The organism is Bifidobacterium vespertilionis (assembly GCF_008698145.1).
In the GTDB taxonomy this organism is placed as follows: Bacteria; Actinomycetota; Actinomycetes; order Actinomycetales; family Bifidobacteriaceae; genus Bifidobacterium; species Bifidobacterium vespertilionis.
The window spans coordinates 171,225-228,895 of record NZ_RZNZ01000002.1 but is presented as its reverse complement, the minus strand read 5'-3'; the positions used below and the strand labels follow the sequence as shown (position 1 = coordinate 228,895).

General features: G+C 63.6%; 40 protein-coding genes, 1 tRNA gene and 2 pseudogenes (2 of these 43 cut by a window edge). 17 read left to right on the top strand and 26 right to left on the bottom strand.

The genetic code is table 11. From position 1 onward, the window contains the following. Both EMO90_RS02290 and EMO90_RS02285 read right to left on the bottom strand, forming a co-directional pair. Positions 1–405 carry the 5' portion of a glycosyltransferase gene (locus EMO90_RS02290; RefSeq protein ID WP_150353843.1) on the bottom strand. The gene continues 750 nt to the left of window position 1, outside the view, so only the first 405 of its 1,155 coding nucleotides appear in the window; its start codon is at positions 403–405; its stop codon lies off the left edge, out of view. 9 nt (positions 406–414) lie between these two features. Then, positions 415–1,620: a pyridoxal phosphate-dependent aminotransferase gene (locus tag EMO90_RS02285; RefSeq protein ID WP_150353844.1), complete on the bottom strand. Its 1,206-nt coding sequence runs from the start codon at positions 1,618–1,620 to the stop codon at positions 415–417. 250 nt (positions 1,621–1,870) lie between these two features. On the opposite strand from EMO90_RS02285, the gene purT reads away from it, so the two are divergent. Continuing rightward, positions 1,871–3,172, top strand: a complete 1,302-nt coding sequence (purT, locus tag EMO90_RS02280; RefSeq protein WP_395952654.1) for a formate-dependent phosphoribosylglycinamide formyltransferase — start codon at positions 1,871–1,873, stop codon at positions 3,170–3,172. A 233-nt stretch (positions 3,173–3,405) separates the two neighbouring features. On the opposite strand, the gene EMO90_RS02275 is transcribed toward purT, so the two are convergent. Continuing rightward, positions 3,406–3,774: a VOC family protein gene (locus tag EMO90_RS02275; RefSeq protein ID WP_150353846.1), complete on the bottom strand. Its 369-nt coding sequence runs from the start codon at positions 3,772–3,774 to the stop codon at positions 3,406–3,408. 64 nt (positions 3,775–3,838) lie between these two features. Continuing rightward, a complete protein-coding gene (locus tag EMO90_RS02270) occupies positions 3,839–5,170 on the bottom strand; it encodes an MFS transporter (RefSeq protein WP_150353847.1) in 1,332 nt (443 codons plus the stop codon). A 148-nt stretch (positions 5,171–5,318) separates the two neighbouring features. Between EMO90_RS02270 and purC the strand changes: the two genes are divergently transcribed. Together purC and EMO90_RS02260 are read left to right on the top strand one after the other, a co-directional pair. After that, positions 5,319–6,068 (top strand): phosphoribosylaminoimidazolesuccinocarboxamide synthase, encoded by a 750-nt coding sequence (gene purC, locus EMO90_RS02265; RefSeq protein WP_150353848.1) that lies wholly within the window; start codon positions 5,319–5,321, stop codon positions 6,066–6,068. A 79-nt stretch (positions 6,069–6,147) separates the two neighbouring features. After that, entirely contained in the window at positions 6,148–9,909 is a 3,762-nt protein-coding gene (locus EMO90_RS02260; RefSeq protein WP_150353849.1) for a phosphoribosylformylglycinamidine synthase, read from the top strand. A gap of 222 nt (positions 9,910–10,131) precedes the next feature. Here the strand turns inward: EMO90_RS02260 and EMO90_RS02255 are convergent, their stop codons facing one another. Together EMO90_RS02255 and EMO90_RS02250 are read right to left on the bottom strand one after the other, a co-directional pair. Then, the gene (locus EMO90_RS02255; protein WP_223849726.1) at positions 10,132–11,112 is read right to left on the bottom strand and encodes a formate/nitrite transporter family protein; all 981 of its coding nucleotides are present in this window, start codon (positions 11,110–11,112) and stop codon (positions 10,132–10,134) included. Positions 11,113–12,101: 989 nt separating this feature from the next. Next, a pseudogene (locus EMO90_RS02250) lies at positions 12,102–13,697 on the bottom strand (Y-family DNA polymerase); the annotation flags it as partial. Positions 13,698–13,943: 246 nt separating this feature from the next. Here EMO90_RS02250 and purF point away from each other — a divergent pair. The 6 genes from purF to EMO90_RS02220 all read left to right on the top strand — a co-directional run bounded on the left by purF (position 13,944) and on the right by EMO90_RS02220 (position 25,336). Next, positions 13,944–15,497 (top strand): amidophosphoribosyltransferase, encoded by a 1,554-nt coding sequence (gene purF / locus EMO90_RS02245; protein WP_223849727.1) that lies wholly within the window; start codon positions 13,944–13,946, stop codon positions 15,495–15,497. 48 nt (positions 15,498–15,545) lie between these two features. Further along, entirely contained in the window at positions 15,546–16,592 is a 1,047-nt protein-coding gene (purM, locus tag EMO90_RS02240) for a phosphoribosylformylglycinamidine cyclo-ligase (protein ID WP_150353850.1), read from the top strand. A gap of 132 nt (positions 16,593–16,724) precedes the next feature. After that, on the top strand, positions 16,725–17,990 hold the full coding sequence (gene purD, locus EMO90_RS02235; RefSeq protein ID WP_150353851.1) for a phosphoribosylamine--glycine ligase: 1,266 nt from the start codon (positions 16,725–16,727) through the stop codon (positions 17,988–17,990). Positions 17,991–18,618: 628 nt separating this feature from the next. Beyond that, positions 18,619–21,570 carry an alpha-L-rhamnosidase-related protein gene (locus EMO90_RS02230; protein WP_150353852.1) on the top strand — a complete coding sequence of 984 codons (2,952 nt, stop codon included), beginning with the start codon at positions 18,619–18,621 and terminating at the stop codon, positions 21,568–21,570. 191 nt (positions 21,571–21,761) lie between these two features. Next, positions 21,762–23,696, top strand: coding sequence for an ATP-binding cassette domain-containing protein (locus tag EMO90_RS02225; protein WP_150353853.1), 1,935 nt, complete (start codon positions 21,762–21,764; stop codon positions 23,694–23,696). A gap of 8 nt (positions 23,697–23,704) precedes the next feature. Beyond that, positions 23,705–25,336, top strand: coding sequence for an amino acid ABC transporter ATP-binding/permease protein (locus tag EMO90_RS02220; protein ID WP_190971981.1), 1,632 nt, complete (start codon positions 23,705–23,707; stop codon positions 25,334–25,336). 172 nt (positions 25,337–25,508) lie between these two features. Here the strand turns inward: EMO90_RS02220 and EMO90_RS02215 are convergent, their stop codons facing one another. The 10 genes from EMO90_RS02215 to EMO90_RS02170 form a co-directional block, all read right to left on the bottom strand. Then, on the bottom strand, positions 25,509–28,241 hold the full coding sequence (locus EMO90_RS02215; RefSeq protein ID WP_190971982.1) for a glycoside hydrolase family 2 TIM barrel-domain containing protein: 2,733 nt from the start codon (positions 28,239–28,241) through the stop codon (positions 25,509–25,511). A 391-nt stretch (positions 28,242–28,632) separates the two neighbouring features. After that, positions 28,633–29,319, bottom strand: coding sequence for an ABC transporter ATP-binding protein (locus tag EMO90_RS02210; protein ID WP_150353856.1), 687 nt, complete (start codon positions 29,317–29,319; stop codon positions 28,633–28,635). 5 nt (positions 29,320–29,324) lie between these two features. Next, the gene (locus tag EMO90_RS02205; RefSeq protein WP_150353857.1) at positions 29,325–30,623 is read right to left on the bottom strand and encodes a hypothetical protein; all 1,299 of its coding nucleotides are present in this window, start codon (positions 30,621–30,623) and stop codon (positions 29,325–29,327) included. Further along, a complete protein-coding gene (locus tag EMO90_RS02200; protein WP_150353858.1) occupies positions 30,623–31,543 on the bottom strand; it encodes an FtsX-like permease family protein in 921 nt (306 codons plus the stop codon). Before EMO90_RS02200 ends, EMO90_RS02205 begins: the two co-directional genes overlap by 1 nt. A 154-nt stretch (positions 31,544–31,697) precedes the next feature. Next, complete coding sequence (locus EMO90_RS02195; RefSeq protein ID WP_150353859.1) at positions 31,698–32,096, bottom strand: lactococcin 972 family bacteriocin; 399 nt, start codon at positions 32,094–32,096, stop codon at positions 31,698–31,700. Between the two features lie 590 nt (positions 32,097–32,686). After that, on the bottom strand, positions 32,687–33,631 hold the full coding sequence (locus EMO90_RS02190; RefSeq protein ID WP_150353860.1) for a metal ABC transporter solute-binding protein, Zn/Mn family: 945 nt from the start codon (positions 33,629–33,631) through the stop codon (positions 32,687–32,689). Positions 33,632–34,046: 415 nt separating this feature from the next. Further along, entirely contained in the window at positions 34,047–34,448 is a 402-nt protein-coding gene (locus tag EMO90_RS02185; RefSeq protein WP_150353861.1) for a Fur family transcriptional regulator, read from the bottom strand. A gap of 10 nt (positions 34,449–34,458) precedes the next feature. Next, positions 34,459–35,646, bottom strand: coding sequence for a 5-(carboxyamino)imidazole ribonucleotide synthase (purK, locus tag EMO90_RS02180; protein WP_150353862.1), 1,188 nt, complete (start codon positions 35,644–35,646; stop codon positions 34,459–34,461). Next, a complete protein-coding gene (gene purE / locus EMO90_RS02175) occupies positions 35,630–36,130 on the bottom strand; it encodes a 5-(carboxyamino)imidazole ribonucleotide mutase (RefSeq protein WP_150353863.1) in 501 nt (166 codons plus the stop codon). The genes purK and purE overlap by 17 nt, the downstream gene beginning before the upstream one ends. A 102-nt stretch (positions 36,131–36,232) precedes the next feature. After that, positions 36,233–37,225 carry a zinc-binding dehydrogenase gene (locus tag EMO90_RS02170; protein ID WP_150353864.1) on the bottom strand — a complete coding sequence of 331 codons (993 nt, stop codon included), beginning with the start codon at positions 37,223–37,225 and terminating at the stop codon, positions 36,233–36,235. A 333-nt stretch (positions 37,226–37,558) separates the two neighbouring features. Here EMO90_RS02170 and EMO90_RS02165 point away from each other — a divergent pair, with 333 nt between their 5' ends. Together EMO90_RS02165 and EMO90_RS02160 are read left to right on the top strand one after the other, a co-directional pair. Beyond that, the gene (locus EMO90_RS02165) at positions 37,559–39,523 is read left to right on the top strand and encodes a 1-deoxy-D-xylulose-5-phosphate synthase (RefSeq protein WP_150353865.1); all 1,965 of its coding nucleotides are present in this window, start codon (positions 37,559–37,561) and stop codon (positions 39,521–39,523) included. Positions 39,524–39,571: 48 nt separating this feature from the next. Continuing rightward, positions 39,572–39,644: transfer RNA gene (locus EMO90_RS02160), tRNA-Arg, on the top strand. Positions 39,645–40,711: 1,067 nt separating this feature from the next. On the opposite strand, the gene EMO90_RS02155 is transcribed toward EMO90_RS02160, so the two are convergent. Together EMO90_RS02155 and EMO90_RS02150 are read right to left on the bottom strand one after the other, a co-directional pair. Further along, positions 40,712–41,020: a transcriptional regulator gene (locus EMO90_RS02155; RefSeq protein ID WP_150353866.1), complete on the bottom strand. Its 309-nt coding sequence runs from the start codon at positions 41,018–41,020 to the stop codon at positions 40,712–40,714. Positions 41,021–41,026: 6 nt separating this feature from the next. Beyond that, a complete protein-coding gene (locus EMO90_RS02150; protein WP_150353867.1) occupies positions 41,027–42,097 on the bottom strand; it encodes a hypothetical protein in 1,071 nt (356 codons plus the stop codon). A gap of 275 nt (positions 42,098–42,372) precedes the next feature. Between EMO90_RS02150 and EMO90_RS02145 the strand changes: the two genes are divergently transcribed. Then, positions 42,373–43,569 carry an ATP-binding protein gene (locus EMO90_RS02145; RefSeq protein ID WP_190971983.1) on the top strand — a complete coding sequence of 399 codons (1,197 nt, stop codon included), beginning with the start codon at positions 42,373–42,375 and terminating at the stop codon, positions 43,567–43,569. Between the two features lie 89 nt (positions 43,570–43,658). Here the strand turns inward: EMO90_RS02145 and EMO90_RS02140 are convergent, their stop codons facing one another. Continuing rightward, positions 43,659–45,941 carry an alpha-L-arabinofuranosidase C-terminal domain-containing protein gene (locus EMO90_RS02140; RefSeq protein ID WP_150353869.1) on the bottom strand — a complete coding sequence of 761 codons (2,283 nt, stop codon included), beginning with the start codon at positions 45,939–45,941 and terminating at the stop codon, positions 43,659–43,661. A gap of 257 nt (positions 45,942–46,198) precedes the next feature. Here EMO90_RS02140 and yhbY point away from each other — a divergent pair, with 257 nt between their 5' ends. Continuing rightward, positions 46,199–46,504 (top strand): ribosome assembly RNA-binding protein YhbY, encoded by a 306-nt coding sequence (gene yhbY, locus EMO90_RS02135; RefSeq protein ID WP_150353870.1) that lies wholly within the window; start codon positions 46,199–46,201, stop codon positions 46,502–46,504. Between the two features lie 144 nt (positions 46,505–46,648). Here yhbY and EMO90_RS02130 read toward each other — a convergent pair whose 3' ends face one another. Next, on the bottom strand, positions 46,649–48,193 hold the full coding sequence (locus EMO90_RS02130; protein WP_150353871.1) for a C69 family dipeptidase: 1,545 nt from the start codon (positions 48,191–48,193) through the stop codon (positions 46,649–46,651). A gap of 144 nt (positions 48,194–48,337) precedes the next feature. On the opposite strand from EMO90_RS02130, the gene EMO90_RS02125 reads away from it, so the two are divergent. From EMO90_RS02125 to EMO90_RS02115, 3 genes are all read left to right on the top strand, one after another. Next, complete coding sequence (locus tag EMO90_RS02125; protein ID WP_150353872.1) at positions 48,338–49,300, top strand: aminodeoxychorismate lyase; 963 nt, start codon at positions 48,338–48,340, stop codon at positions 49,298–49,300. Between the two features lie 27 nt (positions 49,301–49,327). Next, complete coding sequence (locus EMO90_RS02120; protein ID WP_150353873.1) at positions 49,328–50,623, top strand: MFS transporter; 1,296 nt, start codon at positions 49,328–49,330, stop codon at positions 50,621–50,623. Positions 50,624–50,708: 85 nt separating this feature from the next. Then, complete coding sequence (locus EMO90_RS02115) at positions 50,709–51,068, top strand: YccF domain-containing protein (RefSeq protein ID WP_150353874.1); 360 nt, start codon at positions 50,709–50,711, stop codon at positions 51,066–51,068. Between the two features lie 401 nt (positions 51,069–51,469). On the opposite strand, the gene EMO90_RS02110 is transcribed toward EMO90_RS02115, so the two are convergent. Next, the gene (locus tag EMO90_RS02110; protein ID WP_150353875.1) at positions 51,470–51,688 is read right to left on the bottom strand and encodes a hypothetical protein; all 219 of its coding nucleotides are present in this window, start codon (positions 51,686–51,688) and stop codon (positions 51,470–51,472) included. Between the two features lie 64 nt (positions 51,689–51,752). Between EMO90_RS02110 and EMO90_RS02105 the strand changes: the two genes are divergently transcribed. Further along, a complete protein-coding gene (locus tag EMO90_RS02105) occupies positions 51,753–52,601 on the top strand; it encodes an aldo/keto reductase (RefSeq protein ID WP_150353910.1) in 849 nt (282 codons plus the stop codon). A 3-nt stretch (positions 52,602–52,604) separates the two neighbouring features. Here the strand turns inward: EMO90_RS02105 and EMO90_RS02100 are convergent, their stop codons facing one another. The 5 genes and pseudogenes from EMO90_RS02100 to EMO90_RS02080 form a co-directional block, all read right to left on the bottom strand. Further along, the gene (locus EMO90_RS02100) at positions 52,605–53,540 is read right to left on the bottom strand and encodes a CPBP family glutamic-type intramembrane protease (RefSeq protein WP_150353876.1); all 936 of its coding nucleotides are present in this window, start codon (positions 53,538–53,540) and stop codon (positions 52,605–52,607) included. Further along, positions 53,537–54,481 (bottom strand): gamma-glutamyl-gamma-aminobutyrate hydrolase family protein, encoded by a 945-nt coding sequence (locus tag EMO90_RS02095; protein ID WP_223849729.1) that lies wholly within the window; start codon positions 54,479–54,481, stop codon positions 53,537–53,539. Before EMO90_RS02095 ends, EMO90_RS02100 begins: the two co-directional genes overlap by 4 nt. Before the next feature lie 233 nt (positions 54,482–54,714). Then, positions 54,715–55,050: a branched-chain amino acid transporter permease gene (locus EMO90_RS02090; protein ID WP_150353877.1), complete on the bottom strand. Its 336-nt coding sequence runs from the start codon at positions 55,048–55,050 to the stop codon at positions 54,715–54,717. After that, the gene (locus tag EMO90_RS02085; protein ID WP_150353878.1) at positions 55,047–55,826 is read right to left on the bottom strand and encodes an AzlC family ABC transporter permease; all 780 of its coding nucleotides are present in this window, start codon (positions 55,824–55,826) and stop codon (positions 55,047–55,049) included. Before EMO90_RS02085 ends, EMO90_RS02090 begins: the two co-directional genes overlap by 4 nt. A gap of 808 nt (positions 55,827–56,634) precedes the next feature. Then, positions 56,635–57,671, bottom strand: a pseudogene (locus EMO90_RS02080) (ABC transporter substrate-binding protein) (it continues 166 nt past the right edge of the window).

The window sequence follows — 57,671 nt, the reverse complement described above, 5'->3', positions numbered from 1 at the left end:
ACCGGGGATCAATGCGATCGGTCCGGCGTTGTAGCTCACGTTCTCGGGCTGCAGATGGAACCCCGCGGTGACGGGGATGCCCATTTCGCGGGCGACGCGCAGCGCCCGGCGGCCGAACGAGAACGGCAGGTAGATGTGCACCACGTCGGCGCCCTCGAACGCCGTGCGGAACAGCGTGTCGCTGGGTTTGGCGAACCGCATGTGCTGCTTTTTGGCCACCCAGGAGACAAGCGGCACATGGTTCTCGCGGGCCGGGTAGTCCTTGCTGCCCAACCCCACCAGCCGCACGTGGTGACCCTGACGTTCCAATTCCCTCGCATACTGCAGCGCGGAGTTGGAGGTGCCGTTGCCCTGCGTGCCGATGGTGTCCATGACCAGCACGATCGTCAGTTTCTTTTCGAGCATTCCCCCATGCTACCGCGGCACACGCTTGGAGTCGACGTTCGCGACGATCCTGCGCACGGCCTCGGCCAGATCCTCCTCGGGTTTGAGCAGGCTCAGGCGTACATAGCCCTCGCCCGACGCACCGAAGCAGGAACCGGGCATCACGGCCACGCCGGCCCTGTGCAGCAGGAAGTCTGCGAAATCGTTCGATGTGCCGGCGCCTTGGGGCACCTCCATCCACGCGAACAGGCCGCCGTGCGAATCGAGCACGTGGAAGCCCGCCGCGTTGAGGCCGTCGTGCAGCACCTCGTAACGACGGCGGTAGCGACGGGCCAGCACGGGCACGCTCGACTGGTCGGAGTCCAGAGCCGCGGCGCCGGCGTCCTGGATCACCGTGGAGGCGAGCACGGTGGTCTGGCGGTGCACGGCTTTGGCGGCGGCCACCACATCGGCGTTACCGGCGATGAACCCGCCGCGCCATCCGGCCACCATGTACATCTTGGACAGCGAGCACAGTTCCACGGCCACGTCGAACGCGCCGGGCGTCTCCAGCAGGCTGATCGCCGGATGCGTCTCGTCGAAGCCCAGCCCCGCGTAGGCGAAATCGTTCATGATCACGAAGTGATGTTCCTTGGCCAGCCGCACGGCCGTGGCATAGAGCTCTGGCGTGGCGACGGCCCCGGTGGGGTTGTTCGGATAGTTGAGGATCAGCAGCTTCGCCCTGTCCAGCAAGGCCGGGTCCACGGCGTCGAGATCGGGCAGGAAACCGTGTTCGGCGTCGGTGGGGATGGTGACGAAACGTCCCTTCGCCACGGCCGTGGAGCCCTCGTACTGCGGATAGTACGGCTCCACCGCTAGCACGGTATCCCCCTCATCGATGAGCGCCTCGATGACGATGGAGATGCCTACGGAGGATCCCGATGTGGCCAGCAGCTGCATGGCGGTGTCCACCGTGACGCCGTGCTGCCTCCGGTACCAGCCTGCGGCGGCCTTCAGGAAGTTGGGCTTGCCGTCGAAGGGCGCGTACTTGTAGTTCACCGGCTCGTAAGCGGCCTTGGCGAGCGCGTCCTTCATGAACTCCGGCGGCTGTCCGTCCGGATTGCCCTTGGACAGGTCGACCACATCCTCCCCGGCGGCGATGGCCGCGGCGGCGCGCGCGTCGGCCTCGGCGAAGGGGTTGCCCGGCAGGGCGAGAGCCCTCTTGGAGATCAGCGATGCGATGGGCGAAGATGTCATGACGATGAGCTTCCTTCACATGAAAACTGCCGGTCGACCCTGTGGCGGTCGGCCGGCAGCTGTTATTGGCAATGGACAGTTGAGTTGTACGTTGGCCCGGTCCGGTGTTCCCCCGTCCGGTAATATCCAGTGTAGGACGGCCCGCCCGCCAGGACAACGGCGTGGCTATAGGCGTTCCTTATGAGGCGCTACCGCGTGGAGCGTATACGCCGCCCAGCCCCCGGACATGCCCATCCGTACAATGAGGCCCATGACTGCCATGACCAATGAGAATTCCCCATCCCGGAACGTTTCCGATTCCGCGCCCGCCAACCGCGTGCTCGGCACGCCGCTGGGTGCGCGTTCCACCCGCGTGCTGTTCCTTGGCGCCGGAGAGCTCGGCAAGGAGGTCGCGATCGAGCTCATGCGCCTGGGCGCGTGGGTGTGCGCGGCCGACTCCTATGCGGGCGCGCCTGCCCAGCAGGTGGCGCATGAATTCCGCGTGCTGGATATGGCCAACGCCGCCGAGCTGCGCGCGCTGTTCGACGAGGTGAAGCCGGACATCGTCGTACCGGAGGTGGAGGCGATCGCCACGTCCGAGCTGGCCGGGGCCGCCGCCCGCGGCATTCAGGTGGTGCCGAGCGCCGAGATCGCGGCCATCTGCATGGATCGCGAACGGTTGCGCGTGCTCGCGCACGAGGAGCTGGGCCTGCCCACCACGCCGTACCGGTTCGCCGGATCGATCGAGGAGCTGCGCGCCGGTGCCGAAGCGGTGGGATACCCGTGCGTGGTCAAGCCGGTGATGAGCTCGTCCGGGCACGGACAGTCGGTGGTTCGTTCGGCGGATGCGATCGACGCCGCATGGACGGAGGCTCAGGAGGGCCGCCGGGCCGCGGGCGAGGGCGATGTGTCCCGTGTGATCGTTGAGGCGCTGGCCCCGCTGGATTACGAGCTGACGGTGCTGACGGTGTCGTCGTCCGCGGGCATTGTGGCCTGCGCGCCGATCGGTCAACGTCAGGAATCGGGCGACTACCGCGAATCCTGGCAGCCGGCCGCCGTCCCATCCCCGTTGCTTGAGCAGGCCGATCGCATCGCGCGCGCGGCCGTGGAAGGTCTGGCCGCCAAGGCGAAGGCCGCGGGCGAGACCGGCTGGGGCGTGTTCGGCGTGGAGCTGTTCGTGCTCACGGATGGTTCGATCCTGTTCAACGAGGTGTCTCCCCGTCCGCACGACACGGGCATGGTGACGATGATCTCGCAGCGTCTGAGCGAATTCGCGCTGCACGCCCGTGCGATCCTTGGCCTGCCCGTGACGCAGGGGCATGTGGCCCTGTCCATCCCGGACGGTTCGGTGGCCGCAAGCCACGCGATCGTGGTGGAGGGCGATGGCGAGGCCGAATTCTCCGATGTGGCGGCCGCACTGGCCGAACCGGGGACCGATCTGCGCATCTTCGCCAAGCCCGAGGTGCACGGCCATCGCCGCATGGCGGTCACCCTGGCCGTGTCCGATTCGGCCGGCCATGCCCGCGCCAAGGCCGCCCGCGTTGCCAGCGCCCTGACGATCGACGTGCGCTGAGGCGTGTCCCCCTCCTGAGCAAGACGGGCCACGACCCTCACCCCGAGCGAAACACAGGCCTCTTTCTGTCATCCTGAGCGGAGCCGTCAGGCGGAGCCGAAGGATCCTTAACCTCGTGCATACAGTTAAGGATCCTTCGACTACGCTGCGCTCCGCTCAGGATGACAGTAAAAGGCCTAACTAAAGCTCTGCTCAGGATGGGGCCGACTCCGACCCGCTCAGGATGACTATGACTACTGCAGCATGGCCTCGATGTTGTTGCCATCCGGATCGTGGATGAACGCGGCGTAATACGTGGGGCCATAGGCCGGACGGGGCCCGGGCTGGCCGTTGTCCGTGCCGCCGGCGGCGAGACCCGCCGCATGGAACGCCTTGACGGCCTCCTCATCCTTGGCGCGGAAGGCGATGTGCTCCACCACGAGCTTCTGGTCGGCCGACTTCGGGGATTCGATCCACACACTGTCGCCGTCCTCGGCGTTCTCAAAGCATACGGCGCCGGGGAACTCGAGCTTCTTGGCGTATCCCAGCGGGGCGAGCAGCTTGGCGTAGAACTCCGTGCGCTCGGCCGCGTCCTTCACAAACAGTCCGACATGATCGATCATCGTTGACCTCCTTAATGGTTCGTGAATGGTCACTTTCCATTATGGACCACGCCGGGCGGGGCGATCACAGCGATTCGAGCTCGCGGCCGCGCGTTTCGTTGGCGAACAGGTAGACGATCGCCCCCACGAGCATGCATGCGCCGAAAAACGAGAACGCCGTGGTGACCACCGCGATGTCGATGCGCTGCGCAACATATCCGCCGCCCACGAGCAGACCCATGAAGGCCGGCCCGATCACCTTGGCCGTGGCGCCGATGCCGTAGCCCAGTCCCAGCGCGGTCGATCGCACGTCGTTCGGGAACTGCTCGCCGCCGAAGGCGTTGAGGATGCCGAACACGCCATCGCCGAAGGTCATGATCACCAGCACGGCCGCATAGAACGCCCATCCTGAATCATGGAACAGCGCGGCGGCGAAGCATCCGGCCGCCCCGATCACGCCGAAGGCGAACATCGTGGCCCTCCTGCCGATCACATCGGCCAGCCACGCGGATGCCAGACGGCCGACCATGTCCGCCACGGAAACGCCCACGAACAGCAGCGCGACCATGCGCGTGGGGAATCCGAAGGCGTCCTTGAGCAGGGTCTGCCCCCATGATTGGACCGCGAAACCGCCCATGATGAAGCAGAACGAGCCGACGCTCACGATCGCGAGCGCGCGCCCGTGCCCCGCGAACAGGCGGCTGTAGCTCGGCGGCTCGGCCGCGGAATCGGCGGGCAGATCGCCCACCTGGTCCGCCGGGATCTCCAAGGCCCATGCCAGCGCCTCGCGCGCCTTGTCGTCTCGTCCCCTGAGCTGCCAGTACCGCGGTGACTCGGGCACCAGATGCAGCCAGATGAGCAGGAGCGCCGGGATCGCGCCAAAGGCCATCAGCGCCCGCCAGTCATCGCCCACCAAGCCCTGCGCCGCGGCGCCGAGCAGCATGCCGAGCGGGATGAAGACGGACACCAGCCCGGACAGCAGACCGCGGTGGCGGGCCGGCACGAATTCCTGCACGTACGGGATGGATGTGATGTTCATGCCGCCCACGCCGATGCCCACGCCCACGCGCAGCAGGGCGAGCGCCAGCCACGCCCGATCGGGCAGGAACACGGAGACGACGGTGAAGCCCACAAAGCAGGCGATGCACCAGGCGTGCGCGCGCTTGCGGCCGAACCGATCGGCCAGGTGCCCCCACACGATCGCGCCGATCACCGTGCCCAGACCGGAACACGCGAGGATCGTGCCTGCCTCGAAGCCCGTGAGCCGCCACGCCGTGGTAAGCACGGAAACCACGAATCCGATGAGGAACATGTCGAAGAATTCGGCGATGTTGCTCATCACCATCAGCGTGATGACGCTTTTCTGATGCCCGGTGAGCGGGCGCGATTCGATCTGATCGTATGCGCTTGCGGCCATGATTCCCCCTGTCCGACCCTGATGTGGCGAGGCACAACTCTACGCCGCGGCCCCGCCGCGAAGGGCGCGGGTGTCGGTTCTCATTGGTAGCCTTTTACCGTTAGTTCACCCAGAATTCCACTCCACAAGAACAATTGGAAGGCGAGTCATGGAGAAACTGGAAAAGCTCTACGAGGGCAAGGCCAAGCAGCTGTACGCGACCGACGATCCGGAGATCCTCTGGGTCGAGTACAAGAACACGGCCACCGCCGGCGACGGCGAGAAGAAGGAGGACTTCACCGGCAAGGGCCGACTGAACAACCTCATCACCACCATCATCTTCGACCTGCTCAAGAAGCGCGGCATCGACAGCCATCTCGTCAAGCGCGTGAACGACACCGCCCAGCTGGTGCGCAAGATGGACATGTTCCCGCTGGAGATCGTGCTGCGCAACACCGCGGCCGGCCACTTCTGCTCGCGCCTCGGCGTCGAGGAGGGCCTGCCGCTCAAGGAGCCGGTGCTGGAGTACTTCCTGAAGAACGACGATCTGCACGATCCGTTCGTCAACGACGATGATCTGGTGGCCCTTGGCGTGTGCACGCGCGAGGATCTCGCCGAGATCGCCCCGCTGGCCCGCCGCATCAACAAGGCGCTGATCGACATCTTCGCGAAGATCGACGTCAAGCTCGTGGACTTCAAGATCGAGATGGGCCGCGCGTCCGACGGCACGCTGCTGCTGGCCGACGAGATCACGCCGGATTCCTGCCGCCTGTGGGATCAGCGCGACCACTCCGGCAAGGTGGAGCATCTGGACAAGGACCTGTTCCGCCGCGGTCTGGGCAGCATCATCCCGGCCTACGAGGAGATCGAGGGTCGTCTGGCCGAGCTCGCCAAGTCCGAGGGCATCGAGATCGACTGAAACGTCGTGGGGCTCCCTCAACAGAGGGGGCCTCTTTTTGATTGTCGCGTTTTGAGTGTTGTAAGAAAGGAAAACAGCAGTGGTTTTTCGCGTGTACGTGGAGAAGAAGCCCGGCTTTGACGTCGAGGCGCAGCAGCTTGCAGGCGAGCTGCGCACGATTCTGGGCATCGCCGGCCTCAAGGCCGTGCGCATCGTGAACCGGTACGACGTGGAGGGCATCAGCGATGAGCTGTTCCGTCAGGCCACCCCCACCGTGTTCAGCGAGCCGCAGGTGGACGACGTGTCCGCCGATCTGCCCGACTTCGGCGACGCCAGGGTGTTCGCCACCGAGTTCCTGCCCGGCCAGTTCGACCAGCGCGCCGATTCGGCCAGCGAGTGCATCCAGCTCATCTCCCAAGGCGAGCGCCCCACCGTCCGCTCCGCCAAGGTGTACGCCCTTGAAGGCGAGCTTTCGGACGCCGACGTGGAGTCCATCAAGCATTACGTGATCAACCCGGTCGAGGCGCGCGAGGCGGGTCTGGAGCCCAAGACCACGCTGAAGACGCAGGTGCCCGTCCCCGGCAAGGTGGAGACCATCGCCGGCTTCAACGAGATGGACACCGAAGCCGGCCAGCGCTTCATCGACGAGCGCGGCCTGGCCATGGATCTGGCCGACCTGGAGTTCTGCCAGCGGTACTTCGCCGAGGAGGGCCGCGAGCCCACCATCACCGAGATCAAGGTGATCGACACCTACTGGTCCGACCACTGCCGCCACACCACCTTCGGCACCGAGCTGGACGAGGTGAGCATCGACGACGCGACCGTGAAGGCCGCCTTCGACCGCTACCTCGAGATCCGTCACGAGCTGGGCCGCGACGCCAAGCCCGTCTGCCTCATGGACATGGGCACGATCGGCGCCAAGTGGCTCAAGCGCAACGGCATCCTGAAGAACCTCGACGAGTCCGAGGAGATCAACGCCTGCACGGTCAAGGTGAAGGTGGATGTGAACGGCGAGGATCAGGACTGGCTGTTCCTGTTCAAGAACGAGACGCACAACCACCCCACCGAGATCGAGCCCTTCGGCGGCGCGGCCACCTGCATCGGCGGCTGCATCCGCGATCCCCTGTCGGGCCGCTCCTACGTGTACCAGGCCATGCGCGTCACCGGCGCCGCCGACCCCACCGTCCCGGTGTCCGAGACGCTGGAGGGCAAGCTCCCCCAGCGCAAGCTCGTGACCACCGCCGCCGCCGGCTACAGCTCCTACGGCAACCAGATCGGTCTGGCGACCGGTCAGGTGGATGAGATCTACCACCCCGGCTATGTGGCCAAGCGCATGGAGGTTGGCGCGGTCGTGGCCGCCACCCCGGCCGACCATGTCCGTCGCGAGACCCCGGCTCCCGGGGACAAGATCATCCTGCTGGGCGGTCGCACCGGCCGTGATGGCATCGGCGGCGCGACCGGCGCGTCCAAGGCCCACAACGTGGAGTCCCTGGAGCTCGATGGCGCCGAGGTGCAGAAGGGCAACGCCCCCGTGGAGCGCAAGCTGCAGCGCCTGTTCCGCCGCGGCGACGCCTGCCGTCTGATCAAGCGCTGCAACGACTTCGGCGCGGGCGGCGTGTCCGTGGCCGTGGGCGAGCTCGCGGACGGCCTGTACGTGGATCTCAACACCGTGCCGAAGAAGTACGAGGGTCTGGACGGCACCGAGCTGGCGATTTCCGAATCCCAGGAGCGCATGGCCGTGGACGTGGCCGCCCAAGACGTGGACGAGTTCATGAAGTACGCCCGCGAGGAGAACCTTGAGGCCACCGTGATCGCCACCGTGACCGAGGATCCGCGCATGGTGATGACCTGGAACGGCGACGAGATCGTGAACCTCAAGCGTTCCTTCCTTGCCTCCAACGGCGCCTCCAAGCACCAGATCGTGCACGTCGAGGCGCAGCGCGGCTACGCGGTTCCGTCCGCCTGGACCACCGGTTCGCTGGCCGATCGCATGCACGCCATGGTCGCCGATCTCAACGTGGCCTCCAACAAGGGCCTTTCCGAGCGCTTCGACTCCACGATCGGCGCCGGTACCGTGCTCATGCCGTTCGGCGGACGCCGTCAGCTCACCCCGAATCTGGCCATGGTCGCCAAGATCCCGGTGTTCGGCGAGACCACCACCGCCTCCGCCATGGCATGGGGATTCAACCCGTACCTCATGGAGCGCAACCAGTTCACGGGCGCGTACCTGTCCGTGGTCGAATCGCTCGCCAAGCTCGTGGCCACCGGCTTCGAGCATGAGAAGGCGTATCTGAGCTTCCAGGAGTACTTCGAGAAGCTGCGCGACGAGCCGGAGCGCTGGGGCAAGCCGACGGCCGCCGTGCTGGGCGCGCTCATGGCCCAGATCGATCTGGGCGCCGGCGCGATCGGCGGCAAGGACTCCATGTCCGGCAGCTTCGAGAACCTCGACGTGCCACCCACCCTGATCTCCTTCGCCGTGGCCGTGGGCAACGTAAAGCGCACCACGTCCCCGGAGTTCAAGGGCGCCGGACACCGGATCTTCCGCATCGCCCCGCGCTATCTGGCCGACGGCCTCACGCCGGACAGGCATGCGCTGCTCGACGCGTTCGCCCTGGTGGAGGAGCTCACCGACCCGTCGCATCACGTGGCGCTGGCCGTCTCCACGCCTGGCTACGGCGGCACCGCCGAGGCGCTGTTCAAGATGACGCTCGGCAACCGCATCGGCCTGACCCTCAACGAGGGCATCACGGCGGATGACCTGTTCGCCCCGGCCTACGGTTCGTTCATCGTGGAGCTTGCGGACAACGAGAAGATCCCGGCGTCCTCCAACCTCGTCGAGGTGAGCGAGATCGGCGTGACCACCGCGGCCTATGAGTTCGTGGCCGCCGGCGAGACGCTGGATCTGGACGATGTGCAGGAGGCTTGGGAGTCCGGCATCGAGTCGGTGTTCCCGTACCGTTCCAAGAGTGTGGCGGCCGCCGCGGCCGATGCGGGCAGGACCGTCGAGGCCGTGTCCTACGACGCTCCGCAGAAGACCGTGTACACGGGCGCCCCGGTGGCCAAGCCGCATGTGGTGATCCCTGTGTTCCCGGGCAACAACTGCGAGTACGATTCGGCCGCCGCGTTCGAGCGCGCCGGCGCGGACGTGACCACGCTGATCGTGAACAACCTCACGCCCGCGGCCGTGGCCGAGTCCACCGCCGCCCTCGTGGAGGAGATCCGCAGGAGCCAGATCGTGATGATCCCCGGCGGCTTCTCCGGCGGCGACGAGCCCGACGGCTCCGCGAAGTTCATCACCGCGTTCTTCCGCGCGCCCGAGGTCACCGAGGCCGTGCGCGATCTGCTCAGGAACCGCGACGGTCTGATGCTGGGCATCTGCAACGGTTTCCAGGCGCTCATCAAGCTGGGTCTGGTGCCGTTCGGCGACATCGTGCCGATGACCGCCGAATGCCCGACGCTGACGTTCAACACGATCGGCCGCCACCAGAGCCGTCTGGTCCGCACGCGCGTCGCGTCGAACCTCTCCCCCTGGCTGTCCCGCACGGCCGTCGGCGACATCCACACGGTGGCGATCAGCCACGGCGAGGGCCGTTTCGTCGCCTCCGAGCCGGTGCTCGAGTCCCTGCGCGACAACGGCCAGATCGCCACGCAGTACGTGGACGAGGCCGGCGTGCCGGGCATGGACCTTTCGGTGAACCCGAACGGCTCGCTGCTCGCCATCGAGGGCATCACCAGCCCGGACGGCCGCGTGTTCGGCAAGATGGGCCATTCGGAGCGCTCCGGCAACGGCCTGTATGCGAATGTGCCCGGCGACAAGTACCAGCCGATCTTCGAGGCCGGCGTGGAGTACTTCACGGCGTGACGCATATCCGTGCGAATCGGCCGGTTCGAGTTAGCCGATTCGCGCTAGCCGATTCGCGCGGATGGCCGCGGATGGCCGCGGATGGCACAATGGGGTCCGTTCCCTTGATTGGGAACGGACCCCATTTGATTTGGCCATGATTTGGTTGGCCATGTTGTTTGGCCGGCCATGGGATGGGCCGATGGGCCGGCTGGGCGTTAGAGGCGGACAGCCGATGAATGGCTACAATCCGGCCGGATGCGGGGCCTCCAGGGTTTCGAGCGCGGAATGGTCAAAATCGGCGACCTGAGGATGCTTGTTGTTCGGCCGGGACATGTCGTTCATGACCGCGAAGTTCATGCCGATGAGGATGCCACCTCCCACGAAATTGCCAAGCAGGACCACGATGATCGTGCCGATGCACAGCCAGGGGTTAAGCGTGCCATGCAGGCCGACGATGAGGAACAGCACCGAGTCGGCGATGGAGTGCTCAAGTCCAAGGTAGGCGAAGACGAACACGGCGACCACCATGATCACGCATTTGGTGAAGTCGTTGATGAGCTTGCCGTTGTAAACCATGAGCATGCCGATGTTGATGCAGAAGTTGCACAGGATGGCGCGCACGAACAGATCCGCAATGCCCGGCAATCCCTGCAGGAGATAGTCGGTTTTGGATAGGGCTGCGGCCGTCATGGTGGGCAGGATGTTGCCTCCGGTGATGGTGGAGAAGCGCATCAGCACGGCGATGATGAATCCGCCGACGAGATTGCCGAGCAGGCACAGACCCAGGATGCGGAAGGAGTGCAGCCAGCCGATGCGCTTGTGGTAGGCGCCGATCGAAATGACCATCATGTTCGAGGTGAGCAGCTCGGAGTTGGTGTAGTAGATGAGGACCAGCGCCCATCCGAAGGTGAGCGCGGCGAGCACTTTGCCGGCGATGGCCATCTGGGGGCCAAGCACGGCGAATGTGGCGCTGATGGCGAAGAACGTGGTGAAGAACAGGCCCACGAAGAATCCGGCCATGACCGCGCGCTGCAGGTACTTGCCGCGCAGCTTGCCGGTCATCTCCTCCTTGCTGTCGAGCGCGTCGAGCACGGTGCTGATGAATGTGCGACCGGGGAACAACGGGTGCATTTGCGGGGCGGGAGCGGCCGCCACACCGGCGATCGGGGCGCCGCCATCACTGCTTTTCGGCTTGGTTGGGGTTGCATCTGCCGTCGTCACGTCATCCGGTTCCGGCGTTTGCAATGGATTCCGGGATTGTTCGAATGTATTATTTTGCATCTTCCTCACGATTCCAGTCTGCCAGTGTTCTTCATTTCGCCACGCATCCCGGCATATGAGATGCGTCACATGGGCCATGCATCGGCTACCCGCCTTCATGCTTCCGGGTAATGCCAGTCCGTTCCGGGGCCTGTGCGACCCGGCTCCGGGTCAGCATGGCGCATCGCGGCCTTCTCCCGCGCCGTCTTCTCTCCCGTCTCCCGCGGTCTTCTCTTCCGCGTTCTTCACCCGCGCCGTTTTCACCCCTGCTGTCTTCTTGTCTTCTCCCACGTTTTTTCTCCCATGCAATCTTGTCCTTCATGGTTTTCTCCCGCATAATCTTCTCCCGTGCCGAACTCCTCGAGGTATTCGCGGTAGCGTTCCTCAAGAACCTCTCCCAACCGTCGCCGGTCCCTCTGCGCGGCAACGGAATGCGGCCGATCGCCAACTGCCTGCAGACGACGAGCCAGCTGCTCGATCCGTTCCCTGCGCTCACTGGCGATCTGCTCACGGATCTCCGGGGATTCATATCCGTCCGATTCCCGGTACTCCTTATTGATGCGCTCGATCATGGCCTCCAATTTGGCCTCGTACCCAGTCAGGGCCGCGAACGGCATGAACTGCGCCGCACGATTGGATCTGCCCATGGGAGGATGCCGATCGGAGCGATGATGAGGAACGCCAAGGATGTCGTTGTATCGGTCGGTTCTCCGCATCGCCGGAGCCGCATCACTCCCCTGCCTTGGGCCGACGGGGATTCCACTATGGATAGCCTCCGACTTTGCCGAGTCTTTCCGATCGAGCGGCCATTGGCGTTCGGGCATGAATACCTGCCGCTCACCATCAATCCACACCGGTCGCATCCCCAGGCCATTCCCATTACGCGAGACCACGACTGCGCCACCAGATCTTTCATCTCCGTTCATGGCGAGCCCCACACGGGATTCTCCGGCGGCATGCCCTCCGATCTGTTCATTGCGCATGCGTCCGGTGGCGCCGGTCTCGAAATTCATTCCACGCAGCACGGCGTTCCTTCCGAACTTATTCCTGACTGCGAGCATGGCCTTCTGCGCATCGATCTCCCGTCGCTCATGCCCGTCCGTTTTCAGCAAAGCCGGGCACCCGTCGGTTTCGCCGATCGCATTCATACAGCCGGAGTCATCGACTTCATCCATGTTGGCGAACAGATCAAGCTGCCGGTATGATCGTCCCAATTCCGCACTCATGGAGGCGTGCTCCTCATCAACACCGCACTCAGCCTCATCAATCCCACCCTCAGGCCGTACGCTTCCGGCTTCCACAGTGATCCGCCGGACCATAAGCCGCGGATCGACGATGCGGTCATACAACCGCTCGATCTCGGCGATGACGACACGACTGGATGCCGTCGGTTTGGGCAGTGAGACGACGGCATTGGCCGCCTTGGGAACCGTCCTTCCATAATGGTCGGTTCCCTTCTCCTCCACGGCGTCCTCACTCCCCGTTTTCCGGTCATAGCCCACGTACAGGCCCAAGCGACCGGCCAGCAGACCCCTATCCACCAGATCCAGAGCCATGGCATCCGCCATCTCCCGCACGATCAGCCGCGCCCGCTCGTAGGCGCATGCGCAATGCAGCACCTGACCGGAGCTGATCGAATTCTCGGACGGCTTGTACCTCTTGATATCGGAGATACAGCATGGCTCCCATCCCCACGCATGGTCGATGAGCAGCTCGGCATTCACCCCGAACATGCGATACAGCAGATCCTCGTTGTAGAACTCGTTCGCACGCCCAAGGGAGCACCGCGCAATATCCCCCATGGTCATCAATCCATGAGCCTCAAGACGCCGCGCATAGCCCCGACCGACCCGCCAAAAGTCCGTGAGCGGCCGATGCCCCCATAGAAGACGCCGATACGACCGCTCATCCAATTCCGCGATGCGCACGCCATCGCGATCCGCCGGCATGTGCTTGGCGACGATGTCCATGGCCACCTTCGCCAGATACAGATTGGTGCCGATGCCCGCCGTCGCGGTGATGCCCGTCCGTCGCAGGATCTCGCGGACGATCGTTCTCGCCAAATCATGCGCCGTCATGCCGAAGTACCGCAGGTACCGCGTGGCATCGATAAACACCTCGTCAATCGAATAGACATGGATGTCCTCCGGCGCCGCATAGTGCAAGTAGATGCCGTAAATGAGCGCACTGACCTCCAGATAGTGCGCCATGCGCGGTTTGACGGCAAGATACGATGCCTTCAGAGACGGTTCGCCCGCCAACCGTCCGGCATCCCAGGATTTGCCGCGAAGAACACGGCCCGGCGCCCGCAGGCGACGACCCTCATTGACCGCGCGCATCCTCTCCACCACTTCGAACAGCCGGGCACGCCCCGACAGGCCATATGCCTTGAGCGACGGCGACACCGCCAGACATATGGTCTTCTCCGTGCGGCTCACATCCGCCACCACCAGATTGGTGGTCAACGGATCAAGTCCCAAAGATGCGCATTCCGCGGACGCGTAGAACGACTTCAGATCAATGGCCAGATACGTGCGCTGTTCCATATCATCCTCCTTTCCAATTCGACAACGGACAACATCGAAACGGCGATACAAACTCGAACCTTTGTTCGAATCTGCATTCAGCTTACCACACTCCTCGAACAAAAGTTCGACACGCGGCGAATTTCCTTGAGGCACAAGGAGTGTCGCACCTTCCAGAACATTGTTGTAGCCGGTGATTGGTAACGTGGAGCAGTATCGAAACGGCGATACCTCGGGAACTACGATCAATGGAAGGATGCCGGTTATATGTCGGCCGAGCTTGAAGACATCCATGAGGAATGCGGTATTTTCGGCGTTTGGGGCCATCCCGACGCCGCGCGTCTGACGTATTTCGGCCTCCACGCCCTGCAGCACCGCGGGCAGGAGGGAGCCGGAATCGTCTCGAACGACCATGGTCACCTCATCGGGCACCGCGGATTGGGTCTGCTCACCCAGGTCTTCGGTGACGAACGCGAAATCGAGCGTCTCAAGGGAGACCGCGCCATCGGACACGTCCGCTACGCCACATCCGGATCCGGCAGCACGGACAACATCCAGCCCTTCATCTTCCGTTTCCACGACGGGGACATGGCCCTGTGCCACAACGGCAACCTGACCAACTGCCGCACACTGCGCCGCAATCTGGAGGATGAGGGAGCCATCTTCCACTCGAACTCCGACACCGAGGTGCTCATGCATCTCATCCGCCGCTCCTCCAAGCCCACGTTCATGGACAAGCTCAAGGAAGCCCTCAACACGGTGCATGGCGGCTTCGCCTATCTGCTCATGACCGAAACGGCGATGATCGGCGCGCTGGATCCCAACGGCTTCCGTCCGCTGTCGCTGGGCAGGATGAAGAACGGCGCCTACGTGCTCGCCTCCGAGACCTGCGCGCTGGACGTGGTGGGCGCCGAACTCGTGCGCAACATCCGCCCCGGCGAAATCATCGTGGTCAGCGACCACGGCTACAAGATCGTCCAGTACACGCATGAGACGCAGCTCGCCATCTGCTCCATGGAATTCATCTACTTCGCCCGCCCGGATTCGGACATCTACGGCATCAACGTGCACTCCGCGCGCAAGCGCATGGGCGCCCGTCTGGCCGCGGAGGCGCCTGCGGACGCGGATATGGTGATCGGCGTGCCGAACTCCTCCCTTTCCGCCGCATCCGGCTATGCCGAGGCCACCGGACTGCCCAACGAGATGGGTCTCATCAAGAACCAGTACGTGGCCCGCACGTTCATCCAGCCCACCCAGGAGCTGAGGGAGCAGGGCGTGCGCATGAAGCTGTCCGCCGTGCGAGGCGTGGTCAAAGGCAAGCGCGTCATCGTCATCGACGATTCCATCGTGCGCGGCACCACGTCCAAGCGCATCGTGCAGCTGCTGCGCGAGGCCGGCGCCGCCGAAGTCCATATGCGCATCAGCTCCCCGCCTCTGAAGTACCCCTGCTTCTACGGCATCGACATCTCCACCACCAAGGAGCTCATCGCCGCAAAGAAGTCCGTGGAGGAGATCCGCGAGTACATCGGGGCGGATTCCCTCGCGTACCTGAGCCTCGACGGTCTGGTCGAATCCATCGGCCTCAATGCGGACGCCCCGTATGGAGGACTGTGCGTCGCCTACTTCAACGGCGACTATCCCACCGCACTGGACGACTACGAGCATGAATTCCTCGAGTCGCTGACCCCGGAGGACCGCGTCCGCCTGCCCAAGTTCGCCCTGGACAGCAGCCGCTATGAAGGCAACGAATACTCCTGCCAGCAAGGTCTCAAGCCCGGCGAATGGCATCCCGAAATCACCGACGAGACCGTCTCCGAATAATTTCAACCAACAAGTACGCCAACAAGTGGCACCAAGAAAGGACCATCAATGCCCAAAGCCTATGAAAACGCCGGAGTGAGCGTCGAAGCCGGCTATGAAGTCGTCGAGCGCATCAAGTCGCACGTCGCACGCACCGCCCGCCCGGGCGCCGGCGGCATCGGCGGCTTCGGCGGCTTGTTCGATCTGGCGTCCCTCGGCTACAAGGAGCCGGTCCTGGTTTCCGGCACCGACGGCGTGGGCACCAAGCTCATGGTTGCCAAGATGATGGGCAAGCACGACACCATCGGCCAGGATTGCGTGGCCATGTGCGTCAACGACATCCTCGCCCAGGGCGCAGAGCCGCTGTTCTTCCTCGACTACATCGCCTGCGGCAAGAACGACCCGCAGCTGCTCGAACAGGTCGTCAAGGGCGTGGCCGACGGCTGCGTGCAGGCCGGGGCCGCGCTCGTCGGCGGCGAAACGGCCGAGATGCCGGATATGTACGATCCCGACGAGTACGATCTGGCCGGATTCACCGTCGGCGTGGTCGAGCGTTCCAAGATCATCGACGGCACGAAGATCGCCGAGGGCGATGTGCTCATCGGCCTGCCCTCCTCCGGCATCCATTCCAACGGCTACTCGCTGGTCCGCAAGATCCTGTTCAAGGACAATGGCCTGACCGTGGATTCCAAGCTGCCCGAACTGGGCGACGAGACGCTGGGCGAGGAAATCCTCAAGCCCACCCGCATCTATGCGAAGGCCCTCAAGCCGCTGTTCGCCGGCGACGATCTGCTGCACGGCGTGGCGCATATCACCGGCGGCGCGTTCGTGGAGAAGGTTCCGCGCATCATCCCCGAGGGGCTCGCGGCCGCCTTCGACATCACCAGCTGGCAGGTTCCGCCGATCTTCCAGCTGCTGCGCAAGCTCGGCAACGTCGATGAGCTGGAGATGTACAACATCTTCAACATGGGTGTCGGCATGGTGCTTGTCGTCGATCCGGACAAGGTCGCAGAGGTTGAGCGCATCCTCGATGCCGAGAACGAAACCCACTACACCGTCGGCCGCATCGTCAAGGATGTGGACGGCACTCGTGTCCAGCTGCACAAGGGTCTGTGACGCGGATCGGCGGCGGAATCCCCTCCACGGACGTCACGCACAAGCCGTAAAACGAGTAAAGAAGGTCCGGCAGTCGGGCGGCGGACACGATCGAAGCCGTCCACTCCGGGCCATATGGAAAGGCAGACAAACATGAAGGTTCTGGTCATCGGTTCGGGCGCGCGCGAGCACACCATCGCGTACACGCTGCTCAATTCCCCCTCTGTCGACGAGGTGACCGTCATCCCCGGCAACCCCGGTATGGAGCGCGACGGCATCAAGACCTCGCAGCTGTCCACATCGAATCACGCCGCACTGTGCGATTTCGTCAAGGACAACGGCATCGACTGGGTGTTCGTCGGTCCCGAGGTGCCGCTGATGGAAGGCATCGTCGACGACTTCGCAGCCGCTGGAATCAAGGCGTTCGGCCCCACCAAGGCCGCCGCCCAAATCGAGGGCTCCAAGGATTTCGCCAAGCAGATCATGGAACGCTACGGCATCCCGACCGCCGCCTACCGCACGTTCGATGAGCTGGCGCCCGCCGAGCAGTACGTGCGCGAGCATGGCGCTCCGATCGTCATCAAGGCCGATGGCCTGGCCGCCGGCAAGGGCGTGACCGTCGCCATGGATGAGGCAACCGCGCTGAAGGCGCTTGAGGACATCTTCGTGGACCACCGTTTCGGCGCTGCCGGTGCCAAGGTCGTCATCGAGGACTTCCTCGAGGGACAGGAGTTCTCACTCATGAGCTTCGTGAACGGCGAGGAGTTCTGGCCCATGCCGATCTCGCAGGATCACAAGCGCGCCTATGACGGGGACAAGGGCCCGAACACGGGCGGCATGGGTGCATACAGCCCGGTCCCGCAGATCGGTCAGGATGTGGTGGACACCGCCATCGAAACGATCGTGCGGCCGATGTGCAAGGCCATGGTCGCCGAGGGCGTGCCGTTCACCGGCATTCTCTATGCGGGTCTCATCGCCACCGCCGATGGTCCGAAGGTCATCGAGTTCAACGCCCGCTTCGGCGATCCGGAAACGGAAGTCGTGCTCCCCCGCCTGACCTCCGACCTCAACGCCGGCATCACCGCCATCCTCAACAACGAGACCCCCGAGTTCACGTGGACGGACAAGGGTGCCACCCTCGGTGTGGTGCTTGCCTCCGACGGATATCCGGACAACGTCATCAAGGGCGCCCACATCCCGGATATCCCCGTGGATGAGGACTCCCACGTCTACTATGCAGGCGTCGCCGCCGGCGAAGACAAGCACTCGCTCGTGGCGAACTCCGGCCGCGTACTGTTCGTGCAGGTGCATGCCGACAGCATCAAGGCCGCGCAGGACAAGGTGTACGGCATCATCGACGGACTGGATACCACCGGCATGTTCTACCGCCACGACATCGGCGCCAAGGCACTGCAGTAAGTCCGCAAGGCATTTCCATCGGCTAGCCGAGAACTGACGAGAACGGACGAAGGAAAGACACAGCCGGGCGGCGACGTCCCACGGCTTCTCCGATGAAAAACCGAGTCCGTCCAAGTCCATTGTCCATTGGACCATCCGAACCCATCAGATTCGGATGGTCCAATTTGTTTTTGGCGCAGACCCCTTTCGACCCCTTCCGGCCAGACGCCGTCACAGTTTCCCACCGAAACTCCACATCGCGTCCCATGCCAAATCCCATACCGAGACGTCATCCGCCAAACCACGCCATCCGCCGGACCACACCCACTGGCGAGCCTCGCCAGCCAGCGAACAATACCCATCCAAAATGGGACTGGAAAGGGTTGCGAAATGAGACACAAAACGGGGTCTCTGTGTCTCATTTCGCATCCAGTTATGAAATGGGACGCGAAATGAGACACGGACGGGACATGGCGTGTCCGAATTCGCATCCGGTTTCGAAAAGGGTTGCGGTTTGAGACACAGGTAGAGCGACAGGTAGAGCGACAGGTAGAGCGACAGGTAGAGCGTCCTGCATCCAAAATGGGACGCATCGCCTCATCGTCTATACTTGATTGAAGATGACCAAAACCGATCAAAGGGGATTGCCATGAGCTGCACAACAGCGAGTCATGTCCGCCACATCCGCATCAACGATCGCATCGAGCCGGTGGATCTGGATCCGGCCAAGCCCATACGCGTCAGATGGTGGCCAGCCGCCGAATCGGGGACCGGCCCGTGGCGCGTCAGCATCTACAGCCGTCCCGACGTGACGAGCCTGAAGCCCATCTGGCAGTCGGCCACCGTAGATCTCCCCACGCTGGACCTCGATGGATTCCATCCCCTCGACTCCAGCCGCTATTGGTTGACCGTCGATGACGCCTCGGCGGGCGCAACGCAGGACAGCGCCGTCGTCACGTTCGGCACGGCACCGGCCGAAAACGACTGGAAGGCCACCCCGATCTGGGCCGATCCGTCCACCGCCATCCAGCATGCCACCGCGGCCGATCCGTCCGAAGCAGTGTCACCGTCCGAAGCGGAATCGCCGTCCGGAACAGACCAGTACGAGCCGGTCTTCTCTCATCTCACCGAGGAATCGAGCGATGCCGGCGATGCGTTTTTCCAGCGTCCCACCATCAAGCAGACCGAGCACAACGGCCTCGGATGGGCGTTCCTCCGCGGCGTCTTCACCGCGCCGGACCAGCCTGTCCTGTGGGCCACGCTGCACATGACCGCCGCCAGCGTCAAGCCGGGCCGCCAGTTCGTGTACCGTGCGTGGCTCAACAACGCGTTCGTCGGCCTCGGCCCCACATTCCCGATCGGCGACGAGGCCCGCACGGACGGCTTCGACGTGACCGATCTCATCCGCTCCGGCAAGCGCAACGCGATCGGCGTGATCGCCTGGACGCTGGAGGATCAGCGGTTCCTCGCCCAGCTCGATCTGGGTCTTGCGGACGGCAGCGTGCTCCACTTCGGCACGGGCGCCGGATCACCAATCCGCAGCAACGACGCCGGCGACAACATCATCACCGGCGAATGGACCGGCATTGTCGGCAACGCCGCATATCCCGATTCCCTGTCCACCGGCACGCAGTACTGCGAATCCCCCGCCGAGGATCTGGACACCCGCTTCTATCCCTTCGCCCTGAGCGACCCGGACGCCACGACCCCGGTCGCCGCCACGACCCCAATCGCCGTCCCAACCGTCCCGACCGACCAGGAAGCCGCATCCGTCCCGACGGACTGGCCGGCCGCCATCGCCAAGCCCGCGTTCGCGCAACTCGTCCCGACCCCGACGGACAAGGTCGCGGTCGAGTACAAGCCGGCCGCCAAGGCCACGCTGACGGACAACGGGCACGTGATCCTCGACTTCGGCCGCGCGTGGATGGGCGGCATCCGCTACGTCCCCGCTGCACTCGGGCCCGCCGCGCAAACCGAGAACACAGCGCAAACCGAGAACACAGCGCAAACCGGGTCCGCCGCGCAAGTCACGTCCGCCACCGCGCAAACCGAGCCCACCGCGCAAACCGAGCCCGCCCCGATCGCCCTGCGCATCCGCTACGGCGAGGTCCTCAACGCCGACGGCTCGGTCAAATACCAGCTCAGCGCCTTCAACACCTACGAGGAGACCTGGCGCATCGCCGCCGAATCCCACGCAGCCGCCGAATCCCGCAAGGATCTCGAATCCTGGGGCCTCAAGGTCTTCCGCTACGTGGAGATCATCGGCGCCGACGACCCCGCCTCTCAGGCCGCGGTCCAGGCCATCGCCAGCCATCCCGAATCCGTGAGCGCGGCGGCGATCGTCTACCCCATCAACAACGCCTCCGCCGAATTCCATGCCGACAACCGCACGATCAACACGGTGTGGAATTTCTGCCGCAACACCATCGAGGCCTTCAACGGCCCGATCTACGCCGATTCCTGGACCCGCGAGCGCGCCGCCTACGAGGCCGACGCGTGGCTGCAGTGGCGGTCCCATCTGGCGCTGGACGATGCGCCAAGCCTGGGCGAGTACTCGATCGACTACCTTATCTCGAACCGCACCTGGCCCACCGAATGGCCGCTGTATCTGATCCTCGCCGTGCACGACGGATGGATGTCCACCGACAGCCTCGATCAGGCCCGCCGCGAGTACAGCCATCTGCAGTCGCTGCTGCCGGACAGGTATCTGGACGAGACGTCCGGCCTGATCGTCAAGGATCCGGGCGATTCGAGCATGACCGACGGCGATCTGGTCGACTGGCCGCCGGCGGAGCGCGACGGCTTCACGTTCGGCCGCGTCAACACGGTCATCAATGCCCTGTCATCGCAGGCCTATGCGGACATGGCCGATCTGGCCCGCGCGCTGGGTCATGCCGAGGATGCCGATCGCTATGCAGCCGTGGCCAAGCGCATGCGCGAGGCGATCCACGCCAAGCTGTTCGACGATTTCCAGGGCGCCTATGTGGATGGTCTGGACACCGGCGCGGACGGCAGGCCGATCGATCATGCGGCCGAGCATGCCTCGGCGTTCGCGCTGGCCTTCGCCGAAGTCCCGGTCGACCGCATCCCGCGCATCGGCCGATTCCTCGCCGCCAAGGGCATGGCGTGCAGCGTGTACACGGCCGCCGTGCTGCTTGAGGGCCTGTACCGCGCCGGCTTCGGCGAGACGGCCAACCGGCTCATCGCCTCGCACGAGCATCCGCGCAGCTGGTGGAACATGATCCTCTCCGGCGCCGGCGGCACCTCCGAAGGATGGGATGTGTCGATCAAGGGCAACACCACCTATTCGCACCCGTGGGCGGCGAGCCCGACGTACTTGCTGCCGCAGGGCATGCTGGGCATACGTCCGATCGAACCCGGATACCGCGTGTTCGCCGTGCGCCCGCAGCTCGCCCCGAACCACGAGGCCTCCGCGACCATCCCGACCCCGTACGGTCCCATCTCGGTTGCGGCCGCACGGGCCAAGGGCAAGGATGGAAGGACCGCCCTGACGCTCACCGTGCCCGCGTTCACGACGGCCGAGGTCACGGTCGACGGCGCAACCTCCCGCGTGGAGGGGCCCGCCACCGTCACGCTGTAGATCCGCGCGCCTCTGGCACGCCTCTGGCACGCATCCAACACGCATCCAACGCATACGGCGCACGTGGAAAGGGGAAAAGGGAAAGGCCATTTCCCCTTTCCACGTGCGTCCCAAATGCCTCTTGAGCTTCCCATGCGCTCCTGTTAGTCTGAAATCTTGGAAGAGTTTCGCTCATTCAAGACGGGTATTGCATGATTTCCATAGTTCTGACGGGACTGCCGGGCGCGGATATGCGCCGGTCGGTCCTCATTGGTCTGTTCGCGGCCCTTGGGTCGCTCATTGAGGTGGCGATGGTGCTCGTCATCTGCTTCACGGCGGGCGATCTGCTGGGACTGGGCGTCCCGGCATGGACGCGTCCCGTGACCGGCGATGCGACGGTGGCGCTGATCGTCCTCATCATTCTGCTGATCGTGAAATTCGCGCTTGGATGGGCGGCCAACGCGCTGTCCACGCAGGTTGCGGGCGCGATCAACGACGCCCTCGCCGACGCGATGTACATGGGCATGTTCCAGGCCGATCGCAACGAGTCCGGCAACGCGCAGCGCGACGATGAGGCCAAGCCGCTTGCCAACCAGTCCCTCGCGATGCTGTCCGTGGAGGGCGTCAAGGCGATCATCAACTACTTCACCGGCTACATCCCGAACTTCGTGCAGGTCATGGCCATGATGGTCGTGACCGCCGTGACGATCATCCCGCTCAACTGGGCGGCCGGCCTGATCCTGATCCTGGGCATGGGCGTCCTGCCCATGGCCGCGAACGCCTCCCGCAAGAAGGACGTGGCCGTGCAGACCAAGCAGCTCAAGCAGTACGAGCATGTGGGCCTGCGGTTCGAGGAGGCCCTGCGCGGTCTCAACACGCTCAAGATCTTCCACGCGGACGAGCGCGAGGCCGAGCGTCTGTACGGCGATTCCGAGGGCTTCCGCCGCATCACGATGGCCGTGCTGGCCGGGCAGCTGCGCTCCCTGATCGCCTCCGATCTGGTGATCTACGTTTCCGTGATTCTGGCCGCCTTCATCGCCGCGCTGACCGGTTCGGGCAGCCCCGAGGCGCTGATGACCACGGCGATCGTGGTGATCGCCGGCGTGCGTCTGTTCGCCCCGGAGCGCCAGCTCGTGTACCTGACCCATCAGGCGGTCGTGGCCATGAAGCAGGGCAAGGCGATCGCCGCGGCCCTCGCCGTCGGCCGGAACGGGGACGCCACGGACGAAGTCGACAACAACACAGACGAAGCCAACAACAACACGGACGAAGCCGCTCAGCCCGCCGAAGCCCCGGCCAAGCCCCAGCCGCTCAACATCAACGACGGCATCAAGGCCAAGGGCCTCACCTTCGCCTATCCGAACGGCTTCACCGCCTTGCGTGATGTGGACCTCGACCTGCCGGTCATGGGCCATGTGGCCGTGGTGGGCCCCTCCGGCTCCGGCAAGAGCACGCTGGTGAGCCTGCTGACCGGCGAGCGCCGCGACTACACCGGCAGCCTGAGGATCGGCGGCGTGGAGCTGCGCGACCTCACCCAGCAACAGCTCATCGACGTGGAGACGCCCATCCGCGGCACCGACCACCTGTTCAGCGGCACGCTGCGCTACAACCTCGATCCGGCCGCCCACGGCTACTCCGCCCAGGCCTTCGACAACGTGCTGCGTGGCGTGGACATGGACCGCGAGATCGCCGGTCGAGCCGGTGATGATAACGCCTACGACGCCAAGGTGGGCCCGCAGGGCGGTAACTTCTCCGGTGGCCAGAAGCAGCGTCTCGTGATCGCACGCGGCCTGCTGCGCCACACGCCCATCTACATCTTCGACGAGGCGACCAGCGCCGTGGACCGCGACCACGACGAGACCCTTGCCAACCTCATGACCGTCCTCGCGCAGAACGCGCTGGTCGTGACCATCACGCACCGGCTCGCCGGCGTGCGCAATGCGGACCAGATCATCGTCCTCGACCACGGTTCGGTGGCCGAGCGCGGCGATTTCGACTCGCTGCTGGCCCGCAACGGCCTGTTCGCCGCCGAATGGCAGGAGCAGGAACGCATCGAGAACACGGCCGCCGGCGCGGCCAACTCAGCCAACTCAACCAACTCAACCAACACGGCCAACACGATCGACAGCACGGAGGCGGCACGATGATCGCACGCATGTTCAAGCAAATCCGTCCTCTGGCCGGCGTGGAGCTCAAGGCGATCGCCTGCGGCTCGCTGGGCCATCTGCTCGCCGTCTTCGCGGTGATGCTGGGCGTCCACGGGGCCGTCTCGTGGTACGAGGGCCGTGCGTTCTGGCCGCAGGTCGTCGCCGCGATCGTCTGCGGTCTGCTGGCCGGTCCGTGCGCCTACGGCGAACAGCTCAACAACCATGAGCTCGCCTTCCGCCTCCTGCGCGACATCCGCACCGAGGTGTTCAACACGATGCGCCGGCTCGCGCCCGCCAAGCTCAAGGAGCGCGGCCGCGGCAATCTGGTGACCATGCTCACCGAGGACATCGAGCTGCTGGAGCTGTTCTACGCGCACACCCTCTCCCCCATCGCGATCGCCGCACTGTGCACGGTGGTCAACAGCGTGGTGCTCGCCGTGATCAACCCGTGGCTGGGCCTGGCCGCGTTCGTGGCCTACCTGCTGGTGGGTCTGGCGCTGCCGTTCGCGTTCAAGGACGTGACGTTCCGCACGGCCCTGCAGGAGCGCGAGCGCCAGGGGCAGCTGCACACCGATCTGCTGGAGTCGCTGGATGGCCGCCGCGAGCTGATCGCCCTTGGCGCCAGCCGCAACACGCGCGATCGTCTCAAGGCGGACACGGATGCGATGACCAACGCACGCCGCAAGACCCGCAAGGTCACCGGTCTCAACTCGATCATCACCGACGCGCTCACCCTGCTGTGCCTGGTCGCGTTCGCCGCGATCGCGTGGAGTCTCATCCAGTCCGGTTCGCTGGCCGATCCGGCCTTGGCGCTGGCCGCGCTGGGCGGATTCGCCGTGTCGTTCCCGCCGCTGATCGCCGTCTCCCGTCTGGGCTCCGGCATCCAGCCCACGTTCGCCGCCGCCCGCCGCGTGTTCGCGCTGATGGATGAGACGCCCGCCGTGCGCGAGCATGAGAGCGACGAGGGTGCGAAACTGGGCGCGTTCACCGGCCTGAAGGCCGAGGACGTCACCTTCCACTACCCGGACAGCCGCGACAACGTGCTCAAGGGGTTGGATCTGACGATCAACCCGGGCGATGTGATCGGCATTCAGGGCGAGAACGGCGCCGGCAAGTCCACGCTGATCGACATCCTCATGCGCTTCCGCGACGTGACCGGCGGCAAGGTCACTGTTTCCGACCAACCGATCGAGGACATCAACACCGCCTCGCTGCGCGCCGCCGAAACGCTGGTGAGCCAGGACACGTTCATCTTCTCCGACACGCTGGCCGGCAACATCGCCGTCGCGCGCCCGGACGCCACACGCGAGGAGATCGCCGATGCGGCGCACGCGGCCTGCCTGGACGAGGTGATCGACCAGTTCCCCGACGGTCTGGACCACATGCTGCTGCGCAACGGCTCGGAGCTGTCCGACGGCCAGAAGCAGCGCGTGGCCGTGGCCCGAGCCTTCCTGAGCCGCGCCCCGTTCATGCTGTTCGACGAGCCGACCAGCAACATGGACGCGCTCACTGAGGGTCAGGTGATGCGCGCGCTGATCGACCAGCAGCACGGCCGCGCCTACCTGATCGTCTCGCACCGCCCCGCCGTGCTCGCCCACGCCAGCCGCATCCTCACCATGGAGAACGGCCGGCTGGGCTGAGCGTCCTCTTTGTCATCCTGAGCACTGAGCCGTTAAGCGGGCAGCCTTTGTCATCCTGAGCGGAGCCCTTTAGGGCGAAGTCGAAGGATCCTTGGCCATTGCGCATAAAGTTAAGGATCCTTCGACTCCGCTCCGCTGCGCTCAGGATGACGGAGTGCCCGCTGCGCTGCGCTCAGGATGACGGAGCGCCCAGCCCAACGCTCAGCCCCGGCAGCCCATCGGCGCGCACGTCGATCGCCGCATCGGCCGGCAGATCGGCCAACTCCCCCGGCATACGGAGCACGGCCTGAGCCCGGCCGAAGTACGTGGTGCACCGCGGGTCGGCGAACTCGTCCGGCGTGATCGGATTCGCGCTCATCACGCCCTCCAACACCACGCCGGCGTTCCGTGCGGACTCGTTCAGCGCCGCCGCGATATCACGATCATCGGCCGACTGCACCACGCCATCGCCATCCGTGAGCGCCAGATCAATGTAGATCAGCGTCCCCTCACGGAAACGCCCATCACCCCGCGCATACGGCGACGCCAGCCGCTCCACGCCCGTCGCGGTCAGCCGCACCTCGCGTCCGGCCGACCGGATCGCATCCCGTCCGAGCTCGTTGCCATCCCGGTCAAACGTCACGGCCGTCAGCTCCCCCGGCTCGTAGGGCAGCAGGAACTCCGCACAGCATCGGACCACCGGCTGCTCGTCAACCACCCGGCCGTTGAGCTCCAGCCGCACGCGGTCGCCGCCCGAGAACACCTGCACCGCGGCCGTGCGATCCTCGAAACCCCGCCACGACCAACTGCGCACGCCGTCATGCCCGCGTTCGATGAACCGCATGGTCCGGTTGAGCCCGTGCCGGCGATCATAGCCACTCAGCCGCAGCGTGTTGAGCACGCCGTCGAGGATGCGCGAGCCGATGTTGTGCCCGCCCACCGGACCGCCGTACAGCAGGGTCATGGGTCGCACGGTGATGTAGGGCGCGTGCCGCACGCCGGTGACGATCATGCGGTAGTAGGCCTGCTCGGTGGGCCGGCCGGTGATGTCGACGAGTCCGCTCGCCCCCAGCAGGGCCGGGTAGCGCCGGTAGGGGGCCGTGCGGATGCCGGCGAGGCCAAGCCGGTCGCCGAACTGCCGCTCCCATCCCCCGGCCTCGCGCGCGCCCGCATACGCCCAGGCGCTCACCGACGCCTCGCCGATGTAGTCCCAACCGGTCCACACGAAATCGCCGATCACGTACGGCAGCCGCTTGATCTCCGGCCAGTTGCGGATGATGTCCTGTGGATAGGTCTCGCTGGCGCAGAACACGCGCTCGGGATTGCGACGGTGGAAGTACGCCGGTCCCTCCTTGCAGTAGTTCAGCCCGGCCACATCCACCTTGCGGAACACGTCGCGCGTCTGCCGGCCCATGATCCCGGTGCGCAGGGCGAGTGGCATGAGCCGGTCGATCAGCGTGAGCATGGCCGGTCCGGAGGCGTGCTCGAGCGTGGTGTTGAGTCCAGGCTCCCCTTCCACGCGCGGATCGGACTGGTCCGGCTTGGCGCGGGTCTTCGCGGCGAGCATGAGGGAAATGGTGTTCACGCAGTCGATGACGGGCCGGGTGCCGTCGAGCGTGCGGATGAGGTTCACCATGCGACGGGCCTGTACGGCGGCGCGCGGCGATTTGGTGTCCGCGATCTCGTTGCCGATCGAGTAGAGCACCACGCTGGGCCTGTTGCGGTCCTTGCGGATCATGGCCGCAAGCTCCTTGGCCCATTCGTCGCGGAAGTGCGAGGCGAAGTCGTGGCTGGTCTTGTGCATCCACCACATGTCGAAGGCCTCGTCCATCACCATCAGTCCGATGCGGTCGCAGGCGTCCAGAAAGGCCTTGGAGAGCGGATTGTGGGCGGACCTGACCGCGTTGAATCCGGCGGCCTTGAGGATGCGCGCGCGACGGAATTCGGCCTGATCCCATGTGGCCGCGCCCAGGATGCCGTTGTCGTGATGGACGCAACCGCCGTTGAGCGCCACGCGACGGCCGTTGATCCGCAGCCCGCGGCGGGCGTCGCAGGTCAGCGTGCGGATGCCGAAATGCTCATCGTGGCGGTCGATGATCGCTCCAGTGCGCGGATCGCGCAGTTCCACGTGCAGCTGGTACAGGTTCGGCTCATTCGGTGACCACAGCCTTGCGCGCGGGATGGCGATGCGCACCTCGTGATCCGCCGGTCCGGTGGCGACGAAGGCGTACGATCCCTTGTCCGGTCCGTCCATGCGCACAACGATGTCCGGCATCGGATCCTCTGTTTCTCCAGTTACGCCCTCCACGCTCACGCCGACCGTGGCCGTTCCATCCGTATCCACGCCGATCGTGCGCGCCCGCACCGCATCCGGACGGATCACCTGTGAGAAGGCCATGCCTGCTGAATCGTCATATGCACTCAGATAATCACTGTTATCGCCGTCCCGCCGCCACAACCACACGGGCCTGTAGATGCCTGAACCGGAATACCACCGGCTGTTCGGCACCTGCGCGTTGTCCACACGCACCACAATCTCATTCGCGCCGGGTTTAAGGAACGGCCGCGCGTCCACGGTGAAGTCCCCGTACCCGTAATGCTGGTCGGCCGCGATCCGCCCGTTGATCCACACGCGGGCGCCGGGGTAGATCCCCTCGAATTCCAGCAGCCACGGGTCGGCGTCTTCAGCGGCTAACGAGACGCCACACGCATCCCCGTCCGCCTCGAACCGCCTGCGGTACTCATACTCCCCGCCCGGGTAGTACCCGGTGTTGTACGCATTGCGGGTGCTTGGATCACGCCGTTCATGGACCATCGCGTCGTGCGGCAGCGCCACGGCCCGCCACGGCCCGTCGCCAAGACGCCTGCCCATCTCGTCCGCAACCTTGCGGAACTCCCATCCCTGATTCCAATCAGACCGTTTCATGCCAGCCATTCTACCGCCGGCGCCCGCGCGAATCGGCAATCCCACCGCCATTCTGGGCGAGTGTGGTCGCCCAGCCGTCATCCTGAGCGCGGCGCGGTTCCCCTTCTGTCATCCTGAGCGAAGCCCGCCAGGGCGGAGTCGAAGGATCCTTAACTATACACACAATTAAGGATCCTTCGACTTCGCTACGCTCCGCTCAGGATGACGGAGTAAGGCCTATGCAACGCTCAGGATGACGAAGCCCATTCCCGTCATCCTGAGCACAGCGAAGGATCCTTCGTGTTTTCGCATTGCTCATTATCTCGCTCGCAAGTAGAAGGATCCTTACCATCGCACATCCTGTTACCAGTGACCCCATTCGGGCATCCCACCGCTTGGCGATTCAGATCATCTACTGATCTTTGTACTGCTCCAGAGCGATCACACGACCGCACTGGGAAACCACCACGGGGTCATGCGTGGCGATGATGATCGTCCTGCCCGCCGCATTAAGCTGATGCAGCAGATTCAGCACACCATCACGATTACGCTCATCCAGCGATCCAGTCGGCTCGTCCGCGAGCACGATGGAGCATGGTTTGAGCTGCAGTCTGGCAATGGCCACACGTTGCTGCTCGCCGCCGGACAGAGTGTGGATGGGTCGGTCAAGATAACCGGCATTCAGACCCACGCTCTGCAACGACTGGACCATAAGCTGCTTCCCGTCCGATCGGCCCGACGATTCCTTGGGCCGATAGGCCAATGCGAGACCGAGGTTGTATTTGACGGTGGCATCGTCGATGAGAGCATAGTTTTGGAACAAATACCCAATACTATAACGCAGATATTGGGTCGCCTTATCACTACGTGGTTTAGGTGCCGACTGCCCTAAAATGCGGATTCGTCCACGATCAGGGGATTGCAATAGACCCAGAATGTTCAACAATGTTGACTTACCGGAGCCGCTCTGACCAGTCAAAGCAATCATTTCACCTTGTTCAATGCGTAAATTGACATCATTGAACACAGATGAACCGTCAAACGTCTTACCAATACCGGTAAGGACATACGCAGGGACGTTAGAATTAGGACTGGGCATGGCTATCAAAACTCCTTTAACTGACGAACCATGGAACGGGATTCAACAAGGCTCATAGCTGCAAACATAACAAGAAATTCAACAATACCAACAGCAAAAAGAATCAAGACGAGCGGCACAGCAAACCTAGGCAATAACTCCAGTCCAGCAAATTTGCTGAAGCAAAAAGCAAGAACAATACCTAAAGCATTTTGTATAATCCAACTGATGATGATCATACGGATAGATTCACGTTGCGAAGCCATCTTCCCATAACCAAGAAGGCGACGTACAACACACCGTTTTGCATAACAAGCGTAAGATATACTTACGATGACAATTTCCAATAGCAATGCAACAAGAAGCATAACAATGGAAGCAATACCTAATGAGGTTGCCGTTTGCTGCAAATCATAGGCTTCCTGCAGTTTGGCATCACTGACGCGCACCAAATACGGAAGATTATCATCAAGCTGCAATTGTTTGAGTAATGGCTGAAGATCACGCATAGTATCTTGAACACTTCCATTGACAAGTTTGACTTTAAGTCTAGTATCAATTTCACCGTTAATGGAATTCAATCTGTCCCAAGTAAGACTATTACTATTCGTCATTACCTCAATAATTGGATCAGTAATCATATTATTGTCGGATGAATTCACAGTCGTATCAAAACTAAAGATTTTCTGATTTGACTGAATCCATATGATGCGAATATTTACATGTTGAACTTGAATCGAAGGATCACGTCCTGTAATTTCCTTTTCGGATGACATAAGATCCTCACGCTTAGTTTTTATGGTTTGTCTAATGGATGTTTCTTGCGATTTGTATTTATCAGGAACAAGAACAATCCAACTGTAGTCATCCTCGCCAATTTTTACAGTAGAACCACCAACATCATAAACAGGATATTGATTGAGATAGTTTATATTGACCTGAATAGAAGGAGTAGGCAAACCCTCAATATGCTTATTCAAAGAAGCATCCTCATACGGCTCTGCATCAATGAAAATTGATCCACGACGATTAAGCTCTTCATATAAAGTGGTAGCCTCATTAACCTTATTCTGAGGAAAAGCAGGACGCTTTTGCCCTTCATACGTATCATAACCGATCATATGAGGATAAAATACAGCGTAATCGTTTGTTTTAGACCATGATTGAGCTTCAGCTTGCTTAACACGAAACTCAGATAACTGACTTCCCGCAATGAGTATAATAACAGCCATTATTCCCATGCAAAGAATCTTAAAGATCATCACAGCAACAAGAAGGCCATTCAAGCCATTTGAACGACTTTCAACATTTACCTTTTTCCTCATCACAGATATCCTTTAATTAAATCACTTATTTTAATACGAGATATTATTATCATACTTGTGCAATATGCAGCAGTTATACAGAATAATAGAGAAACAATCATACTACCATACAAATGGAACACGAAACGTCTATCAACATTATGTAATACAGCCAGTATTATTGCACCAATCAGTATCGAAATCAAAGAAAAAAGTGAAATGTACCGCCCATTGATTTGCCACCAAACTTTTCGTTTAGAATAACCTAACAACCTCATTACACCTATCCCTTTACCATATCTTGCCACTAAAATAATAGATAATACTAAAGCACATAATGCAGCGATAATACAAACAGCAGTAATAATAACTATTCCATAATTTATTTCTTTTTGCTGTGTTTTCTTGTATTCAAATTGTTCAATTGTCAAACTTGGCTCATACTCTAATGATAGCTGAAGTAGATACTTCATTGCATTATGAAATTGACCGACGTCATGTGTTTCCAGAACGTATGTTCCCGAAGTGGTCAAAGAGGTAAAAGCATATTGCAAAGAAGAAATTGTAAGGTCATACCGATCACCAACCACATTCGGCACACCAACCACTTCGTCCACACCCAAGGCCTGTGCAGACAACGTGCTTACCGCGATATTACGATTCTGAGACTCCTCGGCAGTGATCCATCTGCCACTATGCAAGCTGTAATCACGAAATAATGTCGTACCTTTACTCATCATGACATATGTGTTGATTTGATTTCTCCCCGAGGGAAGGCGCAAAGAAGAGGCTCGCAAGATGTTAACCTGTTGATCCGTAACAATAGTACGAAAAATGGACAGAGCTACTTTCGGATCGGACAAACTCTTCTCAGCAGGCCACACAAAGGGCATACCTATTTCCTGAGCAACATTCGCATCTTGTTCTTCACGAATCATCATGAGTCGAATTGCAGAAATCACCGGCATTGCAAAGAATAGAACTGCGAGTAAGGAAGCAAGTACGCGTCTCATCACTAACCTCTCGAACTAAGGTGTGCGGCAATGATATTCATTGCCGCACACAACAGGAAATCAGGCATTAAGGCTCATGCCACTAGAAGGTGTTGCACGTATCAAACCATCCACCATCAAGATCAATTTTTGCCCAATCCCTCGCAGCAGCATAGTCAGTTTTATCTCGATCACTGATTGCAACTGCAGCAGAATGATACTTATCCTTATGAATATAATGAGAATAGCAGCGCTTCACATTAAACCCATTAGCATATGAACCATAATTCCACGTTCCACCTCCAACATTCACCGTTGTGAGCGGAACTGCCTCTTCCATATTGTTGGCTCCAATTACGAAATTTCCTTCAGGAACATCGTACACAACACCAGATTCACCAAATTCAGGAGTCAGTTCATAGGCTTGAGCGATGGACACCCCGATGCCAGTCGTCAAAGCAAATCCAAGAGCCGCAGCAATAGCTGCAACTTTTTTCCCCATTCATAGTATTCCTCTTTCAATCAATGACTTCGTCGTGAATTGATCATTCCTGTAAGCTTGTTAAGCTTACAGGAAAAATATACGTCCTAGCATTGAAATATTCAAGTATCTCATCTTTGAGATACAAATCTCATCTACGTAGATTATTTAATAACAACATACTATCCTAGACGACAAACGATTTACTATTTTGACTCTGTGAATAAAATCGATTTTAGCTTTCAATCATTCTCCACCAAACAATCACATTTGCAAGATACGCCTAGAATCCAGCAAGTCTTCCTGAGCGAGGCGCGGTTTCCATCCTGAGCGTGACAAAAACTTTTCGTCATCCTGAGCGAAGCATAGCGGAGCCGAAAGATCCCTGGCCATCAAGCACGCAATCATGGTTCGGATCTGTGCAGACAGTTAAGGATCCTTCGACTTCGCTACGCTCCGCTCAGGATGACGGGGTAAGGCCTATGCGACGCTCGGGATGACAAGATAAGGACTATGCGACGCGCGGGATGACAAGGTAAGAACTATGCGACGCTCAGGATGACGTAAGGACTTCTTGCCTCACGTGGCACCCTGACAGTTCGCCGCCCCGCTTACTTCACCGCGGCGGCGAACTGGTCCACGAGGGCGTCCATCCAGTCGAGCAGATCATCGTACTGGCTCGGCATCTGCTCGGTGAGCTCCACGATCGGTACGTTCGCGGACTTGGCGGCGTTGGTGATCTGATCGGTGGTGGCGTCAGCCTCCTGCGTGTTGAAGACGAGCAACTTGATCGAACCGCCGGCGAGCGTGTCCGTGTACTGCTTAAGATCCGACGGGCTCGGTTCGCTCTCGTTGGCGGAGGCCTGGGCGTAGCCGGACGGGGTGGCGTCGGTCATGCCCAGATCGTCGGCGAGGTACCAGGCCACGGACTCGGTGGCGGCGTAGGGCTGGCCGGAGAGCTTGGCGGAGGCGTCCTTGATCTTGGATTCGAGCTTGGTCTCGCGATCCTTCCACGCCTTGTTGAGTTCCTCGAACTTGGCCTGGTTGGCCGGTTCGGCGGCGATGTACGCCTTGGTGATCGCATCGGCGGTCGCCTCACGAGCCTTGGCGGAGAACCAGACGTGCGGATTGTCACCCTCCTTCACGCCCGCGGTTTCGGCCGCGTCCACAACGGTGGCCTTGGCGGACGAGGCGGCCTTGGAGGCCCACGGGTCATAGTCGGCGCCGTTGACCACCACCACCTTCGCGCCGGTGAACTTGGCGACGTCCTGGCTGGTGGGTTCGTAGTCGTGCGCTTCCACATTGGTATTGGTCATGATCTCGGTGACGTCCACCAGATCGCCGCCGAGGTCCTTGGCCACGGAGCCCCACTGGTTGATGCTGGCGACGACCTCAATCTTGGCCGGCTGGCTCGAGGCTCCACCCTCCGCGGCGGCCTGCGAACCCGACTGGCCCGCTTCGGCGCTTCCGCACGCGGCGACCGCGAACAGCGTTCCGGCGGCAATGGCGGCTGCGGCGATCCGCTTGGTTGCGGACATGATCGATGCAATGGACATGATTCGTCTCCTCTTTCCGACGAATTGGTTTGTTTCCTTCGGCCAATTACCATACCACGATATTGAAATCGGTTATCATTAGCGTGTCGCAAGGCGCCGAGATTGCGCCAACTGCGTATTCGGGGGTTATTTTGACCATCTGCGAGGATCTATCTGCATAATCAGGGGCCCCCAAGTCAACGCCGCCTTATACTGAATCGATTCAAATTAAAATGAATCGATTCAACCACGATTCTAACGCCGCGCACCGTCCCCGATTAGGCATATAGATGTCCGCGCGAGCCGAAAAGTACCCCTGATTATGCAATTGCCCGGCACACACACACACACACAAAACCGCCCGGCCGCGAATCCATCGCGAACCGGGCGGTTCATCCATGCAAGCCCATGCAGGCCAATCAAACAGCCAATCCCCTCAGCCCTGCTCCTTCTGGCATTCCGGACACAGGCCAAACACCTCCACCGTATGGCTGGAAACCGTAAAACCGTACTTGGCCGCGGTCTTGCGCACCCACGTCTCGCTCGGAGGCTCGATCTCCACCGTACGACCGCAGCGCGTGCACACCAGATGGTGATGATGCTCGTCATCGCCGCACAGACGGAACATCTGCTGACCGCCAAGACGGATCGTGTCGGCGGCCCCGGCATCGGCCAACGCATTGAGCTGCCGGTACACGGTGGCCAGCCCGATATGCAGTCCGTCATCCTCCAGCTTGCGGTGCAGATCCTGCGCGGAGATGAACTCGTCGCACCGCTTCAGGGCCTCGCGGATGCTCTCCTTCTGCTTGGTCTGCCGTTCCACACGTTCAATCGCCATACAGCCGGCCTCAGTCCTGCTTCTTGTACGGCTTGAGATCGTCCCAGCAACCGGTGGCCTCAAGGGCCTCCACGGTCGCCGCGGTGTCATCGGTCAGCACGGTGATGTGGCCCATCTTTCGATCATGGCGGACCTGCGCCTTGCCGTAGTCGTGCACATTCCACTCCGGGTGCGTGGCGATCTGCGCGCGGGTGGGCATCACATGCTGTCCAAGCACGTTGACCATGACGGCCGGGCTCAGCAGCTTGGGCTGGATGAGCGGCCAGCCGGCGATGCCGCGGATGTGGGCGTCGAACTGGTCGATCGAGCAGGCCTCGATGGTGTAGTGGCCGGAGTTGTGCGGCCTCGGGGCAAGCTCGTTGACGATCACGCGGTTGTCCTTGGTGACGAACAGCTCGATGGCGAGCGTGCCGGCAAGCTCGAAGCCTCGTGCCAGACGCAGGGCCAGCTCGTGGGCCTCCCTCTCGATCTCGGGGCTCACCTCGGCCGGGGCGATGGTCATGTGCAGGATGTTGTTGCGGTGGTCGTTGCGCACGATCGGGAACGTCACGAAGTCCTTGCCATTGCCGGACACCAGGATGCTCGCCTCGAACGCGAAGTCCACGAAGCTCTCGAGGATGGACGGCGGGAAGCCGCCGCCGCGGTCGCCGCGCGCGCGGATCTTCTCAAGGTCGGAGTCGTTGCGAAGCACGTGCTGGCCGTGGCCATCGTAGCCGCCGGAGCGGGTCTTGAGCACGCACGGGTAGTGCAGCTCGTCAATCGCCGCATCCAGCTCGTCGAAGTTGTTGACCTCGCGCCATGGTGCGGTTTCGGTGCCGTGCTCGTTGATGAAGGTCTTCTCATGGACGCGGTCCTGCGTCACGCGCAGCAGATCGGTGCCCTGCGGCGCGGCCACCAGATGGCGCACCTCGTCAATGGCCTCGGCGTCCACGTTCTCGAACTCGTAGGTCAGCACGTCGGACTTCTCGGCCAAGTCGTGGATGGCGGTCTTGTCGTCGTATTCGCCCACCACCTGGAAGTCGGCCACCTGAGCGGTCGGGCAGTCGGGGGTCGGGTCGAGCACACCGATGCGGAAGCCCATGTACTTGGCGGACAGGGCCATCATGCGGCCCAGCTGTCCGCCGCCGATGATGCCGATCGTGGCGCCCGGCTGCAGCATGGTCACCGCGCCGTTGGTTTCCTCAGACAAGCTGGGCATTGGATTCGGCCACCTTCTCCTTGAGTTCGTCACGGTAATCCTGAAGGGCCTGCGCCAGACGATCGTCGTTCGTGGACAGGATCTGCACAGCCAGCAGGCCGGCGTTGGTGGCGCCGGAGTTGCCGACGGCCGTGGTGGCGACCGGGATGCCGCCGGGCATCTGCACGATCGACAGCAGCGAGTCCCATCCGGACAGGGCGTGCGAGCGCACCGGCACGCCGATCACCGGCAGGGTGGTCTGGGCGGCGACCATACCAGGCAGATGGGCGGCGCCGCCCGCGCCGGCGATGATGACCTTGAAGCCCTTGGCGCGCGCCGAGTGGGCGAACTCGCCCATGAGCTCCGGCGTGCGGTGCGCGGAGATCACCTGCTTGTGGTATGCGACGCCGAACCGGTCCAGCATCTCGCACGCATGCTTCATCGTCTCCCAGTCGCTCGCCGATCCCATGACCACGGCGACTTCGGGCTTCTGTTCCTCTGCCATGACGGCAACCCTCCGCTCAATCGAGAACTTAATGAGAATAACAACCACTGTACAACGCGGGGTTGCCCTTCCGGCGCCCGCCAGTCCGCCACAGTCCGCGGGCTACAGCTCCACGACCACCTTGCCGAACACATCGCCGCCGGAGAGCCTGTCGAAGGCCTGCGGGGCCGCGTCTAGGCCCTGGAAGCGCGCGTCGATCGCCGGATGCAGATCGTTGTGCTCCACGAAACGCAGCAGACGGGCGAAATCGTCGCGGCTGCCCATGGTGACGCCCTGGACGCGGATGTCCTGGAAGAACACGCGGGTCAGTTCGGCGCCGGGCTGGTCACCGGTGGTGGCGCCGCAGGTGGCGATCACGCCACCGGGACGGACCGAGCGCACGGAATGGCCCCATGTGGCGGCGCCCACCGAGTCGATCACCGCGTCAACCTTGCGCGGCAGCCTGGCACCCGTCTCGAAGGCCGCATCCGCGCCGAGTTCCACGGCCTTGGCGCGCTTGGCCTCGGAGCGCGAGGTGACGAACACCTCGAGACCGGCCGCATGCGCAAGCTGGATGGCTGCGGTGGACACGCCGCCGCCCGCGCCCTGGATGAGGATCGAGTCGCCGGGCAGCACGCCGGCCGCGCGGAAGACCAGCGAGTAGGCGGTCAGCCAGCTGGTGCCCAGCGCCGCGGCCTCGCCGAAGTCCAGGTTCGCGGGCTTGGCGAACACGTTCGCGCTCGGCACGGCGGTTCGCTCGGCCATGGTGCCCGGGTACTTCTCGGAGAGGATCGACCTCCGCTCCCCCGGCGCCACACCGTTGCCGTCGGTGCCGATGAACGTGTAGAGCACCACGTCCGCGCCGGCCTTGAGGCCATGCTTGCCGGGGATGTCCTCCAAAAGCGTGCCGGCCGCGTCGGTGCCGAGGATCATCGGGGTCTGCTCGGCCGCGAGCCCCACGCCCATGAGGCTCCACAGATCGTGATGGTTGACCGTGACCGCCTTCACGCCCACCGTGGACCAGTAGGGCCGGGCCGCCGGTTCGGGCAGATCTCCCACCGTCAGTTCCTTCAGGGGATCGTCCCGATCCACGCCAGCCGCGTATACCGCCTTCATCGCCGTGCCTTTCGCTCAGATTGCATTGACAGCATCCATCTTCGCACCATGTGCGCACCACTTAGCGCACGTCCTGCGACCGCCCAGCCGACCGCCCAGCCGACCGCCCAGCCGACCTATCAACGCAGCCCGGAACGTTTGGTCCGTTTTCGGGCCGTTTTTGAAGCGAAAAACGAACCGATCGTTCCGCGCTGTGAGCGAGGAAGAGCAAGGCAGCCCGGCGGGCGCGCATGAGCGAAGATTTTGGGGTGGTTCCCCCCTGCCGCGCGCAGGTCGTGCCGTTTCGCCTACACTGGCGTACGTCAAGTGAACATGCGAAGGGAAGGAGCCGCCATGGCCGTCGGATTGGAATTGCTGGATCGAATCGATTCCCCCGACGATCTCAAGCGGCTCGATGCCGGCCGGCTGCCCGAACTGTGCGCGGAGATCCGCGGCGCGCTGCTGCGCTACCGGCACGGCCACGGCGGGCACATCGGCTCGAATCTGGGCGTGGTGGAGGCCACGGTCGCCCTGCACTACGTGTTCGATTCGCCGAACGACAAAATCGTGTTCGATGTGAGCCATCAGAGCTACGTGCACAAGATGCTCACCGGCCGCCGGGCGGCGTTCACCGATCCGGCGCATTTCGGCGATGTCACCGGCTTCACCAATCCGGACGAAAGCGATCACGACCAGTTCGTGCTCGGCCACACCGGCACGTCGATCTCGCTGGCCTGCGGACTGGCCAAGACCCGGGATCTCACGGGCGGGAGCGGCAATGTGATCGCGTTCATCGGCGACGGATCGTTGAGCTCCGGCGTGGCGTTCGAGGGGCTCAACAACGCGGCCGAACAGGGCGGCAACCTCATCATCGTGTTCAACGACAATGAAATGTCCATCGCCGGCGACTTCGGCGGCATGTACGGCCCGCTCGCCCGCCTGCGCGCATCGAACGGCACCGCGCAGCCCAACATCTTCAACGCCTTCGGCCTCGACTACCGCTATGTGGCCGACGGCAACGACGTGAACGCGCTCATCGCCGCATTCCGGGACGTGAAGGACATCGACCAACCGGTGGTGGTGCACATCCACACCACAAAGGGGCTGGGCTTGGAGACCGAGCCGGATCCCGAGGCCGCCGAGCGCGACCCGTGGCACTCCGACCATTGCGATCTTTCGGACGCGCACGCCCACGCCGGCCGCTGCGAGGCCAGCCATTGGCTCAACCCGGACAGCGCCGCCGGCAAACCGGACGATCCGCGCAAGCACTACGGCAAACTTGCGATGGCCGCGCTGGAGGCCCGCTTCGGCACCGAGCCGGGGCTCACGGTGGTGGTCCCCGCCACGCCCGGATCGAACGGCGTCACGCACGCCTTCCGAGAGCGCGCCGGACGGCATTACGTGGACACCGGCATCACCGAGTCGCACGCGGTGGCGTTCGCGGCCGGCATCGCCAAGGCCGGCGGCATGCCGGTGGTGGCCACGACCGCATCGTTCTTCCAGCGCGCCTACGACCAGTTCTTCCAGGAGCTCGCCCTGAACCGCACGCGCGTGACGCTGCTCGATTTTCTGGGAGGCCTGTCCGGATCGGACAACACGCATTCGGGCGCATACGATCTGACGATGTTCGCGAACGTGCCCGATCTGACCGTGCTCGTGCCCACCTCGCGCGAGGCGTTCCTGGCCGATCTGGCATGGGCGACCGCGCCCGATGACGCCGATGGCCGCGGCAGCTCCGCGTCCCATGCGACCGGCCCGGTGGTGATCCGCGTGCCCGGCTCCCCGATTCTGGACGCCGAGCGCGCCGGCATCGATCTGCCGCAGGCTCTGAGCGCCGGGGCCGCGGCTTGGTCCACCGCCGGGGGTGCCGCCGACCGGTCCGTCTCCGATCCTCTGCGCTATGCGACGACGATCCATGGCTCCCGCGTGGCGATTCTGGCCCTCGGCAACACGTATCCCGCGGCGGCGCAGGCGGCCCGCTCGCTGGAGGACGAGCTGGGCTCCCCCGTGACCCTGATCGACCCCCGCCAGTGCTCCACGCTGGACACGGATGCGCTCGAGTCGCTGCGCGGCGATCACGAGTTGGTCGTCACCTTGGAGGACGGGCAGCTCGAAGGCGGCTGGGGCGAGAAGATCACGGCCTATTACGCGAACCATCGCATGCCCGATTCCGCGTCCGGCCCGTCCCGCAATCCGCGCGTGATCAACGCGGGCGCCCTCAAGGAGTTCACCGATCGCGTCAGCCTGCCCGATCTGCAGCGGCGCTACGGTCTGACCCCCGAGTCGATCGTGCAGCGCGTGCGCGAGGCGTTGGCCTGAGAGCAACGCCGGATTCGTTCACCCGTGCCGCTACACTGGGCTAGGTTTGCCTCCATAGCTCAATGGATAGAGCATCGGCCTTCTAATCCGCAGGTTGCCGGTTCGAGTCCGGCTGGGGGCACTCGCCGGACCCCGCGAAGCATTGGAAACATTGACTTCGCGGGGTTTTATGATGATTGGGGACGGCCACGTTTGGGAATGGGATTGCTGTCACCCTGAGCGCAGCGAAGGATCCTTAATCATATGCGCAGGTTAAGGATCCTTCGACTCCGCGCTTCGCGCTGCGCTCAGGATGACGTTGGAAGTGCGTCCTGCGGCATGACACGGACCATGACGAGGCATGCGGTGAGACACGAGTCACCGTTTGGAGAAAAAGTTCTGTTCTTGTCATCCTGAGCGCAGCGAAGGATCCTTAACCATATGCGCAGATCAAGGATCCTTCGACTCCGCGCTTCGCGCTACGCTCAGGATGACGTTGGAAGTGCACCTGCACTGCCCCATCCACAAACTGGGCAAATCAGGACGCTGAATTCGCAAACTGGGCAGATCCGGTCTTCTGCGACCGGTTTTTGGCCTCCAGATGGCAGGATCTGCCCAGTTTGCGCGGCGAGAGGCCCGATCTGCCCAGTTTGCGGCGCAATCGGGTGTGGACCGGGCAAGAACTGGGCAGATCGGGCCGGTTCCAAAACTCAACGTGACACGGCGTGTGACCGGGTGTGTGACACGGCGTGCGATGTGACTGGGTGTGTGACAAGGGGTGGGCACGCCCGGTCACGGGGTTTCAGAATCGTTGAAACGAAGCCATTTTGAGAGCCCTGTGACCGGGAATAGGCACGCCATGTCACACGCCCTGTCACAATGCATGCCCGGTCACACGCCGGGTCACGGGCCATGGGTCGCGGGCAGGGTTCTCGTCATCCTGAGCGCAACGAAGGATCCTTAGCCTCGTGCATCATGACCAATGCATAAAAGCAAAGGATCCTTCGACTCCGCTACGCTCCGCTCAGGATGACGGAGGGGACCACGCCCCGCTCAGGATGACGGAAGGGACCACGCCCCGCTCAGGACGACGGAAGGGACCACGCCCCGCTCAGGACGACCAGAAAGGCGTCGCGAAAAACATACGAAAGCCCCGCAAAGCCTTGTGAATTTGGCTTTGCGGGGCTTTGCAAACATCACCCAGCGAACTCACCCGAGTCCGGCGATGGCCTGTAGCGCGGCGATGTGGGACTCGAACGCCTCGCGGCCTTCGTCGGTCAGAGAGACCCAGGTGACGTCGTGGCCGTTGCGCTGGCCGGGGCGCTTGGCGAGGGTGACGTAGCCGTTGTCCGAAAGCACCTTGAGGTGCTTGGAGCAGACCGCGTCGCTGACGCCGAGCATGTCGCGGATGGCGGCGAATTCGACTTCGCCGGCCCCCTGCAGCAGGCCGCAGATGCGCAGTCGCATGGGGGCGTGGATCACTTCGTTGAATTGCGCGGTGATGACGGGAGTCGCCATGCCATATCACACCCCTTTCACGATGTCGCTGTACCGGCGGCGATCATACAACTGGCCGAAGATGGAGAAGAGCACCACGAAGACCAATCCGCCCACCGCCAGTTTGGCAAGGGGCACATTGCCCGATCGCAACGTGAAGCCAAAACCGTATCCGGCAAGGTAGACCGGGATGAGGCAGGTGATAGCCATGGCGAAGAACAGCACCCAGCTGACGGGGCTTGCCGGCATCATGCGGGTGTCGACCTTGGCGTTGCGCGTCCATCGCGTCACGGTGGTATCCAGCGCGTAGATCAGGACGAAGGACCCCACGGGGATGATGAAGCCACCGGCATGGGACCCGATCTTGAACAGGGAGACCACTTCCAGCGCACTCACGATGCACAGCATCGCCTCAAGGCCTATGGCCGTGTGCAGCCAGTACGGGGAGGTCAGTCGGCGGGCGGTCTCACGGCGTTCCTCATCGGGCAGGGCGAGCAGACGGGCGCGGGTCCACAGTTCGTTGCCCTTGTCGTCGCGACGGTCATCGCCGTCGAGCCGGACCTTGTCCATCGAACCGCCGGCCACAATGTAATCACGCATTGCGGCGTCGCACATATTCATCAGCAGCAGGGTCGCGACTCCCCCGATGACGGCGGCGATCAGCGCCATCCACCACGCCATGCCGTTGCACCAGATGGGAACCGTCATCGTTCCAATGCCGACGAACGGCGCCATGACGCCGTACAGCCATCCACTGGGCGTCGCCGGCATGGTGAGCCAGTGGATGCCGCGGCGTTCCATCTTCCAGACCAGCACGACTTCAAGCACCACGCCGACCGCGGTGATGGCAACGCCGCACAGAATGATTTGGAGATCCGAGAGCGACGAGAAGATGCCGCCCCACAGCGCCCACACCAGCATGGTCGCGATCGCGAAGCCGACGGATACGGAGACCTTGTACCACATCGGGGTGGTGAACCGATTGGCCACGGCCTCGCGCGTGGAGGTGAGCGAGGAGAGCGCGTCGGCCGCGGAGAGCCGGGCGTCCGGGGAGGCGGGCAGGGGCTTGGTTTGCAGTGGCGTGTTCATGGCGATCATCTCTTTTCCTTGGAATATGTCACGGATGGACGATTGGTTTGCGGATGGGATTTGAGGATTGTGCTGCACTGGAAAACCGGTCCGGAAACGTTCTCCGATCTTGCCTTTGACCTTGCTCTTCGATTGTTTCCGATATGGAAAGCATAACACTTTCCCACTTGGAAAGTCAAACGCGACTGCCTCAGAAAACTCTTCGGCGTGTCTTTCCATCATGGAAAGTATCTTGGAGCGATGATTCAGCGCTGACTGTCGCAATCCGACGGTACCCTCGGGGTATGGGGACAGAGACTTCAAGCGCCGGCGCAACGGGCGGCGCGCAGACCTTCGACGCCGCGCAGGCCGCCTTCGCCACCGCGCATATTGCATGGGATCCGGACTCCTGCGCCGATCCGATCACAAGGACCGTGATGAGCGATCAGAACCCGTTCGCGCTCAAGGTGGCATCCTACGGCGACGCGGACAAGACCACGCTGGAGGATCATCGCAATTTCAGCGGAAGCGTGATCGGCCAGCTTGACGGGGCGTTCCATTACATTCGCAGTCTGCCCCAGCTGAGCCCCGATCATGCCGCCGCCGAAGCGGACGAACCCGGGATCAGCGCCAAGCCGGTCCCCTGGCGGGCGGTGCGCGAGGCGCTGATCAACGCGATCGCCCACCGCGACTATGCGACCTACACCGGGTCCACCATCGTCAACGTGACGCCGGCCTCCGTGGAGGTGATCTCGCTGGGTGGCCTGTTCGGCGGGCTCAAGATCAACGATCTGATCAACGGCGCCAACCAACCGCGCAACATCGAACTCGCCGGACTGCTGGAACAGCTGGGATTCGTGCACAATCTGGGCAACGGCATCCAGCAGATCATGCAGGCGTACGACGACGGCATCGACGCCCCGCAGCTGCGCGTGGCCCCCGCCTCCGTGGCGGTCATCCTGCCGCTGCTGCGCGTGGAGGTGCCGGACATCGGCGACGGCGGCAGCCATCGAGGCAATCGGGACGCATCCGAGGACGACGGACGATCGGGCAGCGGAGTCAACGGGGGCGATGCCTCCAATGGCACGGGCGACACCGGCCGCATCGCCACGAAGTACCGCTTCCCGGACATGCCGCAGGGCCGGCTCACGCATCGCATCGACCACAATGAGGGCGTCGACCAGCTGGAACTGCGCCGCACCGCACCGAACGCCGGATCCGCCACCCCCGCGACGCCGCTGGCGCTTGCTCCGCTGCCCGCCAAGCCGGTCACCGCCCCGGACGCGCAGCCCGACACCGGGCAACTGGACCGCAGCGAGCTCGAGCCCCTCGTCCTCGCATACCTGATCCAACGAGGCATACCCCTGCGGCGCGTGGAGATCCAGGAGCCGCTGCACCTGACGAAGAACCAGACCAACTACGCACTGCGCAAGCTCACCGCGGAGGGCAAGGTGCGCCGCATCGGCAACTCGCGGGCGACGCAATATCAGGCCATCGTGTGAGTTTGCGCGCGTAGTCCGCCGCGGCCGGCGCGCGTAGACCGGCCGCCCGGCACGGAACGGATCCGGCGGACGGCCCGGCCCCGGCGGGCCTACGCGCGCAGCGTCACCACGGTGATGGAATACGGCTTGAGGCTCAGCGCGAATCGCAGCGGCCGGCCGTCGTCCACCGGCAGCCGCGATTCATTGATCCGCCGCTTCAGCGCCTCCATCGGCTCACCCTCGAAGTCCAGCAGGTTCTTGCCGTGCGGATCGCCCATCAGGGTCTCCACGCGCAGATCCAACCGGGCGGCATCCACGGCCGCGGCGGACAGGGCCATCTCGATGGTCGCCGGCACCTGATCGGCCGACACGTTGACGATCTTCACGATCCTTACGAACGGCTCGTCCCCGCCGGTGGCCGACGCGAACAGCCGGCCGTCGCGCCCGTCGCCGTCCCGCAGCGCGACGCCGAACGCGGTTCCGCCCACCTGTGCGGAGAACAGCCGCTCCGCCTCGTAGTTGACGGTTCCGGACACGCGCGACGGGCTGAATTCGATGAGATTGTGGTTCCACACCTTGCCGCTCACCAGTGCGAGCAGGGGCGCGTAGGAGGTCATGCGCACCACGTCCGAATTGCGCTCGCACCCGGTGAGGAACGCGGCCTCGGCAAGCGCGGAACGCCACTGGTTCGCGGCCCGCTCGGTCTGCGGCTGGGCGGCGAAGAACCCGTTGGCTGAGTACTCGCCGAAGTACGCGCCGGCCCCGTCGCGCGGGTAGTCGTCGAACCGGGTGGACTGACGGATGAACCAGTCGGGCGAATGATACGAGTGCTCGTCCACGATGATCGCGTCCCCGGTGGCCGATCCGGTCGCGCCCAGCAGCTCGCCGGTCCGCCCGGGCACCCCGCCGGCGGCGATCGCGCGGGCATGGTCCCACGCCGGGCGCATGGGCAGGGCGAACGGGAACAGCCCGGCGCTCATGACGCACAGCATGTCCGGGTACCGATCGTGGATGGCGGAGCTGATCGCATCGAACTTGGCCTGGTAGTCGGCGCCGAAGTTCTCGTTGCCCACGCCGATCATATCCAGTCCGAACGGGGCCGGATGGCCCATCGCCGCGCGAATGCGGGCCCACTGGCCAGTGGCCGGGTCGCCGTTCGCGAAGTCAATGAGGTCCAGATAGTCGTCGATCACGGCCCGGAACGCCTCAGAGTCGATGGGCATGTGCTTGGGATCGCGATAGGGCGACTGGCAGCTGACGCCGGCGAACAGCGTGGGCAGCGGCTTGGCACCCAGATCCTCGCACAGGCAGGAATATTCATAGAAGCCGATCTGGTAGCTCTGCGAATAGCTGGATCCGTCCGGGGTCTTGTAGGCCCACATGTTGGGCTTCTGACGACGGGCGGGCAGCGCGCCGACGGTGTCCTTCCACCGGTACTCGTTGCCCGGGGTCACACCCTCCACAATGCACCCGCCGGGGAAGCGCACGAAGGCGGGTTTCAGAGCGGCGATCGTCTCGACGAGATCCCGGCGCAGCTTGCCGTGACGCCACTTGGGATCGCCGACGCCCCAATGATCGGCGCGCATCAGGCTCACGCAGTCGAGGTCAACGCACAGCGGCTCGTCCGCGGCGTCGCCGGGTGCGGTCTGGGCGGCGTCGACCTGGGCGGCGTCGGCGATCGGACCGCCGCCACCGACGCCCACGCCGGACTGCCCGGACTGCCCGGCCGGCCCCGCTGGCCCGGCCGCATGATCGTCCAGCACGTCGATGCGCAGCTTGCCGTAGCGGCTGATCGTCCCCTCAAGCGTGCAGGAGACGCGCGTCCATCCGGCGGCCGGCGCGGGCAGGGCGATCACCTCGGCCTCCACCAGGGCCACGCAGTCCTCGTCGATCACGCGCACGCCAAGGCGGCCGCGTCCGGACACCGTGCGCACCAGCGCCTCGAAGATATAGGACTCCCCCTCCTCCACGGCCATCGCGCACGCCTCGCCATCGTCTCCCCCGTTGTAACCCAAGTTCTCGATGTACGACTTGTTGGTGTGGGACAGCCGCGTGATGCGCGCATACCGGCTGTTCGGATGCACGGGATCGGCCGGGCACTGGCGGGACGTGTCGACCCACTGGCCGTGCGAACCGCGCACCCGCGTGCCGAAGCTCTCCGCCTTGAGCCCCACGAACCGCCAGAAGCGCAGCGGATCGGCCTCGCACTGCCAGCGCTCACGGCCGTGCAAATGCAGGCTGCGGTGCCACAGGTACGTGCCGTCGAAGCTGTAGTTGTTCACCATGTTGGCGTTGAGGCCGCCGTCCACCGCGCAGTTGATGTCCTCGAGGAACACGCCGTAGAGCCGCGGGGAGACCGGGTGGAGGGGCTCGCCAATCGAAATCGTTGCCATGGCACCATCATTCCATACCTTGGTTTCGCGCGGCAAGGCGCGGCAAGGCGCAGCAGCGGACGGGCGCGACACAATCCGTCCCAATCGTTCCAGCCTGCGCCCTCAATAGCGCAGATTGGAACAAATCTGCATCCTGCGGCCTCAAAAGCGCTTCCAATCTGCAGAATCGTTCCAACCTGCAAAAATCGCGACGCAGGTTGGAACGGTCGCGCACGGCCGCGCGAGGCTAAGGCATCCCATTCGCTATGCTGATCCCCATGACGCTTACCAAGAAACAGAACAAGCAGCTGCGGGCGATGGCCAACCAGCTCAAGCCCCTCGTGTACATCGGCAAGAACGATCTGACCGACTCCGTGATCAAGCAGGCCGACGAGACCATCGAAAGCCACGAGCTCGTCAAGTGCCAGGTGCAGGACGGCTCCGGCGTGACCGCCAAGGAGGCCGCCGAGCAGCTGGCCGAGGCACTGGGCGCCGAGGTCGTGCAGACCATCGGCAACCGCGCGGTGCTCTACCGCCGCTCCAAGCGCGACGACGTGGAGCACATCCAGCTCGTGCGCGAGTAACGAAACGCGAACAGCGAAACGCAGGTGGCGAAACGCGGCGCTCGTCGCAAATAACGCAAAAATAACGCAAAGGGGGGGCTTCCCCGGGGATCCATTTCCCGGGGAAGCCCCTTCATATGTCCCGATCACCGGATCGCGCGACCATCACCTGTCCGACATGGCGAACGCGTTGCGCATCAGGTTGCTGGACGTGTACAGCACCTTGGAGAGCAGATCCTGGGTCTGGGCCTTGAGGTAGTCGGCCATGGCCTGATTGGCGAGCTCAAGGTCGCCGAACACCTCGCCCGGCTCCTCGCTGCGCGCGATGTTGTTCACCTGCGCATCCGCCTCGGCCGAGTCCACGGCCTCATCGGTGCGCGCGATCAGCCGGTGGCCGTAGGAGAGCACGTTCTCGCGGTAGTGCTCGATGTGGTTGCTGTTGGCCACGTAGTGCGGGTCGGCGAGCGCCGCGATGATGCGGTTCGTCCAGTAGAACGAGTCGGTGGTGACCTCGGCGGTGGTGTTGTTCAGGTACGCCGGCGTCTGGCTCACGTTCGCGTAGAACGGGGCGAGCGACGTGAACGGGTTGGAGCCGTAGGAGATCCACATCACGGACCGGTTCGTCTCGGAGACGTACGGGCGGATCTGCAGGGCCACGAGCTGACCGTTGCGGTTGATGCCGATCGGGCGGTAGCGCCGGCGGGTCTCCTCGGTGCCCTCGGTGCCGTACGGGTCGTAGGGCGTGCCCTCGAAGTGCGAGCTCATGAGGAAGTCCACATCCTCGATGCCGATCTTGCTCTCCGGCCGGCGGCACCATGGGATGTCGTCGGAGATGGGCGTGTAGCGGGCGGACGGGGAGTCCCAGTCGTCGCTGGGGTTGAGGTAGCGCTGCATGTACCAGGCGCGCGGTGTGTTGTAGATGTGGTCCTTGGCGCTGCGCGTGCCGAACAGCCGGCGCGGGTTGAGATGGTGCGGATCGGCGTCCATGGACACGTCGAGGTGGTTCGACTCGATGAACTCGCGCATGTCCGCGCTGCACATGAATTCGCGCTGGTCGCCGAGCGCGTCCTCGAGGTCGAAGTCGTCCAGACCGAGCTGGTTGGGAATCGCGGCGTAGCAGTCGTCCGGCACGCGGCGGGCGATCCAATGGTGGCCGCCGATCGTCTCCACGTACCAGATCTCGTCCACGTCGGAGATGGCGATGCCGTTGGCCTCGTAGGTGCCGTAGCGCTCCAGCAGCGCGCCGAGCCGCTCCACGCCCTCGCGCGCGGTGTGCACGTACGGCAGGACGAGCGTGATGAAATCCTCCTCGCCGATGCCTCCGGGCTGTTCGGCGCGGTATTCGGGGGTGCCGGGTTCGCCCTGGGCGGGCTTGAACGCGACCATCGGGTCCGCGCCGAGCACGCGCTCGTTGACCGCGATGGTCTCCGTGGCGCTCATGGCCACGTTGCGCACGCTGGCGCCGGCCTCCGCGAGAATGCCGCGGCCGGGCAACGCGTTGGGGACGATCGAATACAGGCAGGGATCGTCCGGCAGGTCCTTGGTCATGTGGCTCAGCTCGCTCACATAGTGCCGCGGCTGATCCTCGGGGCGGACCGCCACGAACCGCTTGGGATCGTACCGCCCGGAGCCGGAGTCGTCATTGCGGGCCACGATCGTGGACCCGTCGTAGCTCGCGTTCTTTCCAATGAGAATAGTGGTGCATGACATGGCCCCCACTGTAGGAGCAACGGTAAACGTCGGCAGCGCCCGGTCGACACCGCCGAAACATCCGTCGGGTACGATGCGCGATTGACATACGGACCGGGCGCGCCGGAGAGCGGGACGACCGGGCGGCAAGCGAAAGGATCGGACATGACGACGGATGCGGGATCGATCGTGCTGGGCGTGGGCGACGCCGACGCGCTGTTCGGGGAGGATGCGGGAGCGGGATCGGCCGAACCGCTTCAGATCGTGGACCCCCATGAGGCGGTCGTCTCCCCGTTCGACTTCGCGGTCACGCGCGGCGACGGCATGTTCGAGGCGACCGTGGTGTGGGACGGCTACGCGGTCTCGCTGGAGAACCATCTGAAGCGTCTGGCGCACACGGCGGCGATGATCGACATGCCCGCGCCGAACCTGCCCGCCTTCGAGCGCGCCGTGGAGCAGCTGGTCGACGAGTACGCGGATCCGGAGCGCGGGCCGATCATGCGCATCCTCGTCTCGCGCGGGCCCGACCGGGCCACCGGGATCGGCGCCGCGGCCCCGGACCAGCCGCATGTGTGGATGTTCCTGGACGCGAAAGCCGCCCTGCACACCGACGCGCCGATCACCATGACCACGCTCAGCCGCGGCTACACGTCGGATGTGGCCGAGCGCGCCCCGTGGCTGCTGTGCGGCGCGAAGACGCTGAGCTACGCGGTCAACCAGTCCGCCCATCGCGAGTGCGCCCGCCGCGGCGTGGACGATTCGGTGTTCGTGACCGACGACGGCTACGTGCTCGAATGCCCGAACGCGACGATCGTGGCCCGCTACGGCGACGAGTTCGTCACCCCGGATCCGTCGATCGGCATCCTGCACGGCACCACGCAGCGCGAGCTGTTCGCATGGGCCCGTCAGGAGGGCAAGTCGTTCTCGTACGCCCGCCGCATGCCGGTCGAGCGGCTGCGCGAGGCCGACGCGCTGTACATGACGCACGGCGGCTGGGTGATCCCGGTCCGCTCGCTCGACGGGCGCGACTACGCGGTCGACCAGGTCCAGGCCGATTCGATCAACGCGGCCATCCACGCCGGGCGCACGCGCGCCGACGCGCTGGGGATCGGCCCGGACAACGCCTGAACCACCCCCGCGAGATATGATGTCCGGGTGAGCGAGACGACGAAGAACGCACCAATCCGGCTTGGCGGGCCCCGCGCCTATTTCATGTGGGGCATGGGCCTTCTGGGCTACCTGTTCGCGGTGATCTGCCGGTCCTCCATGTCCGCAGCGGGCATCGAGGCCGCCAACCACTTCCACACCACCAGCACCGCGCTGTCCGGATTCCTGTACCTGCAGCTGTTCGTCTACGCGATCATGCAGGTGCCGGCCGGCGTGCTGCTGGACCGCTTCGGCGCGCGCATCCTGATCTCCTGCGGTGGCCTGTTCATGGCCGTGGGGCAGTCGCTGGTGGCCCTTGCGCCCGTCACATGGCTCGCCGTGGTAGGCCGCGGCGTGGTGGGCATGGGCGATGCTCTCGTGTTCATTTCGGTGGTACGGCTCATCTCCGCATGGTTCCCCACCCGTCAGGCGCCGCTACTCACCCAGCTGACCTCGGTGACCGGCGGACTAGGGCAGATCATCTCCCTGTACCCCTTCGCGTGGCTGCTGCGGCTGGCGGGATGGCAGACCGCGTTCCTCACCGCCGCGGGCACCGGCGTGTGTGTGGCGGCAGCGATCCTCATGACCGTGCGCGACGACCCGCACCAATCCTCCCGCCGCCATGAGCGCCCGGAAGGAGGACTCAAGTCCGCGGTGAGGGGGCTGGGCAGCGCCCTGCACTCCCCCGGCACGATCTGCGGGTTCTTCGTGCACGCCACCACCTGGTTCCCGGTCAACATGATGAACCAGCTGTGGGGCATCCCGTTCCTGCTGGCCGTTGAGGGATGGTCGCGCGGGACGGCCAGCGCGTTTCTGGGCGCCGGCGTGGTCATCAACATGGTGTTCGGCCCGCTGATGGGCCGGCTTGCGGGCGTCCACCCGATCCACGGCCGCGCGGCGGTGGTGTATGTCTCGATCGGCGCGCAGATTGTGCTGTGGACCATCCTGCTGCTCACGCCCGGCCCGCATCCGATGTGGTTCATGGTCCTGCTGCTCGTGGCGCTGACCAGCGGCGGCCCGGCATCGAACATCGCCATGGACTATGTGCGGGACACCAACCGTCCCGCGAATCTGGGCGCGGCCACCGGATTCGCCAACACCGGCGGATTCCTGTCCTCAGCGATCGTGTTCCTGGGCGTGGGCGTGCTGCTGGACATGCAGGGCGCCACCGACCCGAGTCTGTACACCGCGCAGGCGATGCGCATGGCCACGCTCATCCAGTACCCACTATGGGTGGTGGGACTGACCGGGTTCACGTTGATGTTGCGGCCCACGCTGCAGGCAATCCGCGAACGCCGGGCTTAGGAATTCTAGAAATTCTAGAAATTCAGGGACCGTTCAGGGTGTTCCCGGATGCCGCCGGCTGGCGCGCACCGGTAGCCTTGGTGCCATGAGATTTCTGGGTAACGTGTTGTGGATCATTCTGGGCGGGCTGTTCATCGCCATCGAGTGGGCCGTGGTGGGACTGCTGCTGTGCGTGACGATCATCGGCATCCCGCTTGGTCTGCAGGCATTCAAAATGGCGGCTCTGACGCTCACCCCGTTCGGCAAGACCGTGGACTACGGCGGCGGGTTCGGTTCCGCGCTGGCAAATCTGGTGTGGGTGGTCCTGGCCGGTTGGGTGCTCGCGCTGAGCTATCTGCTCGCCGGCGTGGCCAACTGCGTGACGATCATCGGCATCCCGTTCGGCATCCAGTCGTTCAAAATGGCCAAGCTGGCCCTGTTTCCCTTCGGCGCGGACGTGCGGTGAGGGCACCGTGCGGGCCGCTGCCATCCGAACGGCTCCATTGCGGCCCCAATTGCGACTTCATTGGACGCTGCCGGGACGGGGTTGCGGCTCGTCTGTGCACTCGTCTGGGCGCAGCACGCGTGCTATTCATCAAAGTGGGGGCGGATTTGGGCCTTTGCGCGACGCTATACATGCAAGTGGGGGCGTCTCGCCGAGTAGACGAGAACGATTTTGATGGATGCGATATTGAAATCTCGCGGTTTTGTCCGTTCAGTTTGACCGCTAGCCGCCGTGCATCACCGTTGAGACGCCCCCACTTGCATGTATAGCATCATGCAAACCGCGAAATCCGCCCCCACTTTTGCAGATAGGTGCAGCTGAGCCATGCGAAACGGGCTTGCAAGAGGCAAAGTCCGCCATTCTCAGTGCTGACGACTGATGCCGCCCTTGTGACCGGTGGCCTTGAACGGCATGAAGCCCTTGCCGCCGGATTTCGAGGGGAATGCGCCGGAACGGAACGGCTGTGCGATTCGCGTCGCCGCGCTCCCCTTCGCCACAACGCTCGCGCCCGCATTCGTCCCGCGCTTGGCGTCCAGCGCCACCCGCCACTGCGCCCATTGGAATTCCCCGGATTTCGACATGCTCCCAGTATTACCATGAAGGGGACACTCCATTCCAGCCATTTCCAAGGAGGACGGCATGACGATGCTTGAACCGCCGGCGATTCCCACCCGCCGCGCACACGATGGTCTCGAACTGCCCGCGATCGGCTTCGGCACTTACAAGGTCAACGGTTTCGCCGGCGTTGAGGCGATCAAGTCTGCGCTCGAAGTGGGCTACCGGCTCATCGATTCGGCGTTCAACTACGAGAACGAGGGCGTGGTGGGCCGCGCGATCCGCGAATCCGACGTGCCGCGCGAGGACATCATCGTCGCCTCGAAATTGCCCGGCCGCCACCATCAGTACGACCAAGCCCGCGCGACCATCGAGGAGAGTGTGGCGCGCATGGGCCTCGACTACATCGACCTGTACCTGATCCACTGGCCGAACCCGTCCCAGGACCAGTTCGTGGAGGCGTGGCAGGCGCTGGTGGATGCCCAGAAACAGGGCATTGTGCGGCACATCGGCGTGAGCAACTTCCTGCCCGGCCACATCGATCTGCTCATCCGCGCCACCGGCGTGACCCCGGCGGTCAACCAGATCGAGCTGCACCCGTTCTTCCAGCAGGCCGAGCAGCGCGCGTACGACGAGGCGCACGGCATCATCACCGAGGCGTGGAGCCCGCTCGGCCGCGCCAACCAGATGCTCAAAGATCCCACGATCCTGCGCATCGCGGAGAAGCACCAGGTCTCCCCCGTGGCCGCGATCCTGCGCTGGCACATCCAGCTCGGCGACGTGGCGATCCCGAAGTCCACGCACCGCGACCGCCAGCGCGCGAATCTGGATCTGACCGGCTTCGCCTTGGACGACGAGGACATGGCCGCGATCGCCGCGATGGATAATCCGGAGGGCTACACCTTCGGCCAGAATCCGCGCTGGCACGAGGAGGCCTAGCGCTCAAGCCCGACGCGCGTTGCCCTTTCGTGCAGCCCGCGCGCGCCCGCGACGATCGCGGATGCGCACGACGATCGTCGCCACCAGCCAGACCACCGGCGTGGCGACGATCAGCCCGGAGACGACCAGCGGCCAGTTCGAGCCGAAGACCACAGTCAGGCTGGTCATCGAGGTGGAGACGTCGTACATGCCATGGGCCACGATCATCGGGGTGATCATGCCCACGCGGCGGAACAGCAGCACGGCCAGCACCGGCCACACGGCGATCGCGAACGCGGCCCATCCGTAGTACAGATGGAACGGCACGCGCAGGCACACCGCCACCGTGCCCACAAGCCACCAAGGCGCGCCCACCCATCTCAGACCGATCACCGCGAGCCCCAGCAGCACCAGCTCCTCCGTGGGCCCGGCGAAGAACATGTTGATCAGGTAGATCGTCGCGGCCCAAGCGCTTTCATACCGCGTGCCGAACGGATAGCTGTGGAACGTGGTGCCAAGGACGGCCGATGCGACGTCGATGGCGGCGAAACCGGCCAGCATGCAGAAGCAGTAGGCGAAGCCGGCGTCCCACCAGCGGCGGAGGGCGGAGGTGGGGCCTGAGACGGGACCGCCGACCGGACTGGCGGATTCGACCGCTTTGGCGGGCCGGATGAACGCGAATCCGCACGCGAGCCGGCGCACCGTGCAGAATGCCACGGCAGCCACAGCAGTGAACAGCAGGTTGCCGGCGAGCCGTCTCATCTGCCCGGCCAGAGTGACCGTGCCCGACGTGTTCGCGCCGGAGTCGGCCACCAGATCGCGGATCGCCACCTCGATGCCTGTGCCCCAGCCCCACCAGTAGAGCATGGCGAGCATCGCCAGCACGCACACCGCGGCAATGATGCGCCGGCGGCCGGTGATCGGGCGGATCTGAGCATCCAAGGAGTTGGCGGCGCTCATCGTGCAGTCCTGACCGATCCGGATTCGGGCGTCCCGATGATTCCGGCGATTCCGTCGATTCCGGTCGCATTGGCCACATCTGCCCCGGCCGCTTTCACGAATGCGCCAAGAATCGCGCGGCATGCGGCGTCGGTCCGCCACGCGTGCTCGGGATGCCACTGCACGCCCCAGACGAATCGCTTGCCGGGCATCCACGCGGCCTCCACAAGCCCATCCTCGCTCACAGCCATGGGCCTGAGCGGGTCGGCGAGCCGTTTGACCGCCTGATGGTGGCGGCTGTTCACGCCGATCGTGCGCACATCCGGCCCGTTCAGCCCGCCCGGCGCGGCCGGCATCCCCTGCGCAGCCGGCATCCCCTGCGCGTTCAATCCGTCCGGCCTATCCGGCGTGAGCAGATCGGCCAGCAGATCAGCCAGCGGCGTGCCGGCGATCAGATCCACTTGGTGCTGGTGAGCATCGTACGGCGGCTTCATATCGTGGTCGACGGGACTGTCCGGGCGTTCGGAGGGCAGGTCCTGCCAAAGCGTGCCGCCAAGCGCCGCATTGATGAACTGCAGACCGCGGCAGATGCCCAGCACCGACTTGTCGGCCTCAAGGGCGATGTCCAGCAGCGCCCGCTCCATCGCATCGCGCTGCGGGCAGATCGCCCCGCACTTGTCCGCGGGCCGCTCGCCGTACAGTTCCGGATTCACGTCCTGCCCGCCGGAGAACAGCAGGCCGTCGCACAGTCCGGCCAATTGGCGCAGCTGGCCCGGATCGGCGGTCAAGGGCAGCATGATGGGCAGTCCGCCCGCCGCCTCGACGCCGGTCATGTAGCCGGGCAGCATCCAGTAGCTGTCCCGCTCGATGTCCATCAGCGGCGTGATGCCGATCACCGGTCGGCGGGCGATGATTTGGCTGCGACCATCCGCGGGGTCGATGTGTTCGATGTGTGCGCTCATGCCGCGCACTGTAGCAGGTTTGTATGAAATGACGGGCTGACTTACGGCCGATTTACGTCTGATTTACGGCCGATTTACGGGCTGCGCGGACCGAAATCGCCGATTCACAGCACTATCGGGTCGAAAATCCGCGGAAAAACGGCCCGATTGCGCTGCGAATTGCGGATGTCGGCCCGCGCAGCCCGCATTTTTGGCCGCGGATTGCCGGCTTGCCCGCCCGCCCGATCCACCAGTCACACGAACACGAACTGCACGAGGATCATGTACAGCACGGTTCCGCCGCCGATCGACAGCAGCATATTGCGCTTCCACCAGTGCAGCAGGATGATCGCCGCGATCGCGACCGCCTCCGGGATGCCGTGCGATCCGGACGCGAATTGCACGTCCTTGAGCGAGTAGACCACCAGCAGACCGGTCATCGCATAGGGCAGCACTCGGCCCAGATACTCCACCAGCCGCGGTGGGCGCTTGGAATCCGGAAACACCAGAAATGGCAGGAATCGGGTGAGCATCGTGCCCAGTGCGACCACCGCAATGGTCGCCACAGCCTGCCAGACGGTCATCGTCATCGCGCATCCCCCTTCGGATCGGGTGCGCCGGACGCTGCGGATCCTGCGGGCCCGACGGCCTGTGCGGACCCCGCCTTGGGCGCATCGTCCAGATACGGCCGCAGCACCAGAAACAGCACCAGCATCGCGACCATGGCCGGGATCATGAACCCGCCCGGACCGAATACCGCCAGACAGACCACCGAGGCGAGCACGCCCACCAGAGCCGGAATGTGGCGGCGCTCCCCCATCCACTGGTCGAGGAAGATCGTGAGGAACAAGGCGGTGAGCACGAATTCGATGCCCCGCGTGCTGAACGGCAGCACACCGCCCACCAGCCACCCCAGCGCCGTGCCGCCGATCCAGTACCAGCGGTTGAGCAGCGAGACGAACAGCATGAACCATCCGCGGTCCACGCCGTCGGGAATGCGCGCGCTGGAATTGATGGCGAAGCTTTCGTCGCACATGGCGAAGATCAGATACGGCTTCTTCCAGCCGAGCCCGCGGTATTTGCCGAGCATCGACAGTCCGTAGAACAGATGCCGCGCGTTGACCATGAGCGCGAGCAGGAACGCGGCCGCCGGGTTGAACGCGGACAGCAGCAGATTGACGGTCACGAATTCCATGGACCCGGCGAAGATGAAATACGCCATGGCCAGCGGGTACCAGATCGCGAACCCCTTGGCGTGCATGAGCAGCCCATACGAGCAGCCCAGGAACAGGAAGCCGGCGGCGATCGGCACGGTCAGCGGGAAGGCCGCCCTGAATGCGTCCCGTCTGATGGATGTCGTGCCCATGTCCCTCCTTGCCGTGTGCCATGACCATGCGATTGCCGAGAGCCGGTCGCGCCCGGATTGCGCCCGGATTGCGCCCGGATCATGATAGCCCCTTCCCCCGCCGGAGTCCCGCTTCGGGCATCGCAGAATGAGCGAATCGGGCGGCGGTCCGCACGCCGGTCATGCTGGATGAAGTGGACAGCCCGGTCATCCTGAGCACTCAGCCGTGAATCGGACAGCCCGGTCATCCTGAGCGGAGCGCGAAGCGCGGAGTCGAAGGATCCTTAGACTTGTGCGGATAGTTAAGGATCCTTCGCTGCGCTCAGGATGACGGGGGTAGGCAGGCTTCGCTCATTATTCCGCAGCCACTCAGCCCGCCACTCTGCGCAAACTGGGCAGATCGGGATGCAGCGTCTGCAAACTGGGCAGATCCGGTCATCTGGAGGCCGATTTTGGCTGCTAGACGTCCATATCTGCCCAGTTTGTAAATCATGCGGCCCGATCTGCCCAGTTTGCACTGTCCAGGTTGCATCATGACGCCATAAACTGGGCAGATCGGGATGCGGAGGAGTCCCGTGTTGGCGATTCCACGCCCCGCGTCACGCCTATGTAGTAAAAACGGACGATTTTATGGCCTTTTTCGTCCGTTTCTACTACAGGCGTGACCGGGCGCGTGACATGGTGCGTGACCGGGTGCGTGACGCGGCGTGTGACAAGGCATGCGCAGAGCACGGCCCGCACCACCCCGCCCTCACAGCAAAAAGGCTCCCCGCGAAGGGAGCCTTTCCGTGAAATCCGGCCGGACCGGAATCAGATCATCGGATCATGATCACTGGTTGACTTCGGCGTAGTCGGTGATGGACTTGTTGATCTTGTCCGCCATGTTCTTGACGGCGGTGTCCACGTCCTCCTTGCCGCCGAGGAGGTTCTCGATCTCGCCCTGCACGGTCTGGCGGGCCTGCGGGAACACGCTCAGCAGAGCGCCCACGGACTCCTTGGAGGAGGCGTGCAGCTGGTCGATGGCGGTCTGGAACTGCGGGTACTTGGCGATGTTGTCCTTGAAGACCTGCTCGTCCTGGGCGGCCACGGTGACCGGGAAGTAGCCGGTCTGGGAGTTCCAGTATGCCTGGGACTCCGGGGAGATCATGAACTTGATGAACTCCCAGGTGGCGCGCAGCTTCTTCGGATCCTTGTTCTGCAGGGCCCACAGCGAGGCGCCGCCGATGGACACGCCGCCCTTGTCGGAGGAGGAGATCTTCGGGAAGTACGCGGTGCCGACCTCGAACTTGCCGTTGACGTCCTGCAGCACCTGCTTCAGGGAGGCGGTGGAGCCGAAGGTGATGGCGGACTTGCCGGAGGAGAAGTCGGGCAGACCGGCGTCGCCGCCCTTGCCCACGTTCGGCGCGAAGCCCTAGTCGGACAGGCGCTTCCAGGTCTCGAGGATCTTCTTGCCGCCGCCGTTGGAGTCGAACTCCACCGCGGTCGCGGCGGACTTGCGGCCGTTGCCGTTGTTCACGAAGTTGAGGCCCTGCTTGCCCAGGAACTGCTCGAAGAACCAGCCGTAGTTGCTCAGCGACATGGCCTCGCCGGCGCCTCCCTGCTTGACGAGCTGGTCGGCGATCTTCTCGATGCCCTCAAGGCTGTCCGGGACCTCGGTGATGCCGGCCTTGGCGAACATGTCCTTGTTGTAGTACATGAGCGGGGTGGAGGAGTTGAACGGCATGGAGTACAGCTTGTCGTTCACGGTGTAGTAGGCGGCCAGGTTCGGCTCGATCTTGGACAGATCGTAGTTGTCCGCGTTCACGAGCTCCTGCATCGGGATGATCCAGCCGGAGTCGACCATGAAGCGGGTGCCGATGTCGTAGA

Bases quoted from the DNA above. Each gene is read 5' to 3' on its own strand.
- EMO90_RS02275 (WP_150353846.1), bottom strand. From the start codon at position 3,774: ATGATCGATCATGTCGGACTGTTTGTGAAGGACGCGGCCGAGCGCACG.
- EMO90_RS02130 (WP_150353871.1), bottom strand. From the start codon at position 48,193: ATGTCATGCACCACTATTCTCATTGGAAAGAACGCGAGCTACGACGGG.
- EMO90_RS02225 (WP_150353853.1), top strand. From the start codon at position 21,762: ATGATTTCCATAGTTCTGACGGGACTGCCGGGCGCGGATATGCGCCGG.
- purE (WP_150353863.1), bottom strand. From the start codon at position 36,130: ATGGCAGAGGAACAGAAGCCCGAAGTCGCCGTGGTCATGGGATCGGCG.
- EMO90_RS02095 (WP_223849729.1), bottom strand. From the start codon at position 54,481: ATGAGCGCACACATCGAACACATCGACCCCGCGGATGGTCGCAGCCAA.
- EMO90_RS02200 (WP_150353858.1), bottom strand. From the start codon at position 31,543: ATGATGATTCGTGAAGAACAAGATGCGAATGTTGCTCAGGAAATAGGT.
- EMO90_RS02170 (WP_150353864.1), bottom strand. From the start codon at position 37,225: ATGAAGGCGGTATACGCGGCTGGCGTGGATCGGGACGATCCCCTGAAG.
- EMO90_RS02220 (WP_190971981.1), top strand. From the start codon at position 23,705: ATGTTCAAGCAAATCCGTCCTCTGGCCGGCGTGGAGCTCAAGGCGATC.
- EMO90_RS02085 (WP_150353878.1), bottom strand. From the start codon at position 55,826: ATGGGCACGACATCCATCAGACGGGACGCATTCAGGGCGGCCTTCCCG.
- purF (WP_223849727.1), top strand. From the start codon at position 13,944: ATGTCGGCCGAGCTTGAAGACATCCATGAGGAATGCGGTATTTTCGGC.
- EMO90_RS02115 (WP_150353874.1), top strand. From the start codon at position 50,709: ATGAGATTTCTGGGTAACGTGTTGTGGATCATTCTGGGCGGGCTGTTC.
- EMO90_RS02210 (WP_150353856.1), bottom strand. From the start codon at position 29,319: ATGCCCAGTCCTAATTCTAACGTCCCTGCGTATGTCCTTACCGGTATT.
- EMO90_RS02140 (WP_150353869.1), bottom strand. From the start codon at position 45,941: ATGGCAACGATTTCGATTGGCGAGCCCCTCCACCCGGTCTCCCCGCGG.
- EMO90_RS02155 (WP_150353866.1), bottom strand. From the start codon at position 41,020: ATGGCGACTCCCGTCATCACCGCGCAATTCAACGAAGTGATCCACGCC.
- EMO90_RS02270 (WP_150353847.1), bottom strand. From the start codon at position 5,170: ATGGCCGCAAGCGCATACGATCAGATCGAATCGCGCCCGCTCACCGGG.
- EMO90_RS02125 (WP_150353872.1), top strand. From the start codon at position 48,338: ATGACGACGGATGCGGGATCGATCGTGCTGGGCGTGGGCGACGCCGAC.
- EMO90_RS02190 (WP_150353860.1), bottom strand. From the start codon at position 33,631: ATGTCCATTGCATCGATCATGTCCGCAACCAAGCGGATCGCCGCAGCC.
- EMO90_RS02195 (WP_150353859.1), bottom strand. From the start codon at position 32,096: ATGGGGAAAAAAGTTGCAGCTATTGCTGCGGCTCTTGGATTTGCTTTG.
- purK (WP_150353862.1), bottom strand. From the start codon at position 35,646: ATGCCCAGCTTGTCTGAGGAAACCAACGGCGCGGTGACCATGCTGCAG.
- EMO90_RS02215 (WP_190971982.1), bottom strand. From the start codon at position 28,241: ATGAAACGGTCTGATTGGAATCAGGGATGGGAGTTCCGCAAGGTTGCG.
- EMO90_RS02185 (WP_150353861.1), bottom strand. From the start codon at position 34,448: ATGGCGATTGAACGTGTGGAACGGCAGACCAAGCAGAAGGAGAGCATC.
- EMO90_RS02110 (WP_150353875.1), bottom strand. From the start codon at position 51,688: ATGTCGAAATCCGGGGAATTCCAATGGGCGCAGTGGCGGGTGGCGCTG.
- EMO90_RS02165 (WP_150353865.1), top strand. From the start codon at position 37,559: ATGGCCGTCGGATTGGAATTGCTGGATCGAATCGATTCCCCCGACGAT.
- EMO90_RS02090 (WP_150353877.1), bottom strand. From the start codon at position 55,050: ATGACGATGACCGTCTGGCAGGCTGTGGCGACCATTGCGGTGGTCGCA.
- EMO90_RS02205 (WP_150353857.1), bottom strand. From the start codon at position 30,623: ATGAGGAAAAAGGTAAATGTTGAAAGTCGTTCAAATGGCTTGAATGGC.
- EMO90_RS02100 (WP_150353876.1), bottom strand. From the start codon at position 53,540: ATGAGCGCCGCCAACTCCTTGGATGCTCAGATCCGCCCGATCACCGGC.
- EMO90_RS02285 (WP_150353844.1), bottom strand. From the start codon at position 1,620: ATGACATCTTCGCCCATCGCATCGCTGATCTCCAAGAGGGCTCTCGCC.
- yhbY (WP_150353870.1), top strand. From the start codon at position 46,199: ATGACGCTTACCAAGAAACAGAACAAGCAGCTGCGGGCGATGGCCAAC.
- purT (WP_395952654.1), top strand. From the start codon at position 1,871: ATGACTGCCATGACCAATGAGAATTCCCCATCCCGGAACGTTTCCGAT.
- purD (WP_150353851.1), top strand. From the start codon at position 16,725: ATGAAGGTTCTGGTCATCGGTTCGGGCGCGCGCGAGCACACCATCGCG.
- EMO90_RS02230 (WP_150353852.1), top strand. From the start codon at position 18,619: ATGAGCTGCACAACAGCGAGTCATGTCCGCCACATCCGCATCAACGAT.
- purC (WP_150353848.1), top strand. From the start codon at position 5,319: ATGGAGAAACTGGAAAAGCTCTACGAGGGCAAGGCCAAGCAGCTGTAC.
- EMO90_RS02105 (WP_150353910.1), top strand. From the start codon at position 51,753: ATGCTTGAACCGCCGGCGATTCCCACCCGCCGCGCACACGATGGTCTC.
- EMO90_RS02145 (WP_190971983.1), top strand. From the start codon at position 42,373: ATGGGGACAGAGACTTCAAGCGCCGGCGCAACGGGCGGCGCGCAGACC.
- purM (WP_150353850.1), top strand. From the start codon at position 15,546: ATGCCCAAAGCCTATGAAAACGCCGGAGTGAGCGTCGAAGCCGGCTAT.
- EMO90_RS02150 (WP_150353867.1), bottom strand. From the start codon at position 42,097: ATGATCGCCATGAACACGCCACTGCAAACCAAGCCCCTGCCCGCCTCC.